The following is a 57,671-nucleotide window of genomic DNA, read 5'->3' on the forward strand; positions in this document are numbered from 1 at the left end:
TTAAGACGACGTACTTCTTCAGTTTTAAGTTCGATATATGCATTAAGCATTTCTTTCGTGAACACGCCACCTTTTAACAAGTAGTCATGATCCGCTTCAAGTGCTTCAAGCGCCATTTCTAGGTTATGAGCAACTGTTGGGATTTTCGCTTCTTCTTCAGGAGGAAGATCATACAAGTTTTTATCAGCAGCTTCACCTGGGTGAATCTTGTTTTGAATACCGTCAAGACCAGCCATCAACAATGCCGCAAAACCTAAGTACGGGTTCATCATTGGATCTGGGAAACGTGCTTCAATACGCTTGCCTTTAGGGCTAGAAACGTAAGGAATACGAATCGAAGCTGAACGGTTACGTGCTGAGTAAGCAAGCATAATCGGCGCTTCATAATGCGGAACCAAACGCTTGTACGAGTTTGTAGAAGGGTTTGTGATTGCATTCAATGAACGAGCATGTTTGATCACACCGCCAATGAAGTACAACGCCATTTCTGACAAGCCTGCATATTCATCACCAGCAAACAAGTTCTTGCCATCTTTAGAGATAGACATGTGAACATGCATACCAGAACCGTTATCGCCAACCATTGGTTTAGGCATGAAGGTTGCAGTTTTAGCGTATTGATGCGCAACATTCCAAACAGCATATTTAAACTGTTGAACTTCGTCGGCTTTACGAACCATGGTGTTGAAGCTCACCCCAATTTCTAACTGGCAAGATGCAACTTCGTGGTGATGTACTTCTACACGACCAGGGCCCATGATGTCTTCGATTTTTGCACACATTTCTGCACGCATATCATGTGAAGAATCTACAGGAGGAACTGGGAAGTAACCACCTTTAACACGTGGACGGTGACCAGAGTTACCACCTTCGTAGTCTTTGTTGGTTGACCATGCAGCTTCTTCAGCGATTAATGTATGGCGCGCGCCAGACATATCGATTTCCCATTTTACTTCGTCAAAAACGAAGAATTCTGGTTCTGGGCCAAAGAATGCAGTATCACCAATACCAGTAGATTTTAAATATTCTTCTGCACGGCGAGCAATTGAACGTGGGTCACGGTCGTAACCTTGACCAGTTGAAGGCTCGATCACGTCACAAGTTACGACAACCGTTGCTTCAGCAAAGAACGGGTCAAGGAAGCATGTTGCAGGATCTGGACGTAAAATCATGTCAGATGCTTCGATGCCTTTCCAACCGGCAATTGAAGAACCATCAAACATTTTACCGTCTTCAAATGTATCTTCGTCAATCGTATCTGCTGGGTAAGTTACGTGTTGCTCTTTACCCTTAGTATCAGTAAAGCGAAAATCGACCCATTTTGCGCCACTTTCTTGGATGAGTTGAAGGACCTTGTTCGCCATGCTCATTGTGCTCCGATGATTTTTTGTTGCACCTGTTAAGTGCGTGTTAGTAGTTGGCAGTTATAAAGCAAATCCCGTACCAACTTTAAAAAACAAAGATAAAATATTGAATTCTTTATCAGAATAGAAGATTTAGATACTTTAGTTTGACGCTATTATACTGTGTGCAAATGTAAATGCACCATATTCAAACACTCTTAATTACTTTTGCTTAAAAAGCCGCTTTCAGTGTATCAAAATGGTGCGAATTTGTTTTTAAAAGTTGTAAATGAGCCTTGTTTCCATCTATTTGGTTCAATTTTCTTTGCATCAGATTAAAATAAATACTTAAAAATCAATTTTCATCCATGTCGATGATTTAATTACTTAATATTTCAACTATTTAATTTTAATTCCTTCTATAAATTTAAATTTAGAAGATGATTATCTTATTATTTTTTCACGATTTTATATTCAAGAAAGTTTGACTAGCAGATTTTTTCAGCACTTGAATAAAGAAAGGCTGTGCGCCATTTTGGTGATTAAGCTTAGATCTCATTTCCTTCTATTTATGCTTCTTTATTAAGTTCAGCTTCAACTGATCAAATTTAATACAAATAAAACTTACTTATAGTTAGCCTATTACTTAAATTCAATTTTATCGCCTCATTGATTGCTTTTAAATCTAAATAAAGCCTCCATTTTATTTAAAATGGTTTCAAGGGTTGAAATAAAAAGCAATGAATTTCATTCAATATAAAATGTAAATAAATCAGCTTATTTTGATCCTGTGATTCCTCTAAAATCATTATCATAGAAATAGTTCAGCAGAAAATGCTTATTTTTTGCTATGATTATTCGCACTCCATTTTTGACTTGTTTTTATTCGCCTCATTTATATCAGGCTGGCCATTAAAAACAGCAATCCTGCGAGTATTCCTGGACTATTCGAGCACATATAAGTGCGTAAATTTCAATAGGTTAGCTCATGCTTTTAATGATCGAAAATAACCACTGCAATTAAATACAATAAAATGCTATTAAAACAAAATCAGCAAGCCTTTATTTTTAAACTATTCGCCTTAAATGCTATTAAATAGAATTAAATTGAATTAATCACTTTTGTGAGTAATATAGTGAGTAACGCCTCGGTTTTTCCAAGTTACTCACACAATGCTTAACGATACTAAAATTAAAAAACTTAAACCCATGGATAAACCGTATCGAATTGCTGATCAGGGTGGTCTTTGTATTGAGGTTCGTTCAACTGGTGCAAAGCTCTGGCGAGTACGTTATCGTTTTGCGGGTAAAGCATCTATGATTAGCTTGGGTGAATATCCGATTATTGGTTTAGCGGATGCCAGACAAAAACAAGAAGAGATAAAAACATTGCTCGCAAACAATATTGATCCAGCTGCACATCGTCAGCAGCAAAAATTAGACTTGAATAATATTGATAAAAATAGCTTTGCAATTATCGCAAATGAATATGCGGCTGAGCGATTAAGAGAAAAGTCTCAAACCTATATCGATGCTTTTCACAGGTCCATGGAAAAAGATGTATTCGGTGTGATTGGTCATAAAAATATTAAAGATATCACATCTGCCGACGTGCTTAAGATTATGCAGAATACGGTCAAGCGTATACAGGATCAGAACAACCGGGGTACTGGTGAAGTCACAGCAATTGAGAATAGGAAGAAGATTGGCTCTGTGATGAGATATGCCATTGCGACATTAAGAGCTGAGAACGACCCGACTTATGCGGTACGTGAGGTGATTGAGCGCCCAGAGGTTGAGCATGCACGACCTTTAACACTGACTGAAAGAAAGTATTTTAGATCAAGAATCAACAGCTATGGTGGTGCTGAGTCTACAGTGAATTCAATCCTATGCTTGTTTTACACAATGCTTAGAACGATTGAGATTAGGCGTATGCAGTGGTCTTTTGTCGATTTTGAAAATAGAACTATTACTTTTGAAAAACAGACACGTGAACAAATCAAGAAAGGCATGCGACTTACCAAGAAAAATAAGACGCATATTGTTCCAATGTCTGAACAGGTTTATCAATTATTGCTGCGTCAGAAAAAACTTACAGGTCGTAAAAAGCATGTATTTGAGGCTGTTTATAATGGCGGCATGATGCCAGCAACTACAATCAATCGAGCATTGCAGTACATCATGCAAAATGTCACAGCACATGATTTTAGAGCTACCGCATCAACTTTATTAAATGAGCTTGGTTATGATGAGAAATGGATTGAAAAGCAATTAGCCCACCAAGAAGCCAATAAAACCAAAGCAACTTACGACCATTCAAAGCATCTAACTGAACGCAGAAAAATGCTTCAGGATTGGGCAAATATTATTGATAGTTGGAAAGAATAGCCCTCACATGAGGGCTTTATCTTTTAATACCGCTTACTATTAAATACCGACTTCGCAAAGTCAATAAAAGTAATGATGACTTTCGCCCAGCGTTCCCAATTTTGACCAAGATCGGTGATAAATGATTTTACGAACGCCAGTACCCATGCTTTTTTATCAGCACCAGATTCACGCTCTTTCTCGGCTGCATCCATGGCATTTGTGGCGGTTTGATAAATTTCACGCCCGACGTCCACAGCATCAACAAAATTAGAGAGTGCACCAGTAATAGTTAGTGTGGTCATTATTTATATCCCCATGGTAATTGAAAGTGTGGTCCATCTTTAAAGGTTTTCCAGTCACCGCCCCATTCGATCGGAATATCGAGTTCTTTGGCTGCTTGCTTCATGGCTTTTTCGATCTGGTAGTAGTATTTCCAATCCCATGACACCGTGCCATTTACCCATGCACCAAGATCAACTGCATGGCCTGTAAGGTGGCGTGAATTTTTGGTCTGACTTGCACCTTGCTTTACAAGTTCGGCTTGTCTTGCTGCGGTACGCACACCTTCAATTACAGTGAAATCGCATTCAGAGATTTGAATAGCTCGTTTAACCACTTTCACTAAATCAGGATGCACGCCTTTTAAATTATTGATTGAGCGCACACCGAGCATGAATATTTTTTGTGTAGTGGGTAGCACACTTGCAAAGGCTTGGATTTGTGCTGAACTTGTGGATTGATGCAATTCAGGCTGTGCAATCTTTTTACCAATCCATGCCAGTGCTGGAATGATAATCCCGATAATTAAGGCGTGATGTTGTTGTGGAATAACTTGGAAATCTAAGGCCCATTGCAATGCAGGAATTAATACGAGCATTAAAAAAGCCCCCAAGATTGGGAGCTTTACGGAAAGATATTTCCAGGCACCTTCGTTTATAAACTTCATTAATCTTCTCTCAGTCTCTTTAGTGTTAATTCGTGGATTTCTTGAGCGCGTTTATTTTCCTGTCGTCGGTAGTACCAATTCACTATCAAACCTGCCATGGCTACAAAAAGCCCTGCCCATGGCAATATGTCTATTGATAAGAGCCAAGCGAAAAAGCCGCCTAGACCTCCGATGTATGTTGTCTTACTTGCAACATCGCTAATGACTGCTGCTGTTTCTGCTGTTAAATGCGCCCTATCAGCCATTGCGCCCCCTAAAAATTTGGCAATAAAAAACCCGGTCAAATTAAAGCCGGGTTGGTTGTAGATTGCTTTATTAATCGCTAGATTGACGCGCTTACTGTGACATAAGGCGTTGTGTTTAATCCGTTAGCAACTTTCATTTTTACAGCAACCTTAATATCCGTTGCTGAAATTGCCGATACATACACATACTGAATTTCAGCAGTAGATGACAAGCCTGTAGGGGTATCAACAATCGAAACTTGAATATCTTTAATTGCAGGCGAGTAAATCAAGTTGTGCGGGATTGTTAGTTCTTGTGCTGTTGTTATGGTTGGGTCGAATGAAGCTACGCCAGTAAACTCTACAGATTTAACTTTAATGGCTGTATCAACAATATCAATATCCCATTTTTGACCAGGGTTGGATTTTTCAACACCTTCAAAGACGGTTGTAACACCAGAGCCGTGCATCTCAATTTTTTCTATTCGAGGGTTTGTGCCAATAGTTCTTAGCCCGACAGGGCAGTTTGTTACAGCCCCACCAACAAAGAAGTTTTGACGCGCAGCATTATTACTGTTTCGAACAACTACAGCAGACGCAGCACCATCAAATCCACTATTGCCCACAATGTTATTTACAATGTATTGCCCGATTGAATTGCTACTTGCTACAGCATCACAATAGATAGCGTGTCCAGCTTTACCGAAGCCATCAACGCGATATGTGCCGATACAACAATTAAAGCCTTTTAGGTGCAAGTGGTTTTGCCCTGTCATTCCTGAGCCGCTATGATCCGAACGAATCGTGTTAATTATAAGCCCTGCAGTTGATTTTATATCAATGTTGGGGAATGTGCCTACTGAAGCGTGTGGAGGATCAGCGTATGCAACACCACCCTTCACATTGTGAACCTGTAATTTATCAATGATTCCATATACAGGTGCGTAAACATCAATACCACCTAATACAGACTCAGAGATCATCAGGTCTGCATTGATACGCCCATCAACCAGGCGAATACCATAACCGACATAATTACCGAATGAGTGGATGACACCAATTTCAGCACCTTTCTCAAACACAATACCATCAAGCCTGCCCAGTGTTGGGTAGTTTGGACTTGACCATAATGTGTAGTTTCGCGCATCGGCGCTTGTAATTTTACCCGCACCCTTCTGGATTACTTTAGATAAAATAATATCTGGCGCACCTTTAAAGATTAAACCTTCATGTGCTGTGTCGAAAATAACAAGGTTAATGTCTGCATCACGAATAATACCGTTTTCAAAATCTTCACTTCCGCCATACTCAAGCCACACACCAACACCATCAGAATTGACCGACTTTACGTGTAGTTTGTACTTGGTGCCGTAAATAAATAAATTCCCTTTGCCGAAATTATTTATATATGCGTCATTCTGAATATAGTTACCATCCAACTGGATATTGACGATACCGAAATCGGTAATTGGCAATCCATTTAGCGAGGCATCAGTTCCTTTGATCGAGTCGAAGTTTTCAGAAACAATCAGACGACCATTAAAACCTACAGCTTTTTGGAATTTAGTGTCGTGATAGCTCACACCTTCAAAATATGCGTATGTTTTCCACACAATCTCTTTGTTGTGAATGGACTTGCCCGCAGGTGTTTTAATTTTGGTTGTTTTGCCCTGCGCCTTACAGTAATCAATTGCTTTTTGCACAACCACGGTATCAATCGAGTCTGTTAATGCAGTTGCGCTTGGGTACACGGCTTGCGCTGCTGCGAGTGTTGCGTATTTCTCGGATAATGGATGTAGCGTCCCATCTGCAATGTAACCAAAATCATAAAGTGACAAGTTGTCTTTATTTTTCTGCTCTTGCGTCCGACCTGACCATGTGAGCAATAAGCCGTCATTAAATACAGGCTGTTCATAACCTGTTTTTTCTACATCATAGACTGTAAATCCAAACCGATCTTTAACAACTATTTGATATAAACCATCAAGAAAAATATCCGCTTCACCTGCCGCATCAAGCAAAATAGGATTTGTATTTTCAACTGTTTTGTCGATATCAATCCACGTGGTTTTTGGGATGTTTGAATTTGGTTCGTAGGTGTAAACCTTGCAGCCAGACAACGGAATGCCTAGCTTACTTGTAAATCTAGCCCGAATTTGCGGCATTGGTGTGGCGATATTTGACATACGATTACCCATAAAAAAACCGCCAATTAAGGCGGTTGATGTGGTTTAATTTAATAAAAATAGGGATTTAAGGATTAATAATGAAAAAAGCTGCTTGTGTTTTGATTGGGGTTTGCTTGTTAAGTGGGTGTGCAACACCATACAAGCCTAATGGATTTGCTTTTAATGGTGGTTTTGACAGCCTTGAGCTTGAGCCAAATTACTTTCGAGTGGTGTTTAAAGGAAATGAGAAAACATCAAGAGAAAGAGCTAATGATTTTGCTCTCTTGAGAGTTTCCGATTTAATGCTTGAGCGGAATTGCAGTTCTTTTGCTGTGGTTAAATCATCAAACGATATAAAGAAAAGCGCACTTGTATTGCCTGCTACCCAAACGGCCAATTCAACCATTACAAGTTATGGAAATACCACTTTTGCTCAAACTAATACCACACCATCAAATATAGGGTTTATTGGGTCTTTAGAGTTTCCTCGATCAACAATTGAGGCTCGATGTTCTAATGAAACCCCAGATATTGATCGTGGCATATATGACTCAAAATTTATAAATAACTCACTAAGATCAAAATATAAGATTAATTAATCTTGCAAATTAGCCCCACTAATTAGTCCAGCCTTGGAAAGTTTATTGATAATTTCAAGTTGAGCGTTAGAAATAAGAGGATTGGTTGTTGTTGGGATTGCTTCACTGGCAACCGATCCTTTTAATGATCTGCTTACTTTTACCGAATCAGCCACATCTTTAAGTGGTGATAAGAGAACACGTACACCCGGTTTATTGATGAGACCACCAAAGAAATTCATGAGTGCTGCAGAGGTGTTTGAATTGTTCACATAGGAGTGATTTGGTTGCGTAACAAGGTAATGCCCTGCTTTCGCAATATCTTTTATGTGACTCACTTCCTTGGCGCTAAACATTGATGCGAGTCTACGATCCCCTAAACTATCTAAAGCTTTCTTCATTCCAGCTGGACTAAAACCACCGTTCTGATTTACTGACTTATTACTAATCCATAGCAGAGTTTGCTGCTTAATATCAGCTACCGCCTGTGGATTTGTATTTTTAAGCACATTAATAGTTTCATCTAACTGAGCTGCATTACCACCCAGAATATGCTTATTAAATAACTTGTCAGGCTCTACGCCTTTTAAGGCATCCTGAAGCAGTGGCATTCTACTAGTAAGCTCAGCATTGGCTTTGTGGGCCTGTCTAGCGAATTGATAAGCTTGTGCTGACTCATTAGTTTGGAGCAAATCACTGGTCACTACATCGTGCCTGATGAGTTATTGAATTACATCAAAGCTCAAACTGAGGTGATTGAACATGATTCAGTTTAGAGCTTCAAGCATTGGTAAGCTTATGTCTTACCCGGATAGAAGATGCCATTACCAGTGACCATGACATTAATGCAATTGTTGAGGTTGATTGCCTTGAAGTTATTGAAATAAGTAACAAGCCTTGTTTTGCATTATTAGCTTCTGGAAAACGTCATGGCACAGAAGTGAAGTTTTTTGATACCGAAGAAGAAGCGATCGAAGCACAGGAGCCAGCCAATGACTGAAATCCAAAAAACAAACATCCAGTTTGCTCAGTTGCAGATCGACAACATGACGGCACGCGATAAGCCTTACATCGATTCATGGAATGCCGGTGATGTCGGCTCATTCAATGCAATTTTAAATGCCGTTGATTTCGATAATGAGTTCACTTTCGATATGCGCGGATGGTCAAGGCAACGTGTTCAGTCTGGCACAGGTGCATTGATTGAAATTAATGAGATGAATGCGGACAAGTTGTATCACTTGTTTAGCACTTATTTAAGCGGATTGCCGAGAAGTGTGGTTTTGAGTTTGGGAGAGGTTTCATGACTTTCAATACATCTCCTATTGAAACCACTAAATATCACTGGTTATTAATCGCCTACTCATTCAAGCGTAGAGAAATAAGTGGAACTGGCTCTTTTACTCACGGAATTCTGGATACAGGTCAATCAACAAATATCACACAAGGCGATTTGGATTTCATGAAAAAGGCAGCAAGAGAAAAGTGCGGCCTAACGAATGATGATCTGCTGGACTGTTTTGTTTTATCAGTATCGCTTCTTGGAACAATGACCAGAGACGAGTTTAACGATGTTGAAGCATGCAAGGAGGTGTCTTGATGCGTACCGAAGCTGAAAGCGACTTGCTCCAAGCGATATTTAATGAGATGCAGGAGCTGAAATATGCTCTTGCTCATCAAGATGAGCGTCGAGTAAGTATTAAAGAGTTTGCATCACGAATGAATATGTCTGAGCCAACTTTTTACGACAGGATCAAAAAAGGAGAAATAGTTGCTCCACATAAGGATGGCCCGCGAAGTTACTATCTAAATAGTTATGTAAACGAAGTTGTCACAAGGCATTCAAAAACTGATAAAGTAGCCGCTTAATAAGCGGCTTTTTAATGCCTGAATTATTAATAACTTTATGCAAAGTGAGTAACATTGTGAGTAACAATAAAATCCAATGTTAATTACTGCAATACATTTCAAGAGGTTACGCTCAAAATGCTTCTCATGATCGACAACTATGACTCTTTTACCTATAACATCGTCCAATATTTTGGCGAGTTAAATCAAGAGGTAAAAGTTGTCCGTAATGATGCCGTGACATTGGAAGATATCGAGCGATGGCAACCCAAGTATTTGGTGATTGGCCCTGGCCCTTGTTCACCAAGCGAAGCAGGAATTTCGATTCCCGCAATTCAGCACTTTGCCGGAAAAATTCCGTTGCTAGGTGTGTGTTTAGGACATCAGGCTATTGGACAAGCTTTTGGTGGCGATATTATTCGTGCAAAGAACGTCATGCATGGTCGTTTGTCCGATATGTACCACAGCAACAAAGGTATTTTCAGCAACCTGCCTTCTCCATTTTCGGCAACGCGCTATCATTCACTGGTGATTGATCAGGCGACTGTTCCAGATTGTTTAGAAGTGACCTGTTGGACCAATGAAGCCGATGGCAGCATGGAAGAAATCATGGGTGTAAAACATAAGACATTAGCCGTCGAAGGCGTGCAGTTCCATCCTGAATCGATTTTGAGCCAGCATGGTCATCAAATCTTTCAAAACTTCTTAGAAATTTATGCATAGTGAACACAATGAATATTCAACAAGCTTTAAATAATATTACCAAACAAATTCATCTGACTCAGCCGCAAATGGAAGATGTGATGCGCAGCATCATGTCTGGTGAAGCCACTGATGCTCAAATCGGGGCGCTGATGATGGGCCTACGCTTAAAAGGCGAAAGCATTGACGAAATTACTGCGGCCGCACGTGTCATGCGTGAATTTGCGATTAAAATTGATGTCAGCGATATTCCACATTTGGTTGATATTGTCGGCACAGGTGGTGACGGTCAAAACCTGTTTAATGTCTCTACCGCATCCAGTTTTGTGATTGCTGCTGCCGGTGCAACGATTGCCAAGCACGGTAACCGTGGTGTGTCTTCTAAATCAGGCTCATCTGACTTGCTTGAAAAAGCAGGCATTAACCTAAACCTGAATATGCAACAAACCGAACGCTGTATCCGTGAAATGGGTGTGGGTTTCCTGTTTGCACCTAATCATCACAAAGCCATGAAATATGCGATCGGTCCACGTCAAGAACTGGGTATTCGTAGTATTTTCAACTTGCTTGGTCCGCTGACCAATCCGGCTGGAGTAAAGCGTTTTGTGCTCGGTGTATTCTCCAATGAACTTTGCCGCCCGATTGCCGAAGTAATGAAACAACTCGGTGCTGAACATGTCATGGTAGTTCATTCCAAAGATGGTTTGGATGAAATCAGTCTGGCATCATCCACCTATGTCGCTGAACTGAAAGATGGTGAAATCACGGAATGGATGATTAACCCTGAAGATGTCGATATTGAATCACAGACTTTAACCGGTTTGATTGTTGAAAATTCCGCTGAAAGTCTGGCTTTAATTAAAGATGCTTTAGGCAAGAAAAAATCGGCCAAAGGTGAAAAAGCAGCCAACATGATTGCACTCAATGCAGGTGCAGGCATTTATGTATCCGGCTTAACCACAAGCTATAAACAAGGCGTGGCACTGGCACATGATATTATTTACGGTGGACAAGCTTTAGAAAAAATGAGCGTTTTGTCTGAATTCACCAAAACCCTCAAAGAATACGAAGCTTAAGGCTATACAGGAAATATTGTCATGCTAGATATTGCAAATACGATTTTAGGTAAAATTGTTGACCGTAAGCAGGTAGAATTTGCTGCACGTTTAAAGCAACATAGCTTAAAGGATGTTGAAGAACTGGCGCAGGCAGCAACACCTGTACGTGGTTTTGCACAAAGCCTGTTAAGCAAACGCCCGGGAGTGATTGCTGAAATTAAAAAAGCATCCCCTTCAAAAGGCGTGATTCGTGAAAATTTCAATCCTGCTGAAATTGCACAGCAATATGAGCAAGCGGGCGCAGCCTGTTTATCGGTACTGACAGATGTAGACTTTTTTCAAGGTGCAGATGAAAATATCGCTATTGCACGTTCCCACTGTGCCCTTCCTGCTCTACGCAAGGATTTCCTGATTGATCCTTATGGCGTGATTGAAGCACGTGCCTTACATGCAGACTGTATTCTTTTAATTGTGGCGTGTCTGTCTGACCAGCAACTGGAAGAAATGTCTAAAACCGCATTTGAACACAATTTAGATGTACTGGTTGAAGTTCATGATGAAGATGAGCTTGAACGTGCACTTCGACTTTCAGAGCGTTGCCTGTTGGGCGTGAATAACCGTAATTTAAAAAGCTTTGATGTCGATTTAAATACATCCATTCGTTTGAAAAAATTACTTGAGCCTTCACGTTTACTGGTGACTGAAAGTGGGATTGCCACACCGAATGATGTCCACATGATGCAAGAGCATGACATTCATGCCTTCCTTGTGGGTGAAAGTTTTATGAAACAGCCTCGCCCAGATCATGCATTCACTGCATTATTTGGTCAGCCTGAAACTGTTTAATGAATAATTGAGATTATGAGTAAACATGATTCTTCACTTTCTAAAGGTCAGTTCGACTTACTGAAAGCCTTTAAAAAGCAAATCACCAATCCGCATTCGACTGCCATTGCCAAACAGCCTGAGCCTAAAGCTCAGGTTGAGCAAGAACCGGAAGATGATTTCGATCTGTTCCAAAAATCAATGCAAGGTGTCAAAAAAATGGACACCAGCAATATTGCAAAGATTGAAAAGGACAAGAAGAAAAAAATTGATGCGCAAACTTTAGCAAAACGTGCAGCAGCAACCGGTCCAATGCAAACAGATAATGCAGAGCTTTCCGATACTCAAGCCATGCTGAATCCAGTTGCCAGTCAAGCTACATTAAGCTATCGCATTGGCACTTTACAGCATAAAGTGTTTGAAGATTTAAAAGCCGGCAACCTGCGCTGGTTTGAAGCGGTTGACCTGCATGGTTGTACGGTTGAGGATGCGCGAACTGCGGTGTTACAGATCATTCAAATGGCAAAAGATGAAAATCAGAATGTCATTAAAATTGTACACGGCAAAGGGCCGGAAGCCATTTTAAAAACCTATGTGAATGGCTGGCTTCGTCAGCACCGTGATGTTTTAGCGTTTGTCAGTGCGCCTGAAAAACAGGGTGGCACCGGTGCGGTTTTAGTCTTGCTAAAACGTGCGGAAAAGAACCCTAAATTTAAACAGTAATCGGAATTTTTCCCCAAAACAGGGCATTGTAGCGGTTTTCTGCTACAATGCCGTCCTTGTTCGATATCAGTGTAAGTGAACACGTCTTATGTCTATGCAGCAATCCTACGCCAACATTCTGACTGCCGTTGGTGAAGATCTTAATCGTCCTGGTCTAAAAGATACGCCAATGCGTGCTGCTAAAGCTTTTTCGTATTTAACGTCTGGATATAGCAAAACTTTAGAAGAAGTGACCAATAGTGCGGTCTTCCCTTCTGACAACCGTGAAATGGTTTTAGTGAAGAATATTGAATTTTATTCTTTATGCGAACATCATTTATTGCCTTTCTACGGTCGTGTGCATATTGCTTATTTACCGGAAGGTAATGTTTTAGGTTTATCTAAATTTGCCCGCATTACCGAAATGTTTGCGCGTCGTTTGCAAATTCAGGAAAACCTGACTCAGCAAATTGCTGAAGCTGTGGCTGAAGTGACTAAAGCACGTGGTGTTGCCGTTATGATTGATTCTGCACATATGTGCATGATGATGCGCGGTGTAGGCAAACAGGAATCAACCACCCGTACGGTTTCTTTTGTTGGTGATTTCAAAACCAATAAAGATGAACGTCGTGAATTCTTGACTGCTTTACCTGAAAGTCTTTAAGATTTTTCAGCTTTAAAAAAGCCCCGAACAATCGGGGCTTTTTTATGTATGCTTTAACTTCTTGCATTTATGCAACTTTTAACTTTAAGGATCAGTCATGTCATCTATTTGGTTAGCAGGTCACGGTTTAACGCAGAGTGAAGCAACGATTGATTATCCGCGTCCCGATCGTCTGGTTGCAGGCAACCCTAAACGCATAACCCAAAGTTTATATGAACATCCCAATATGAACTGTGGAATCTGGACCTGTGAAGTAGGTGCATGGAATATTCAATTTGCTGCCAACAAACAGGAATTCTTTCAGGTGATTGAAGGTCTGGTCCGCTTGCATGATGCCAACACGCAGAATTTTGTCGAAATTAAAGCGGGTGAAGCTGGCATTATCCCGCCCGGCTTTACTGGAAAATTTGAAGTCATTGAAGCCGTTAAAAAATATTTTGTCGTGGTTGAAGCCTAAACCTGTGTATACAGGTTTTCTTTTTTCTTTCGTGCTTTTAATAAAAAATTTAAAGTAGTAGCAAGCTCACAGGCTGAGTATATTTCATTACTCGAACCATCCTCTCTTCGCTCACCATCTATCTTAGATTATTAGCAAAAAAATTTATCAGATTTCTTAGGCTATTTACAACAGAACGATTTTGTTGGTGCAGATATAGCACGCAAGTTTTCAGATGGGTTATATCCCTGCACGTCGCTATACCAATCATAATGGTGATGGAAATATGAAGGCTCTGTGTCTAGTGATAAAAAAAACTTAAATAGTACACATGGTCGTAAAGAATTACTGTATCAAACAATAGATTTTGTCAAAGTGGCAGCAAAAAAAAATTAAACAAAAATGGGATGAAGTCAAAGCCCATCCCGAATATGTAGCGCAAAAAAAATCCCAGACTACACTACTCAGTTCAATATTGAATTTTTTGTTAGAGTTGTACAGACTCTGCTGTGTTAGCAACAGCAACCTGCAACTCATTTTGAGCCAAATAGACACGATTTCGACCGCTATTTTTGGCTGCATACAGTGCTGTATCTGCTGTATCCAGGAATTTTTGATAATCTGGATGACCATTATAAAGCACACAGCCGATACTCACGGTAAATCTAAACTGTTGTCCCTGACTGCTCGTAATCATGCCATTTTCTACATATTTACGAATACTTTCTGCAATATTCAAGGCACGTTTCACATCAGTGTCGACCAATAACAATAGGAATTCTTCACCGCCTACACGGAAAGCATAATCACTGCCTTGGCTGTATTTTTGCAAGGCTTCAGCAATAAACTTCAGTGCCAAATCCCCTGCTGCATGTCCAAACTTATCATTAATGGATTTAAAGAAATCCGCATCAATCGCGAGCAAAGACAGCGGCGTTCGATTTTGACGTGAGAATGTAATTTCACGTGAAATAATGGTATTTAAATAGCGACGATTTAACAGTTGAGTCAATGAATCATTGCCCGATTCAATATACTCAGACACTTGAAACAATTGATCGACCAACAATTGAATTTCACGGTTTAAATCACGAACCTGCTGAATCAGTCCCAAGATTTCATCTTTTTGCGTGCATTGAATCACGGCAGTATTGAGCTGATCGACCTGATAAATACGATCAATGATCAATTGCACCTGATCAGAACCGGTAAATGCGTACGATGCTTTATGAATAAACCACAAGCCAAATTCAGATTTAGACAATATTGGGTGATGAAAACCGGCATTGCCTGAAAACACTTTAAACATCAGTTCATTTTCCCAATCAAGTAATGAGCTGCGTTGTTTGTCTTTTTGTACCGCTACATCCTGCATCGCGGAGAACAGTCGATAACTGTGTTTAATCTCTTGATTGACTGCGGTTTTGGCTTCGTATGAACGGCACATGATTTCAGTTGAAAAGCCCATGATTTGGACAATGTAACTGCAAGTGGTGATCATATCCTGTTGTGGCTTTTGAGCCATCAGTTCAAATACTTTGCGTTCAATCTCACATACACCGCGCATGATTAACCACGATGGAATGCCCACACGTGCATGCACATGTCCAACCATATGCTGTTTTTGCACAGCTTCGATATAGCGTTTATTAATGCCGACACTAAAACTCTCAAGTAGCCATGCATTCAGTGTGTCGAGCAAGCGTTGTTGAATCAAATCATCTGAGAAAAATTCCGCAGATTCTTTCTCAACCAGCATTTTTTTATAAAATTCTTCAACCAAAATCAGCGAGTGATCTTGTATAAATTGAAAGGCATGCAGTAAATCATCGGATGAATAATTTTGACATATATGTTCCCATTGCTCAGCCAGCATGGCCATACATTCATTATTCATACAATTGATTCCAAGAACTTTAAAGAGAGGGAGATAATTAGTTTATTAATATAACAAATAATGATAAAAATTACTTTGTGAACTCATCGTTGTTTTATATAAATAGTGAGAAAAAACGTGCATTTATTAGATATTTTGCTCTAAAAGAATCGTACATATCCCACACTGGTTTTCATCCAGTCTTTGCTGTCTTGTTGTTGATATTGCCAATTGAAACGAATTGCATTCTGATGATTCAATACATATTGCAGTTGAGTATTGAGCCGCAATTGCCATTGCTGTGAGTCTTGCCAATACGGTAATTCTACTTGAATTAAGCTATTGATTTTATCTGACCAAATATTCTGACAGCCTATGGTAGGTCCCATTCCGACACGCCAACCATCCTCCAATGCCTTGCCGGCTTGAATATGATTTTGAAGTTGCGCATAACATAAATGTTCACGCACCTGATCGGCATAGCTGTAACCCATTTGCACTTTTAAATTGGCTAAGCCATGTTGTTCGTGTTCACTAAATTGCCCAGCCTGCTCTAATGCTTCTTGCTGCCAACCCAAATTAAAACCCCAACTTAGTGGTGTTTTAAACGGCGTAATCGGGTTATAGGAATTCACCGAAAGAAAGTCGAAATGATTCAGCTTTAACTCATCTTCACGATATTGAATTGAACCGTCCCAAAACAATAACTGCGTACCCGTTCGGAAGCCCCCTTGCGGATCAATCAGATCATGGTAAGCCTGACGGTGTCCCAGCTCGACAATTTTTTCACCCTGCACTTCGCCTATATTGACCGAAAAATGACGTGCATCATGCGCTTGCGTTGGGTCTACTTTCGGACGTACAGGTTCTTGGCGCTGTTTTTCCAAATCAATTTGACTACGCAAACTCAATAACTGGCGTAAGCGTGGCTGTGCAAAACTCGGTTCAACTTTATGTCCAATAAACTGAAGATATAAGTCATCATAGGCCATCTCTAAAATTTTGGCGTGATCTCGTCCCTGATACTGTTCTAAAATCGTCGGCATGGCTTTTATTTCAGCAAAAGTGACCTGATGTGCCACCTTGGCTAAAGTTTTACCATGCTGCCTCACTTGAGATAGTAACTGGGTTTCTAAAGCTGGACGATAGATGGTTTCTTTGACTAAGCCTTGCCGCTCAATGACTTTAATGGTTTCAACAGGAATTGACGCAACTTTAAATTGTTGTTTTAAATTCAGCGTTGGACGAACCAGATCAATCAAACCGAGTAAACGATAAGCACAGTTATCGCTAACGAAATAATAAGGAAAATTCACGTGTTTCATTTCCCAAATATGTTCGACTAAAAATCGGGTTTCATCGGGACTTAAGCTGAGTTCATATTCCCACAAATCACGGCTTTCCAAGTCACCATATTCTTTCACCTTACGGTAATAAGGCATTAAGGAATATTCACCGGGGTACTGCCCGGTTAATCCGTTCCAAGCAAAAGCCCAACCTTCGCCACTGGTGACCGTGGCAGCATAATTTACCGCATACGAAACTAAATTGAGTTGCTTTTGATCTTTTGGATCTAGGCGCAACAAGGTATGCCCAAACATCGAACTTGGATTCCCCATAAAGTCGGTCGCGTAAATGAGCGTGGCTTTATAGGGTTTAATTTGTCCAATCCAATCCTCCAGTTCTGGACACGTTACTGTAGGCAATTGCTGTTCTTGGATATTCAGTTGCTGCATTAACCAATGACTACGTGCAGGAAAGCGGCAACGTACCGACTGATTCGGTTCTGCGAATTGGAATAGCGCCTGAATATTGGCGTGTAACTCTTGCTTTAAATCAGCCTTTCCTTCAGATGCCAGGAAATAGCCTGAATAATGAACTTCACTTTGACCTTTTTCATTGGCATACATAAGCCTTTGCCAAGTGATATCTTGGTCTAGTTTTTGCTGTTCTGCACGTTCTATATAGGGTTGAGCAGTTTGGGAGCTTGTTGCTGAATAGGCAACAGGTGAGGACATTAAAGCAAAAACTAACGCAATTGGTTTCATTCAAATCTTTTATTTATCATTTATTCAACAAGAAAAAACCCTGTCAAAGACAGGGTTTTGTGCTTAACAATTATACGTATGCTTTAAGCACGTCATCTTTCGCCATTACAGCCTGTAAAGATGCCAGAACTTGTAAAGAGTCCTGATTTTCTGCTGAATAAATTTCAGAGAAGTTTTGTTTAGATACCGCAAAGAAACGTGCTTTATCTTGAGATTGAATGTTTAGAAGTTCAGCAAGGACATTTAAGCTTTCACCCTGACCTACCGCCATGTCACGTGCTAAAGATTCAGCATTTTCATTGGTAAAAGTCACCGCCTGTGCAGTCACCGTACCTGTGCCGCTACAACCTAAAGTACCAAAAGTGATACCAAATAATTGGTTAGCAAAAAGACCATTTGTAGTTGCAGCAAGAATTTTAGGGACCTTGCCAGACTGACCTGCCCATACTTGAGAACCGATACCACAACCTGCATCTCTATCCGCAAATGCTGCTGTAGAACCGAGTGCTACAACTGCAGCTAAAGCTAATTTTTTCAACATGCTTATTCTCCAGAATTTATTATCCGAGTGTTTGTAATTATTCCCAATTGTGTAAGTTTTATTACACCTCTGTAAGATAACGGCATCTTTCTGATAACGCAAAACAATTTACACTAAAAATATCGATTACCAATTAAGCAGCTGAAATTATTTATTTTTTAGCTGCCAAACCCCTTGCTCACTACGATTTCCCAGTATTTTTAACACTAAAACCAGGCTCAAAAGTAGCAATAAATACCAAGAACCCAACTTGCCCCACCCCACCATATGCCAGGCATTAACCTGACTTGGGTATAACCAGATTTTGTAAAATGTACTGATATTTTCCGCAATCCAAATGATGAACGCTAAAATCATCAGCACGGGTAACATGGGGAGTTGGATCTGATGCTGTTGCAGCTGAAAGCGAATTCTGGTTTTCCAAAAAATAATCACGCTCCATGCAAATAGCAAATAGCGAATATCCGGAACAAAAAATTTGCTCATAAAATTAATATAAGAAAGTACGGCTAAAGCGATCATATTGGGAAAATTGGGCAGCTTCTCAAACGTCACCTGATACAGTCTTAATGAGCGAGCAAAAAAACTGCCTACTGCTGAATACATAAATCCTGCAAACAAAGGTACAGTAAATATTCTAAATACTGCAGGCTGTGGATACTGCCATGAAGCGATTTGCGGGTGAGTCAGGAAAATTTCCATGACCATCGCCATAATATGGAACAAGGCAATGACTTTAGCTTCTGGCCATGATTCTAGCTTTAAATACAGCAAGCAAACTTGAATGATTAAGGCATAAAACAACAAGTAGTCATAACGAAAAAAACCGTAAAACTCCTGACTGCCCATAGATGCTGTAAGTACAAAAGCAATCAGGAGTAAAATCCCAAATAAGGCAGCCGAAGCTGCCTTAAATGAGAACTCAAAACATGATTTAAAAAGACTGATCAAGGTTGAATCCTAAAAATGAGTTTACTCACACATACTTAAAGATATTTGGCGCTATATTCATGCACGGTATCAATAAATACTTTAGGATTCGCAGGATCGACCCATTGGGTAATACCATGACCTAAGTTGGCGATATAACCGGTTTTTTCACCACCCATATAAGCATCATCAAGCATGGCTTTCGTGGCTTTTTCAATGGATGCTGGTGTGCCATATAAAGTGGCTGGATCCAAGTTACCTTGCAAAGCAGCACGCCCATTGACAGTTTGACGTGCAACATTTAATGGCGTGGTCCAATCCAGACCTAAGGCGTCTGCACCCGTTGCCAGCATAGGCTCGATCCACTGACCGCCACCTTTGGTAAATAAAATCACCGGTACTTGACGACCTTCATTTTCACGTTTTAAACCTGCAACAATTTTCTGCATGTAGTTCAATGAAAATTCAATATATTCACGGTGTGCAAGTGCTCCACCCCAACTGTCAAAAATCTGAATGGCTTGTGCACCGGCATCAATTTGCGCATTTAAATAATCAATCACGGCAAGAGCCAATCGATCAAGCAAGGCGTGTAACACTTCAGGTTGGGCATACATCATATTTTTGGTGTAACGGAAATCCTTACTTGATCCCCCTTCAACCATATATGTTGCAAGCGTCCAAGGACTGCCCGAAAAACCAATCAAGGGAACTTGTCCACCTAATGCTGAACGAATAGTGGTTACAGCATTCATCACATAATCTAGATCAGATTTGGCATTGAAGTTGGGTAAATTCGCCACATCTTGTTCGGTACGAATGGTTTTATGGAACTTCGGACCTTCACCCGCTTCAAAATACAGACCTAGCCCCAAAGCATCCGGCACAGTTAAAATATCTGAAAATAGAATGGCTGCATCCAAATCATAACGACGCAAAGGTTGCAAAGTGACTTCACATGCAAAATCATTATTTTTGCACAAGGAAAGGAAATCACCCGCTTTGGCACGTGTTTCGCGATATTCAGGCAAATAACGTCCTGCTTGACGCATCATCCAAACTGGTGTGGTATCTACTGGCTCACGCAATAAGGCACGTAGAAAACGATCGTTTTTTAGAGTCGTCATTTACTTTCCCATCTCATTTTTAATCTTCGAACCATCATAACAAAAAGCCCGAAAATTTAGTAACTTCTCTCGCATCTAAAAAGCAATCACGGGAAATGTAAAATAATTTATACACAAAACAAATACTGCATCTCCTCATTTTTTCTGCAATACTTGTGTAGTTTTATCAAATTGTTAATGAATAATTCTTAAGGTTGACTTACATGTTCGTTCGCACATTACTCGCTATGAGTTTAAGTTGCATTTTTGCGGGTACAGCGTTTGCCGCATCTACTGCTGAACAACCCTTAAATCCCAAAAAGATTGCTGATACTGCGGTTCAGGATCCGATTGATCCACTTGCAACCGAGCCAGCATCAAGCGCTCAAAGCACTGAAACTCATATTACACAACAAGAACAGCGAGACTTGAATAAGGCTTCGAAAACCTTAGAAGATCTTAAACAAACTGAAGATGATACTGCTGCAATCGGTGTTGCACCAACCACAACAACACCAACTACGACGACCACTACCAGTGCTGCTGCAGTCAAAGCATCATGGACATTGGATGGTCTGAACCAAGCTGAATGGTATGAAAATATTGGTAAAGGCCAGTTCCCGGTTTATGCTCGTGCCCATGTCATGTTAAATAATGCCCATGCTTCACCGGGTGCGATTGACGGTTCAAGTGGTAAAAATACCCTGAAAGCGATTGCATCCTTCCAGCAAATTAACGGCATTAAACCGACTGGTATTTTAACCCAAGAAACCTGGGATGCTTTAGTCGCTAAACAAGGTTCTAAGCCTGCATTTGTTGAATACACCATTACCGATGCTGACTTAAAAGGTCCTTATGCCGCATCTATTCCACACGATTATGCCTTGCAAGCGAAAATGAAAGGCTTGTATTACACCCGTGTGACCGAAATGCTAGGTGAAAAGTTCCATATGGATGAAGACTTTTTGAAAAAGTTAAATCCTAAGATAACCTTCAAAAAAGCTGGTGAAAAAATCATTGTGGCAAATATCCGCAATGAAGTTCCTGAAGATATTCATCTGATCGTTGCGCATAAAGGTGCAAAACAACTGTACTTGTTTAACAGTCGCAACCAGATGATTGGATCGTTCCCTGCCACCATTGGTAGCTCGGACACTCCATCTCCAACAGGAACTTATAAAGTGACTGGCGTAGCCCGAAACCCTTGGTATAGCTATTCACCAAGTAACTTTGTTCAAGGTAATAATACGAAACCGCTTTCTTTACCACCCGGTCCAAATGCTCCGGTCGGAAACATCTGGATTGGTTTAAGTAAAAAATCATTTGGTATTCACGGTACGCCAAACCCATCTGCCATTTCTAAAACTGCATCGCATGGTTGTATCCGTTTGACCAACTGGGATGCGAACGACTTGGGTAAAAAAGTGAAATCTGGCGTAACCGTTAAATTCCTAGAATAATCAAAATATTGATGATTAAAGAGCCTGCATTTATGTGGGCTTTTTTTTTACAAAAAATAAAATGCCATTTATTTTCAAATTACCCATAATGTGACCTATTCTTCATTTAAGAATATTAACAATAAGAAAGTCACTGTTGCATAAATAGAATGATATGTTGCTTTTATCCTATTTTTATCACTTTTATAGCACGGTATTATAATTCTAATTTTAAATAATAAGGAGCATCAAAGATGAATGCTTTTTTACATCATGCTGAAAATCGAGGTCATGTTAAAGCCGGCTGGTTAGACACCAAACATAGTTTTTCTTTTGGTAGCTGGTATAACCCCAAATATATGGGAGTCAGTGTGCTTCGGGTCATTAATGATGACACCATCGCTGCGCATAATGGTTTTGGTACACATCCACATGAAAATATGGAAATCTTAACCTGTGTACTTGATGGCACGATTTCACATAAAGATAGCATGGGTAATGAACGTCATATTAGTGCAGGCGAATGGCAACTCATGAGCGCAGGTACAGGGGTTCAACATAGTGAAATGAACAATGGCGATATCCCTGTTCATATGTTGCAAATCTGGATTCACCCTGATGTGCAAAATGCAGAACCCAATTATCAACAAATTCAGTGTAATCCTCATGACCAGCCGAATCAGTGGCACTTAATTGCTGGACCAAATGACAATGCGCCTATGCATATTCGCCAACAAGCCGAAGTAAAAACTGCAGTCCTGGAAAAAGATCATCTGCTTCCTGTTGAAGCGACTCAGCACGTCAATTATGTGCATGTCATTTCAGGGGCAATCCAGATTGAAGATCAAATTGTAAAAGCTGGCGATGCATTACTTTTTACAGAAAATAATGAAATTAAAGCCTTAGAAGACAGTCAATTTATCTGGTTTGATTTACCGCAGGCAAAGAATTAACGCTGTATATTGATAAATCTCGACTTGAGATGATTATTGCAAAATAGTCATCTCAACATAGATTCAGAAAGTGAATATCAAAAAATAAAATGAATAGTTTATTCATACTGAAATCAGCGTTATATCTCCTTGCATTCATGTATACAAAAAATACAAATTAAACCAATAAGCATCACATCTTTACTCAAAAAAACCGCTTTTTAGAGGAATATCCTCTTATCTATTTTTATTAAATCATCAGATACAAAGTCGCTCTAATCGGTAATGGCGAGTCTGGTTATTCCATTACAATGGGTTAAATAACATCTATAAACCTTAATTTTTTAATAATCAGAAGAGAAAATCCCTATGAACCAGATTTTAGATGTTCAGACTACTCAACAGCAGGCTTTGCTTTTTTTATTAGATTTTTTAAAACAACAAGACTATCAGTTTACGGTCATAACCCCACTTTCCCATCAACGGATTCTGGACCGAAACAAGAACACAAAAAGTAAAGATATTACACTCCGGGATATATTCGGTTGGAATTTAGCATTCGCAGAAACTGATCTGGAAGCCATCCTTTTTGCAATTTTAAAAGAAAATCAACTTATCCGTTTCCAAGATGGTCAGTGGTTCAGTCATGTACGAGTAGCCTCCCTAGATGATGAATTATTTATTCATTCCAGTTTTCCCACCGTTCAACATGATGCGGTTTTTTTCGGACCGGATACCTATCGCTTTGTTTATCATTTAAACCAATATTTGGCAGCTAAACCTCAGTCATTCAAACGAGGTCTGGAATTATGCTGCGGCACTTCTGCTGCCGCGATTAGTATGGCAAAACATTATCCAGACTTTAATGAAATGATGGTGGCGGATCTTAATCCGAAAGCGTTGTTGTATAGTCAAATCAATGCGAGTTTTGCAGGTTTAAATAATATCTTTCCGGTCTACAGCAATTTATTTACGAATCTTGAAGGACAGTTTGACCTTATTTTTGCCAATCCACCTTATTTAATAGATGCAGATCAACGTCAATATCGTCATGGAGGCAATAAACTGGATGGAAACGAATTATCATTCAATATTGTAAAAGAAGGTATGCAACGTCTTAATCCCGGAGGGTGTTTATTTTTATATACTGGTGTTGCAATAAGACCAAGTAACAATCCATTTTTAGAACACTTAAAAAAGTTGCTTACACCTTATTCAAATATAAACTGGTCTTATGAAGAAATTGACCCCGATGTTTTTGGCGAAGAATTAGAGCAACCGGCTTATCAACATATAGAAAGAATTGCTTTAGTTTTGGTGAAATTGGAAATGATACGTTAAAATGGCTAAGGTATTAAAAGACTTTGAAAAGCATTTAGCTAAAGTCGAAACCATTAAAATGAAGAGCTTGAAGAAAAATTTAAAGTAGCATCAAATATTCAACTACCTTATCTTTAAGATAGAAAAAAAGTGGGAAATAAAATATTCTCCCTTTTGCTTACTATTAAATTACGTTGCATAAGCCAGAAACAACAAAGCCCTGATCAATGATCAGGGCTTTGTCTTAAATTTGGCGGAAGCGGTGAGATTCGAACTCACGGAGGACTCACACCCTCGTCGGTTTTCAAGACCGGTGCATTAAACCGCTCTGCCACGCTTCCATGTGCGCCATAATACGGATCTTTTTAAAAACTGACAAGTAAAAATTACAACTAAACTATTCAAATGAATATTGTTTCACCAAATCAACTCAAAAAATCATAATCTGGCTGCTAATTCAGCACCTTCACGAATCGCGCGCTTCGCATCAAGCTCTGCTGCCAGTTTTGCACCACCAATAATATGGTAATTTGCCAAGGTAAATTCATCTTCGGTTGGCATAATGTCTTTTACTGATTCTTGTCCTGCACAAACGACAACGGTATCTACACGTAAAAGTTGGTCATAACCATTGGTTTCAATCCATAAGCCTTCATTGGTAATGGATTTATATTGCACACCACGTAGCATCTTCACAGCATGCTTTTTCAATTGGGCACGATGTACCCAACCAGTGGTCTTGCCCAAGCCAACACCCAACGGTGTGGTTTTACGTTGCAACAAATAGATCTCACGCACAGGTTGATCCACCTCAGCAGCTTGCAAACCACCTTCAGAGATATAATTCGGATTTGGGTCAATGCCCCACTCGCGTTGCCAGTCTGCCAACGGTTGCGGTTGTGGCTGATGTTCAGGTCTCAATAAAAATTCAGAGACATCAAAACCAATACCACCTGCACCAATAACAGCAACTTTATGACCTACAGATGCCCCACGTAATACTTCTGCATAAGACAAAACTTGGGGTGCGTTACTACCTTCAATTTTTAAACTGCGAGGCACAACCCCTGTCGCAACGATAACTTCATCAAAACCTTCACGCTCAAGCTGTTCACGGTTCACTTTGGTATTTAATCGAAGCTCTAGCCCGGTTTTTTCAATCTGAACTTTAAAATAACGGATGGTTTCGTGAAATTCTTCTTTCCCCGGAACGACTTTGGCTAAATTGAATTGCCCACCGACCTCAGTTGCAGCTTCAAATAAAGTGACCTTATGACCACGACTGGCAGCCACTGTTGCAGCCGACATGCCTGCCACGCCACCACCGATAACAGCGATTTTTTTAGGTGCTTTGGTTTTTAAGTAAACTAGTTCAGTTTCATATGCAGCACGTGGATTGACCAGACAGGTTGCCCGTTGATTTTTAAAAGTATGATCCAAACAGGCTTGGTTGCAGGCAATACAGGTATTAATTTCATCAACCCGATTGGTTGCTGTTTTATTGACCCAGAAAGCATCTGCCAACAGTGGTCGTGCCATTTGCACCATATCTGCCTTTCCAGCCGCTAAAATGGCCTCAGCTGTTTCAGGCATGTTAATACGGTTGGATGCAATCACAGGAATAGCGACATGCTTTTTCACTTCTGCGGTGTAGTCTGCAAATGCAGCACGCGGTACAGAAGTCACAATGGTCGGAATACGTGCTTCATGCCAGCCTATACCGGTATTCAGCAATGTTACCCCAGCTTGTTCCAATGCTTTTGCAACGCTAATCACTTCAGCCATGGTATTACCATCATGAACAAGATCGAGCATCGACAAGCGGAAACAGATAATAAATTTTTCACCGACTTTTTCACGAATCGCTTTAACAATTTCCACAGCAAAACGCATGCGATTTTCAATATCGCCACCCCAACGGTCATCGCGCTGATTGACATGACGGCTTAAAAACTGATTCAGCAAATAGCCTTCTGAACCCATCACTTCCACACCGTCATAGCCGGCTTTTTTAGCAATACTGGCGGTATGGGCAAAATCCTCAATGGTATCCAGAATCTGCTTTTCACTCATTTGACGCGGTTTAAAAGGTGAAATAGGCGATTTAATTGGACTTGCAGAAACCACAAAAGGTTGGTAACCATAACGACCCGAATGCAAAATTTGCATCAAAATTTTTGCGCCATGTTTATGCACAGCATGGGTCACTAAGCGATGCGGTGCCACATCACCCAGGTTGTTCATGGTACCGCCAGCTGGCAGTAACCAGCCTTGACGGTTCGGCGAAATCCCCCCGGTGATAATCAGCCCCACACCACCTTTTGCACGTTCCCCAAAATATGCCGCAAGTTTTGGATAGTTATAAAAACGGTCTTCCAGACCTGTATGCATAGAACCCATCACGACACGGTTTTTAATAGTCGTAAATCCTAAATGTAGTGGTTTTAAAATATTTGCATAGCTTGTTGTCATGATGAATCCTTAATTTATTGGCTTTGCAACTTGTTGCATCCTACTTTACCTATTTTTAGCATTTTGTTTATGACATCTTTTCAACATTGTCTGACGAAACAGTCAATTCAGCAAAAAAAGGTGCAGTTTAAAACTACACCTTTTTAAAAAATATTTTGATCTTAAGCATCAATTCCAATGTTTTAATTTAGAGGTATGACCAATGCCGACATTAAAACTGTTGGTCGGATCGAGTTTTTGATAATGAAGTTTTAAAGCAGGTTTGGCCACATATAAATGTCCGACATTATGTTCTGCTGGGTATTCTGCCCCGCGTTGATCTAATAAATGCCACATTTGATGTTCCATTGCGATTGGGTCCACCCCTTTTTTCACAATATAATCCTGATGGAACACATGACATAAAAAATGACCGTAATAAAGTTTATGAATAATCAGCTCATTTATTTCCTTGGGCAAAGTTTCGACCCATTCACGGTCATTACGACGTAAGGCAATATCCAGCGCCACAATATCTTCCACTTCACTGCGATGCGTATCACGATAACGGATCGCGGCACCAGCCACCGCAAAACGGTGTAAAAAGGCTTTACGTCCTTCATCTTCATCACAGAGGAAATAATTTCCAGTGCTGAGAGATGAAAAATATTGTTTTAAAAATTGCTGAACTTGTTCCACATCCTGATTTTCGATACGCAGCACCAGATGATGTTCATACAAATCACGAAATTCATTCATACGTTTCGGCAAATGCGAAGGTAAAAATTTGCTCACCAGTTGCAGAACTTTATCTGACAGCCCTTTCATGCCTACTTTTTCCAAGTAGCCATCCACTTTATCTTTCATGGCAAAAGCAGCCGGCACTCTGGCAGTCCCGAACTTTTCAATGAACATGAAAGTATCTTTGCCGTATTCAGCCCCAATGTCATAAGCGACACGGTCAATATACTCGCCGGCGATCGGCAAGCGCGCTAAATCAGTAAGTAGAAAACGGCGAATCGCGGTCAAATCATCTTGGCTATTAGTGCCGACATAAAACACCTGACTGGGTATTTTTTCAAAAGTATCCAGACGTACCGCAAAGACACAGATTTTACCTGCCGAACCGGACGCTTCAAACAAACGCGATGGATCGGCATTAAATCGTGCTGGGGTGTTTTCATCGACCTGAGTCACATCATGGGCATAATGCTGATCTGAAGCACAACAACTAGAATCATGCTGAATATCATCAATTTGGTATTGCTGATGTTCCAGCTTTGATAAAATTTCTTCGGGTGTTGAGCCTAAATTTACGCCTAAATGATTGACCAGTTCGAGTTGCCCCGCTTCATTTACCCACGCATACAGTGCCAGTTCGGTATAAGCAGGTCCACGACGAACCAAAGCTCCACCCGAATTATTGCAAACCCCGCCTAAAACTGAGGCTCCAATACAGGAAGAACCAATGACTGAATGCGGTTCACGATTAAAAGGAGCAAGTTCCTTTTCAAGTTTGTCCAAGCTTGCACCAGGTAAACAAATGACTTGTTTACCTTTATTAATAACTTGAATACCCGCTAAACGACGCGTACTCATTAGAATGACTGGTCGATCATAATTATCGCCAAAAGGGGTCGATCCACCAGTGAGTCCGGTATTGGCAGCCTGCATAATCACAATACAATCTGCCTGAACCGCAATTTGTAATACCTGCCATTGTTCAACTAAAGAACCCGGGACAACAACGGCAAGCACTTGACCTGAACCATAGCGACGACCCTGACGGTATAAACGGGTATCATTGTCATCGGTCAGTACGTGCTGCTTGCTTACAATGGCAATGAGATTTTGAATGGTTTTTTCTGAATTAAATTGAGTTTGCATATAAAACTCTATCCTTTAGTTTAAGTTTTAGAGCAACTTAATTATTAATTGGAATAAAAAATATCGTGTCGAAATAAAATAATCAAAGCAGATATTTACTATCATGGTAGCGGCATGGATGCCGCCCGTTGGACTGTGGTATATGGACATACCATCAGTCCAATAAAGGATTTTTGTTACTTTTGATCCTTCAAAAGTAAGACATTCCCTACTCGACAATATTCAACTTGGAGAAATATCTTAGGTAATGCAGATTACCAATTCACTGACTTTACTCAAGCCAATTCTCTATCCAGCTTCACCAAACAATCTGAAGTAATATCTGTAATTGTTTTTGCACCTGTTAGCGTCATGGCAACACGCATTTCTTTATCAATCAGATCAAGCAGATTCGAAACACCCGCACCGCCTGCTGCACCTAGAGCATAAACAAAGGCACGACCCAACATGCAGGTATCCGCACCCATCGCCAGCATACGAACCACATCTAAACCGTTACGGATGCCTGAATCAGCCAGAATTTTAATGTCGCCTTTAACTGCGTCCGCAATTGGCGGAAGCGCACGTGCAGAAGATAAAACACCATCCAACTGACGCCCCCCATGATTCGACACCACAATACCATCGGCACCAAAACGTACTGCATCTTTGGCATCTTCAGGATCTAGAATACCCTTGATGACCATCGGACCATCCCAGAATTCACGAATCCACTCCAAATCTTTCCATGAAATAGACGGATCGAAATTATCGCCCAACCAGCCAATATAATCTTCAAGCCCAGTCGGTTTGCCCAAGTATTTTGAAATATTACCCAAGTCATGTGGACGACCATGCAAACCGACATCCCAAGCCCATTGCGGATGTAAGCACGATTGCATATAACGGCGCATTGCAGCATTTGGACCACTCATGCCTGAATGGGCATCACGGTAACGCGCACCGGGTACTGGCATATCTACGGTAAATACAAGGGTTGAACAACCTGCAGCTTTGGCACGTTCCAAGGCATTTTTCATAAAGCCACGGTCACGTAACACATAAAGCTGAAACCACATTGGACGCTGGATGGCAGGTGCTACTTCTTCAATCGGACAGACCGAAACAGTCGACAAGGTAAAAGGAATGCCTTTTTGATCTGCTGCTACTGCGGCTTGAACTTCGCCACGACGTGCATACATCCCGGTCAATCCTACTGGCGATAAAGCCACAGGCATCGACAAGGTTTCATTGAATAATTTGGTTTCTAGGCTTAGTTCTGACATGTCGTTTAAAACACGCTGACGTAAAGCAATTTTTGATAAATCTTCTATATTACGTTTTAAGGTATATTCCGCATATGCCCCACCATCGATGTAGTGAAATAAGAATGGCGGTAAACGACGTTTCGCAGCTTCGCGATAGTCATTTGCAGAAGAAATAATCATAACTTAGATCCTATTTAATCGACTCGCACGCTGACGACGAGCTTCTTCTTCATCAATCAAACGTACTTGTTGAACTACAAATTCAATATGCCCACAGACTGCCTTTCGTGCAGCTTCCGGGTCTTGACGTACAATTGCATTCATCACTTGTAAGTGCTGATCATGCAACTGTTCAAAATGGCGTGGTGCGGTATAGACTTTGCGTCGACCGAGCATCACGTTGTATTGCAATAAATCGAACAGACCACGCATCATTTGAATCAACACCAAATTGTGTGAAGCTTCTGCGATTGCCAGATGAAATTTAGCATCCGCAATAGCCGCTTGAGCATCATCACCGAGCGACTGAAAATGATTAATCTGTTCATAGCATTGACGAATATTTTCTAAATCTGCTGGCGTGGCACGCTGTGCCGCATACCAGGCCGTTCCACCCTCAAGAACCATGCGCGCTTCTTGCACATCAAAACGATACTCAGGGTCTTGGGTCATCAAACTCGATAAGGGTTCTACAATTTGGTGCTGTGACCACGTGGCGGGAAGCTGCTGTAAATAGGTTCCCGCACCGGCTTTACTCAACAAAATGCCGATACTGCTCAATTGCTGAATTGCTTCACGCAGTGAACTGCGTGACACACCCAATTGCTCACAGAGTTTACGTTCTGCAGGCAAACGTTCTCCGACTTGCATATTGCTTTGTTCGATCAATAAGCGTAAGCGTTGCACAACTTGGTCGGAGACTTTCATTTATTTTCCTTGTCCGTAGTTACGGAATCATCCACGGGAATACATAAGCTTGTAATGTCACGATAATACCAATCATGACTGTAAAGCTAATACTATGTTTTACCGTAAAACGGAATAAATCTGATTCTTTGCCCACAAGACCCACAGCCGCACATGCAATGGCGATGGATTGTGGAGAAATCATTTTACCTGTGACCCCACCACTGGTATTGGCTGCCACCAGTAAAACTTCCGGCACCCCAATTTGCTGAGCCGTGGTTGCTTGCAAAGCTGAGAACAATGCATTTGCAGAAGTATCTGAACCTGTGAGGAATACCCCGACCCAACCCAAAAATGGTGAGAAGAAAGTAAAGGCCTGACCGGTATGTGCCAGTGCCAATGCCAAAGTCGCAGATAAACCTGAATAGTTGGCAATAAATGCAAAAGCCAACACCATACCAATCGAATAAATCGGGGTTTTCAACTCATTGACAGTTTCAGCGAAAGTCACCACTGCTTCTTTCGGCTTCATTTTTAAATAAATGATGGTAATGACTGCAGCAATCATGATTGCCGTCCCTGTCGCAGAGAGCCAATCAAATTTATAGATCGCATCGTAATCTTTCGCTTCAGGCACCACAGGCGGTAATTTTTGAATCAATTGGTGCAAATAAGGCACTTTAATCGAAATCACCAAATCACTGAGCGCACCGTCTTTAGCAAATAAATCTTTAAACGGTTTAATACTCCAGACCGTGACCATCGCAGTTAAGACTGCAAATGGAGACCATGCTTTGGCAATTTGACCCAAGGAATATTTCGGTTGATTGCTGAGGTCTATATTTAAATTAGTGTTTAAATTAGCCTGATCTTCATTTTCAAAACGGAAAATGTGTTTTGGCTGCCAAAATTTCAGCAATACAGTCAAACTCACTAATGATGCAATCGCAGCAGTAATATCAGGTAATTCAGGACCGACAAAATTCGATGTTAAATATTGAGCCAGCGCAAAAGAACCACCACCGACTAAAATCGCAGGCCAGGTTTCTTTGACACCGCGCCAGCCATCCATAATCGCCATGATCCAGATCAACACGATTGGTACCATAATGGGCAATTGCCGACCGACCATTTGGCTAATTTCTAAGGTATCTACACCTGAAACCTGACCTGCAACAATGATTGGAATCCCCATTGCACCAAATGCCACAGGTGCAGTATTTACAATCAAACATAACCCCGCTGCATATAAAGGTTTAAAGCCAAGCCCCACCAATAATGCCGCGGTAATTGCGACGGGTGCACCAAAACCTGCTGCACCTTCCAAAAAGGTACCGAATGCAAAACCGACCAACAGCATTTGTAAGCGCTGGTCTTCAGTAATCGATAAAATTGAAGAACGGATGATGTCAAACTGACCCGTTTTTACTGAAACTTTGTAGAGGAAAACTGCGCCAATAATGATCCAAGCAATCGGCCAAAGCCCATAAAAGAAACCGTAAACCATCGATGAAAGCGCCATCGACAATGGCATATCATATAAAAATAATGAAACTAAGAATGCGAGAGCGACGGTAATGGTTCCCGCCACACTGCCCTTCATCCGAAACACCGCCAGTGCGAGGAAGAAAAATACAATGGGAATCAGTGCAATCGCGCTTGAGATCCAGATATTGCCCATAGGATCATAAATTTGTTGCCATTGTTGAAGCATTTTCATCTCCTTGAAATGCTTAAGCGACTTAATAATGAATTTTGATCATGCCTATAAACTATTTTGGTATGACCAATTTAGTTAAATCCAAACCAATAAAGATCTCTCATAACCAATTATGCTAATTAATGTCGAAATAAAGATCAATAGTTAATTTAATAAACAATATTGGTATGACCAATTTAGTGAATTTTTGATTAATTTATTCTCATTTTTAAGGTATTTTGATTTTTTTCAATTTACAAATTTAATTTAAATTCATAGGTTTAATAAAATTGATTTATTTACCTATAACTTTGGTCTTATGCTCGCGATAAATTCAGCGATATTCAGCGATATTCAGCTTTTCAAGCTGATTTATCTTTATTTATTTTTTAAATGAATTGAATAAAATTTTAGCGATTTTTTGAATTTTGCTTTTTTTTTGCAAAAACTTGCGCTTTGAAAGGTGTTACAATATCTTCATTCAAAATTCTCCTTGGCCACCAATATACGTGGTGCCTATTTCAAAATAGTTAGGACTAGCAATGACTGATAATGCAACAATCTTGCAGAATGTACCCGTAGGCAAAAAAGTAGGTATTGCCTTCTCTGGTGGTCTAGATACTTCAGCTGCCCTTTTGTGGATGAAACAAAAAGGCGCAGAACCTTATGCTTATACAGCAAATTTAGGTCAACCTGATGAAGACGACTACGATGCAATTCCTAAGAAAGCTGAAGCGTATGGCGCAGTAAAAGCGCGTTTGGTTGACTGCCGCTTACAGCTTGCACTTGAAGGTATTGCTGCAATTCAATGTGGCGCATTCCATATCAGCACTGGTGGTGTTCCTTATTTCAATACGACTCCATTGGGTCGTGCAGTAACAGGTACCATGCTTGTTACCGCAATGAAAGAAGACGACGTAAACATCTGGGGTGACGGTTCAACTTATAAAGGTAACGACATTGAACGTTTCTACCGTTATGGTTTGCTGACCAATCCGAACCTTAAAATCTATAAACCTTGGTTAGACCAAACGTTTATTGATGAATTAGGTGGTCGTGCCGAAATGTCGCAATTCTTAATCGACAACGGTTTTGACTATAAAATGTCAAAAGAGAAAGCATACTCAACTGACTCAAACATGTTGGGTGCGACTCACGAAGCGAAAGATCTTGAGTATCTTGATGCGGGTATCAAAATCGTAGACCCAATCATGGGCGTTGCATTCTGGAAAGAAGAAGTTGAGGTTAAACCTGAACTTGTATCTGTGACTTTCGAAGAAGGTACGCCAGTTGCATTGAACGGCCAACGTTTTGACAATCCGGTTGAATTGATTCTTGAAGCAAACCGTATCGGTGGTCGTCATGGTCTAGGTATGTCGGATCAAATCGAAAACCGTATCATCGAAGCGAAATCTCGTGGTATCTATGAAGCACCGGGTATGGCTCTTCTTCATATCACTTACGAACGCCTTGTAACCGGTATTCATAACGAAGACACCATTGAACAATACCGTATCAACGGTTTGCGTTTAGGTCGTTTATTGTACCAAGGTCGCTGGTTCGATTCTCAAGCGTTAATGCTTCGTGAAACTGCTCAACGTTGGGTTGCTAAAGCAATTACTGGTACAGTAACTTTAGAACTTCGTCGTGGTAATGACTTCACCATCATGAACACTGAATCTGAAAACCTCACTTATGAAGCTGAGCGTTTGACGATGGAGAAAGGTGATTCTATGTTTACGCCTATGGACCGTATTGGTCAGTTAACCATGCGTAACCTAGATATTACAGATACACGTGCGAAACTTGGCATCTATACCAACGCAGGTCTACTTGCTGTAGGTACAGGTTCTGCAGTGCCGCAATTAAAAGACAAAAACAAATAAGTTTGTTTGATGTCAAAAAACCGCCTAAATGGCGGTTTTTTTATGGCTGAATTTTGAGTCTTTAAGCAATATTTGACGCACGAATAGATTGATAATAAATCTGGTTTCGCCCAAGTTGTTTAGCGCGATATAAAGCTTGATCGGCAATCTTGAGCAACTCTTCTTTGCTGAGTTCATTTTCTCCACGATAGACCGTAATCCCCAAACTAATCGTGACATAGCTCGACACAGACGATTTAGCATGTGGAATTTCCAGACGCTCTATCGCCTTAAAAATATTTGATGCAACCGCATATGCACCATGTGCATCTGTTTCAGGCAATAACACCACAAATTCTTCGCCACCATAACGCGCAACAAAATCCATATGCCGAATGGCGCCTTTAATAGATTTAGCAATGGAAAAAATGACATCATCACCTTTTTGATGACCATAAAAATCGTTATAGTTTTTAAAGAAATCTACATCTATAAACAAAATGGATAAAGAGGTGTGGTCTAGACGAGTTTGCTGATAAAAAACGTCCATCATTTCATCGAAAGTACGGCGATTTGAAATTTTAGTCAGTTCATCGTGCTGACTCAAATGCAGTAATTCTGAATTGTGAATACGGTGAATTTTTTCACTAATTCTGGCCCGCATCGAATACAAATAAATCATCCGCTCACGTGCAAAAATCATATGACTAATGACATAACCCAGTACACAGCTTCCAGTGAGAATACGACCCAGTACCATCGCATCAAAATCAACATGCAGCCCTAAAAATAGCACAATTGTGAACATTGCTGCCAAGACGCCTGTCACCAACATGTGAAATGGTTTTACCCCAGTAAGAATATAGCTAAGAATATAAATAATACATAATATAGCCATGGCTTGATGCTGTAGCTCAACCGTTTCAACCGTCATGGTCAACCATGACATGGAAACAATGGCCCAAAACTTGAGTACCATCGCAGCATGGGCAAAATATGGACGCAGTTTAGGGAAATAAGCAAAGAAGAATAAAGCCAGCAAACATAAACCGCCATTCACCAGTGCGAACATGGTTTGCATGAAATCATGGACGAAATATTGCTGGTCGATAATCCAGTAGTCACTTGGAATCATGACCACCATAAAAACAAAATAGCTTAAAACACCACCCCAGAGGTATTTTTCAATATGTTTACGCGCGCGTTCTAAATTTTTAGACCAAAATTCCTGTTCTAATTTTTTTGGAAAAACTTGTCCTACACGGCGACTTTGCTGCGTAATCAGTTCTTCTACTTTTTCTTTATCGTACTGTAATTTAGCCAGATTATACTTGTATTCCATTCGCAAGCATTATGTAGTTATTTTTTAGTTACTTAAAAGTAACACAATTTTATTATTAATATTTAAATATATATCACCATTTGTCTTTAATTCTCGTTACCATTTTCACACTTTATAGATTATCATTTGTTTTATTTCTTCGATTGAAATGGCCTTGAATACAATCACTCTCCTCCAGCCAGATGATTGGCATGCTCACCTTCGTGATGGTCTTGCTTTAAAACGTACGGTTCCCGATTTAGCTAACCAGTTTGCACGCGCAATCTGTATGCCAAACACAGTTCCTCCTGTGAAAACAGTTGAAGAAGCGATTGCTTATCGTGAGCGTATTTTGGCGCATGTCCCTGAAGGCGTCTCATTTGATCCACGTATGGTGCTTTACTTTACCGACTTCACCCAACCGAGTGAAGTGAAAAAAATCAAAGAATCTGAACATGTAAATGCCATCAAGCTATACCCTGCTGGTGCAACGACAAATTCAGATAATGGTGTCAGCGATATTCGTAAAGTTTATGCCGTGATCGAACAACTTGAAGAGCATCAAGTGCCTTTACTGCTTCATGGTGAAGTCACCCATAACCATGTCGATATTTTTGATCGTGAAAAACGCTTCCTGGATGAAGTGCTTTCTCCGTTATTAAAACAGTTCCCTAAGCTTAAACTGGTGCTAGAACATATCACCACCAGTGAAGCTGCACATTTTGTACTCGAACAAGACCGCAATGTTGCTGCTACCATTACCCCGCAGCATTTATTGTTTAATCGTAATGATATGCTAGTCGGTGGCGTGAAGCCGCATTTTTATTGTTTGCCGATTTTGAAACGTCAAACCCATCAGCAAACTTTACTTGAAGTGGCGACCAGCTCTAATCCTAAGTTTTTCTTGGGTACAGACAGCGCACCGCATTCAAAAAATGCCAAAGAAAATGCATGTGGCTGTGCGGGTTGTTATAGTGCGCCTACCGCAATTGAATTATATGCTCAAGCTTTTGACCAAGTCGGTAAAATTGACCGCCTGGAAGGTTTTGCCAGCCACTTTGGTGCTGACTTCTATGGTTTGCCGCGTAATACCAGCACCATTACTTTGGTTAAAGAAGAGCAAGTTATTCCGACAAGTTTAGACTACTTGGATGGTGAAAAAATTATCCCCCTATATGCGGGTAATACCATCCAATGGAGAAAAGTGTGACAGATGAAACCCAACCAATAATTGGTCAGCGTTTCCGTGGATTTTTACCTGTTGTTGTCGATGTCGAGACAGCAGGTTTTAACTCACAGACCGATGCCTTATTGGAAATTGCAGCAATCCCCATCATTTATAACGAAGAAGGTCAATTTGTGCCAGGCGAAGCCCATCACGCACATATTAACCCTTTTGAAGGGGCTAATTTAGACCGCCGCTCACTCGATTTTATTGGAGTTGATCCCTTTAATCCGATGCGTATGGCTATGGCTGAAGATGAAAAAAGTGCCTTAAAACGTATTTTTAAATCTGTAAATGAAGTTCGTCGCCAGCAGAATTGTACCCATGCAGTTTTAGTCGGTCATAATGCGCATTTCGATCTCGGTTTTGTACAAGCAGCCATTGCGCGTACTGGAACTAAAAATCAAAATCCATTCCACAGCTTTTCGGTGTTCGATACCGTGACTTTAAGTGCAGTCATGTTTGGTCAAACCGTACTGGCAAAATCGTGTATTCACGCTGGAATTGAGTTCGATGGTAAAGAAGCACACTCTGCTTTATACGATACTCAAAAGACTGCGGAACTGTTTTGCTATATTTTGAACAAACTCGCACCTCACCTACTTGACACTCTGGTGGCGGATCAATAAGATACCGCCATCTTCTAAACGTCCCTATCGTCTAGAGGCCTAGGACATCGCCCTTTCACGGCGGTAACCGGGGTTCGAATCCCCGTAGGGACGCCATCTATTATTTCTCCTCTTTTTAATTTCTTAAAAGCATTCTATTCTTTAGATTTCGCTATATTAATCAACCCACTATTCTATTGATTATTTTTATTAAAATAGCTTTCACTTTATTTTAACTTCCGAATACATATCTCAATTTTTAAAGACTTGGCTCGCATATTTAAGCGGATAGTCAATAATGTGACAAATCGACAGATTAGCGATGTAAATAATGATGGAACCACGAATACTGAAATTGGTCGTTCATCTATTGCCGGTATCACACCTTTAAATTCTAATTTTAGAAGTTTAACTCCTGAGCATCTTGGTGCTCTTTTTTTATGTCAGTTTGCATGTTAACGTTAAGCCTCCCCATCAATACTGCCTCCATGATGTTGAAAAAAGTTTTTATTGTTTTAATGATTCTTCTGCCTTCAGCTGCATATATTTATCTTGCCAGCAAAGATGCAGAGCCTGCCAAAGAGTCTCCCTCTACCACACCTAAACAAGTACCGGGACAAGAACAATCACAAAAATACCAGACACCAGACCATTAGAGGATGCTTTAAGTTATTCTTTTCATTCATCTAGTTTTCTTATTAAATTTAGTAATGAGTCAGAAAAAAACGATTTATGTGAATAATCACTAAATCAGCAATTAAAATAATTCTTTCAACTCTTTTTCTAAATTATGCAATCTCCTATACAACCTTCGCAGCATTCAGCTGCTGAGGGGCAAACCAGCTCGTTAAAAAGAGCCATGACCAAGCGTCATCTCATTATGCTCTCCCTGGGTGGTGCAATCGGTACCGGTTTATTTCTAGGTTCGGGTGAAGTCATTTCACAAGCAGGTCCACTAGGTGCAGTCATTGCCTATATGATTGGCGGTTTAATTGCCTACATGGTTATGCTTTGCTTAGGTGAGCTTGCCGTTCATTTACCTGTATCCGGCTCATTCGGTGCATTTGCATCCAATTATATTGGCCCCGGTACAGGCTATATGGTGTCCTGGATGTACTGGCTCGGCTGGTCAGCCACGTTAGGGACTGAATTCACTGCCGCTGCCTTACTGATGCAGGAATGGTTTCCCACTACCTCAATCTGGATCTGGACGCTGATTTTCGCCAGCGGGGTTCTTCTGTCCAATTTGAGTTCCACCCGAACGTTTGCCGAATCTGAATTTTGGCTTTCAATGATTAAAGTGGCCACCGTTCTGGTTTTCATTGTTTTAGGTTTTGGCGCTATTTTTGGTTTTATTCCTTTTCAAGGTTATGAATCTGCCCCACTCTTTGCAAATTTAACTGAACATGGCTGGTTCCCCAACGGCATATTCCCTATTTTTGCCACCATGCTGATTGTCAATTTTGCATTTAATGGTACAGAAATGATTGGGATCGCGGCTGGCGAAACCCAAAATCCTGAGAAAAATGTCCCTAAAGCCATTCATGCAGCTGTTTGGCGCTTGATCATTTTCTTTGTGGGAACGATTATTGTCATTAGCTCACTGCTTCCTTATCAAGATGCAGGTTTAAATGCGGGTCATGGCTTAAGTAGCAGTCCATTTGTATCCGTGTTTAACTTGATGGGCATTCCTTACGCGGTTGATATTATCCGTTTTGTCATTATTACCGCATTACTCTCCACTGCAAACTCTGGACTGTATGCCGCTTCCCGCATGATGTGGGCTTTGGCTGCACAAAATCAGCTTCCCCGCGTATTTGCCAAAGTAAGTAAATCCGGTATTCCTGTACTGGCAGTGTTGGTGACCATGATTGGTGGTTTACCGGGCCTGCTTTCAGAACAATTTGGTGCAGATGTCATCTTTAAAAACTTACTCGGTGTTGCTGCATTCACCATGGTCATTGTCTGGATGAGTATCTGCTGGAGTCAGTTTAATTTCCGTCGTCAATGGCTCAAACAGGGTCATAGCGTTGCAGAACTTAAATTCCGTACTCCGTGGTTCCCGCTTGTACCGATTCTCGGTTGTGTGTGCTGTACGGCAACCGGTTTAAGTATGGCTGCGGATCCTGAAATGATCTCTGGTTTTATTGGCTGCCTCCTGTTTATGGCAGGCTGCTATGCCAGCTATTACTGGTTGTATCACCATAAAAATTAGTCCTTGATTGCAATATGAATGAAGCGCAGTTTAAAACTGCGCTTTTTTTATGTAGATTTGTCATTTTTTATGCAATCAATTCAATATTTTAAAAATAATGCAATTACAGGTTTGACAGCCCCATTAAAAATCCATAATATACGCATCACCTCCTAACGACCCTATCGTCTAGAGGCCTAGGACATCGCCCTTTCACGGCGGTAACCGGGGTTCGAATCCCCGTAGGGTCGCCATATATATCGTGTCATACGATCATTCAAGCTTCAATAGTTCTCATTATTACATTGCAGATTTGTAGTTTTTCACTACAATAGCTCGCTTCATTTCTCTTTTTGTTTTTCTCTTATGCAGTCATCTCATACTCCGAATGATGCTTCGCATCAGGGCAATTCTGCGCCTTTAAAACGCGCTATGAGTACTCGACACTTGGTCATGATTTCGCTTGGTGGCGCAATCGGAACGGGTTTATTTTTAGGTTCGGGTGAAGTCATTGCACAAACGGGGCCTGTAGGTGCCATCATCTCCTATGTACTAGGTGGTTTAATTGCCTATGCTGTAATGCTTTGTCTAGGCGAGCTTGCGGTGCATATGCCCGAATCGGGTTCTTTTGGTACGTATGCACGCAGATACATTGGTCCGGGTACCGGCTATATGATTACCTGGTTGTATTGGCTCACCTGGACTGCCACCCTTGGAACCGAATTTACTGCTGCAGCCTTGTTGATGCAGGAATGGTTTCCTCAAATTTCAGTCTGGATCTGGACTATTGTTTTTGCAGCGATTGTTTTTGGACTCAATATGAGTTCAACCAAATTATTTGCAGAGTCTGAATTTTGGCTATCACTCATCAAAGTGATTACAGTAATCAGCTTTATCATTTTAGGTCTATTGGCAATCTTTGGGATTCTTTCTTTCCAAGGTCACTCTTCTGCGCCTTTATTCAGCAACCTGACCGCTCAAGGTTGGTTCCCTCAAGGCTTGTTCCCTATTTTTGCAACCATGCTGATTGTGAACTTCGCCTTCTCGGGTACAGAACTGATTGGTGTTGCTGCTGGTGAAACCAAAGATCCAGCCAAGAATGTTCCTAAAGCGATCAATGCAGCGATCTGGCGATTGTTAATCTTCTTTGTCGGAACAATTGTGGTGATTAGTGCACTGTTGCCACATCAGATGGCAGGTTTAGGTGCTGAAGGTGTCAGTAGCAGTCCATTCGTTACTGTATTTACCTATATTGGTATTCCACATGCGGAAGATATTATTCGCTTTGTGATTATCACCGCGCTGTTATCTGCAGCCAACTCAGGTTTATATGCCGCTTCACGTATGATGTGGTCTTTATCTGATAAAAAACAATTACCTGCTGTATTCTCTAAAGTAAACCATCGTGGTATTCCATTTATTGCGATTATGGTCACCATGCTGGGTGCCTTACCCGGTTTACTGTCAGAACAATTTGCACCTGAAACCATCTTCAAAAACTTGCTAGGTGTAGCTGCATTTACCATGGTTGTGGTTTGGATGAGCATTTGCTTGAGCCAGTTCAATTTCCGTCGTCAATGGTATAAAGCAGGTCATACTGCAAAAGAATTGGGCTTTGCCGCACCTTTGTTTCCAATCGTGCCGATCTTAGGCTTTGTATTCTGTTTTATTACCTGTATTAGTATGGCAACTGACCCTGAAATGCTACCGGGCTTTATTGGCTGTTTAATCTTTATTGCCGCATGTTATCTCAGTTACTATGTTTTCTATCGAAAGCAAAACTAACACAGAAAAGGAGTGGTCAAGTACCACTCTTTTTTTTAAGCTAAATCAAGTCAATGACATCTATAAAAATCTGATCCGGCATGAAAATCATTTTTATTCACGGTATGAATCAACAAAACTATGATGCAAATTCATTAAAACAACATTGGTTAACTGCATTTCAGTCAGGTTTAAATAATTCACATCTCGATATTGAGCTAAAATCTCTGGAGATCCGATTTCCCTTTTATGGTGATTTACTGAGCAAACATCACTTATATAACAGCTTGGATTTACAAACATTTTTACCAAAATCAATCGCACATCTGCATCTTCCCTTTCACTTGGGACATAGCAGCTGTATTGTCCAAGAACATCAACCATGCATCCACGCATTGCCTACATTTAATCCAGAACATTCTGAATCGTTTACTCAGCGCTTATCTGTTATTTCGGCACTGACCAAAGACCATGCATTCAGGGAATTGTCCCTGTTCCTAAATCATTATCCCAAATTGCATGAAACCCTGATTCATAAATTCCTCATCGAAACTTACTTATACCTCTCCAATCCAGATTTCATGCATGAAGTTCACCACAGAATCATGTCTTACCTTCGTCCGGAATTAGATCATATTATCGTGGCGCATTCATTAGGGTCTGTGATTACCTACAACCTGCTGCATCAATTCACAAATTTTAGAATCCAGCGCTTTATTACATTAGGTTCCCCTCTGGCTTTTAAAGTCATCCAGGAAAAACTCATCACCCCTATTTCCAGACCACCCCAGCTCCAAGGAGATTGGTTCAACTTCTATTCACCTGAAGACTTTTTAACAGCTTTCCCCTTATCAGAACCCCCTTTTGATTTCGATCCCCCCATTATTAACCAAATGATTACGACGCTCATTCATAATCCCCACAGCATTACCGGCTATTTACAACACCCCGCTGTCATCAAAAGCATCGTGGATGCCTTAGAGTATAAAAAATAGGGCATTTCAAAGTATATTTCACATATTTGTTTTATTTTTATTCACTTGATTGGGTTTTTAAAGATTATCGCTGAAAAAGGTTTGACAGCTTTTAATATCCACCCTATTATACGCCCACCTCTGAAACGTCCCCATCGTCTAGAGGCCTAGGACATCGCCCTTTCACGGCGGTAACCGGGGTTCGAATCCCCGTGGGGACGCCAATTCATATAGATGACCCTATCGTCTAGAGGCCTAGGACATCGCCCTTTCACGGCGGTAACCGGGGTTCGAATCCCCGTAGGGTCGCCACATTCGAGATTAAAAAATCTCAACAAAAAAGCCTGATCATGATGAATCAGGCTTTTTTGTTTTTAAGATTCTTAAATTTAAAATCGCTTTCTGTTTTATACTTTCACAACAGTAAAATAATAAACTTATCTTTATGCATATCCACCTGTTCCACAAAATCAATTCACGTTCTCAACGTATCCTCTGGTTATTAGAAGAATTAAATCTCGATTATGAATTGGTCTTTGGTGATACCGATATCTCGACTCAAGAATTCGAACCATACCAAAACAATCATCCACCGACTAAATTTCCGACCGTACACATTTTTAATGATCATTCCACAGATGTGATGACACTTGCTGAAACAGCTGCAATTGCCGATTACCTCAGCCATCAGTCCAACGATTTAGGCATATCCCAACTCTCTTCCTCAGAAATTCTCCACTATTATTTTTGGAAAAATTTTGCTGAAGCGACTCTTATGCCTGATTTAGCACTCAAACAGATTTTTGCTCAAATTGTAGAACGAACACCTTTTCCGGTACGCTTTATCAGCAAGTTTCTAAAATTTGGATTTGATCGTGGTTATTTAAATCAGGCGCTCAATCAACATCTATTCATGATTGATGAGCATCTTAAAACCCGCCAATATTTAGCAGGCAATCAATTTAGCATTGCCGATCTTTTATTGTGGTTTCCATTACTGGCTTGTATGCAATCCAATACAGAGTTTGAATCTCTACCGAAGATTCAGCGTTATCTACAACACCTACAAAACAGACCCGCCTTTCAACGTGCATTAGAAAAAGGACAATGGTCTGCTGTGCAGTTTCGGTCTTATTGGTCTAAAGCGTGGTAATTTTCAATTAAGCACTACGACGTGAATTAATCTGCCCTTTAATAATTGCAGTTATATTGCCTTTGGCATATTTAAAGAAAACTTTCAGTGGTGACAGTTTTGGATTGGGACGTTTGCCTTGCGCGATATCTTTAAACTGCGCGGCATACCAGATAATTTCCATAATCGCCATTTTATCGACCATCGGAATACCAGTTTTAATTTTACTAACCGCATAACGCACGTCCTGCCCTGCAATCAGTCGATCAGTTAAATCCGTTTCAACCGCCAATGGACGGGCAATCCCGATAAATTCACATGCGCCACTGTCGAGTGCCGCATTCATGCCCTCTACCGTACGGAAGCCACCTGTCACCATTAAATGACATTTGACTTGTTTACGAATCTTCTCCGCAAAATCAAGGAAATACGCTTCACGGGCAATGGTGCTGACTTTACGTTTATCTGCTTTAGCGCCTGCCATTGCAGGAGCTTCGTAAGTTCCACCTGAAATCTCGATTAAATCAATTCCAGCTTCATCTATCGCTTTAAATACTGCAACCACTTCATCTTCGGTAATTCCACCACGCTGGAAATCAGCTGAATTCAGTTTCACTGAAATGATAAATTGAGCCGAAGTGACCGCACGTACAGCTTTATAAATTTCTAACAGGAAGCGCATGCGATTTTCAATCGAGCCACCCCATTGATCCTGACGTTTATTGGTCAAGGGCGATAAAAACTGACTGATGAGATAACCATGCGCACCATGCAGCTGTACGCCTTCAAAACCGGCTTTTTCACAGATTTGGGCAGAAGTGGCAAAACGCTGAATAATGTCGAATATCTCATCTTCACGTAATTCACGTGGCGTACCAAACGTTGTCGCAAGCATCGGACTAAAAGGGACAGCAGAAGGTGCAACGGTTTCTTTATTTAAACCTTTAGGACACTGACGACCCGGATGTGACAATTGAATCAATTGCACCATGCCATGTTGTTTACCCAGCTCTGCCCATTGCTTCAGTTGAGCCAAATCACGTTCCGATTCAATAACCACCACACCCGGTTCATTTTTGGCGCGGAAGTCCACCATTACATTCCCGCTAATGGCACAACCCAAACCACCTTTAGCCCAGGCTTCATAGAGATTAAAATGTAACTGGCTTGGCTGCCCCGCATCATTTGCCAAGGCTTCACTCATCGCGGCTTTGATAATTCTATTTTTAAAGGGGGTATTTCGAATGATGGTTGCTTCAGCAAGATGGCTCATATTTCAATCCTGATTTATTTGTATTTATTTAGCTTTAATACCCTAAACTTATTCTGCAATCCGTCAATGACTATTCTGACAATATGACGTGTCAGTAAATTTAAACATACTGACTTGCCTCGATCAATTGTCGGGTATATTCAGTTTGTGGATTTAAAAATAATTGTTCAGTGCTTTGAAATTCCATTACCTGTGCATGACGTAGCACCAAAACTTTCTGACACAGTGCTTTTACCACTTGTAGATCATGGCTGATAAATAAATAGCTGATCTGATGTTCCTGCTGCAATCGTCTTAACAACTTCACAATCGCGCGCTGAGTAGTACGGTCTAATGCCGAGGTCGGTTCATCTAGAATAAGCAACTTAGGTCGTAATACCAGTGCGCGAGCCAAAGCTACACGCTGACGCTGCCCACCGGACAGTTCATGCGGATAACGGGTTCGAAAAGAAACCGGTAATTCGACTTTTTCCAAGGCTTCATCAATCCGCTGTGATATTTCCGCAGCAGACAATTTTTTTAAGCCTAATCCTTCGCCAATGGTTTGCTCAACATTTAATCGTGGATTTAAACTGCTAAACGGGTCTTGAAACACAATCTGAAATTCGGCACGCAATGGTCGTAACTGTTTTTCATTACACTGGTTTAAATCTGTGCAAAGCAGCACAATTTCACCGTCACTTTTAATTAAGCGGGTAATCGCCAAAGCCAGTGAACTTTTACCTGAACCACTTTCACCGACAATGCCAATCGATTCCCCTTGTGCCAGTTGTAAATCTAGAGGTTCAACCGCAACAAAGTAGTCTTTGACTCGATTTAACAATCCTTGCTTGATTGGAAACTTCACCGCGACATGGTGTAAAGCCAATATATTGGGACTCTCTGCAATATGAATGGCTTCACCAAAATCATGATTCAGTAAATCTCGGGTATAGGCTTGTTTCGGGTGTTTAAAAATCTCCGCAACACTACCCTGTTCTTCCACCACGCCTTTATTCATCACAATCACCTGATCGGCATAACGACGTACCAGATTTAAGTCATGACTGATCAGAATCATCGCCATATTTCGGCTTTGTTGTAATGATTTAAGCAGATGCAAGATTTGCGCCTGTAAAGTCACATCCAAGGCTGTAGTTGGCTCATCAGCAATCAAAATATCCGGATCCAAGGCCAATGCCATAGCGATCATCACGCGTTGACGCTGTCCGCCGGAAAGCTCATGCGGGTAACGGCGTAATTTATCTTCAGGCTCGCTAATCCCGACATCATTCAGCAATTCGATAATGCGTGCCTGAGTCTTTTTCTTTGACCAACCTTGCAACAACAAAGTTTCGCCAATAATTTTCTCCACTCGATGCAAGGGATTTAAAGCCGTCATCGGTTCCTGAAAAATCATGGCAATTTTATGACCACGAATTTTTTGCAGCTGTTCAGTTTTAAGTGACAATAGATCTTGCTGCCCGAGCCAAGCCTGACCTTTTATTTTTAAGGTGCTCGGTAATAAGCCCAGTAAAGCCAGACTACTAATCGATTTACCTGAACCACTTTCACCGACAATGGCAATGGTTTCAGCTGCATGCAGCTTAAAGTTCAGGTCATCCACCAAAACTTGTTGTTGATGCTGAATATTAAGATGTTCTACAGTTAATACCGTTTCTGGATTATTGGCGTCTTGGATCGAATGCATCGCGTGTCGCCTCCCCAATATAAATCAATAAAGATAAGACGATGGCTAGAGTAAAGAAGCCAGAGAGTGCCAACCATGGTGAATTCAGGTTGGATTTTCCTTGTAATAATAATTCACCCAAAGACGCAGCATCTGGCGGCAAACCATAACCCAAGAAATCCAATGCAGTCAGTGCGGTAATATTTGCCGTTAACATAAAAGGTAACTGCGACAAACTGGAACTCATGGCATTCGGCAAAATATGACGGTACATAATGGTTCGATCTTCCACACCCAGACTACGTGCAGCACGAACATAATCCAGATTACGTGCCTTTAAAAATTCGGCGCGAACCAATCCCACCAAGGTGGTCCAGCCAAATAACAGCATGATGAGAAACAGCCAGTAGACATTCGGGGTAAACATGCTGACCAGAATCATCACCATGAATAACATAGGCAGACCACCCCACACTTCCAGGATGCGCTGCCCCAGTAAATCAATCCATCCACCATAATAGCCCTGAATCGCCCCTACTGCGATTCCAAGCAGTGCTGAAGCAATGGTCAAAGCAAAACCAAACAGTAGCGATACGCGCAAACCATAGAGTATACGAGCCAGTACATCACGCCCTTGGTCATCGGTGCCTAACCAGTTTTGGGAAGTCGGTGCAGAGGGTACCGGAACTGCCAGTTCCAGATTAGGTGTTTGGTAGGAATATTTAATCAGCGGCCAGATCGCCCAGCCTTTATCATTGATGAGTTGCTGTACCACCGGATCTTTATAGTCGGCTTCGGTTTCAAATACCCCACCAAAAGCCGTTTCTGGATAAGACTTTAAAACCGGTACATAAAGTGAATGATCGTAGCTCACCAAAAGCGGTTTATCGTTGGCGATCAATTCAGCAGCCAGTGATAAAACAAAGATCACGGCAAAGACGATTAAGCAGCCAAAACCGAGCTTATTTTCCTTAAAACGTTTCAAGCGTGCATACATTAATGGTGACATTATTCAGCACCTCGCGAATCAAAATTAATACGCGGGTCAATCACCTGATACAACACATCACTGATTAAACGCAGAATCAAACCCAGCAAGGTAAACAGAAACAATGTCCCGAAAATCACAGGATAATCACGCTGTTGAATCGCTTCAAAACCAAGTAATCCCAGACCATCCAGATTGAAGATGATTTCAATAAACAGGTTGCCGACAAAGAAAATTCCGATCAGGGCTTCAGGTAAACCCGCAATTACAATCAGCATCGCATTACGGAACACATGACCGTATAACACCCGTGATTCGGTTAAACCTTTAGAGCGCGCCGCCAGCACATACTGCTTGTTTAATTCTTCCATAAAGGAATATTTGGTTAAATAGGTGAGGCTAGCAAAACCACCAATCACCATCGCCAGCAAAGGCAAAGTCATATGCCAAAAATAATCTTTAATTTTCCCCAATACGCTCAGTTCACTGAAATTTTCTGAAACCAGTCCCTGTAGCGGGAACCATTGAAAATACGAACCGCCAGCAAAAAAGACAATCAGCAACACAGCAAAGACAAAAGAGGGTACGGCATAGCCAATCGCCAGTAACATCGAGGTGGATTTATCAAACAGCATGCCATGTTGACGCGCTTTTTTAATGCCTAAAGGAATAGAAACCAGATAAATCAGCAAAGTGCTCCATAATCCTAATGACAAGGACACCGGCATTTTTTCCCAGAGCAGTTGCGTGACAGGTTTATCTTTAAAAAAACTGGTGCCAAAATCAAAAGTCACATAACTTTTCAGCATCATCCAGAAGCGTTCAGGTGCGGGTTGGTCAAAACCATATTGCGCTTTGATCTTCTCGACCATTTCTTCGCTCAAGCCTTTTGCACCCTGATAATTGTTTTTGGCCGTCGCGGTTTCACCGCCGGTCGCCCCCATGCCTTGAAAAGCTTCCGCCTGTTGAATGGCTTGCTCGACTGGACCTCCGGGTGCAATTTGAATCACCACAAAGTTAATCAATAAAATGAAAAACAGTGTCGGAATAATCAGCAGCAGTCTTTTTAGTATATATATGCCCATCGAAACGACGTTCCTTGTGCCTTGCTATTGCTTATTGTTGACCTAAATAATGGGTGACTTTTTTGGCTTGCTCCGCATCACTCCACCAATAGTCAATCCCCGAAGAAAGTTTCGGTTTAACCTTGGGCTGATGATACATGTTCCAATAGGCAAACCAGTTTTCACCTTTACCATAGGTCGGAATTTGATAATATCCGGCACGCAATAAACGATCGAGCACCTTGGTTCTGATTACCAATTGTTTACGATCAGGTGCACGGATGAGCTGCTGAATCACATTATCAATGACAGGATTTTTGATGCCGGCATAATTATAATTCCCCGGCTGATCTGCCGATGCACTGCCCCAGAACTGCGCCTGTTCATTGCCAGGATTTAAAGACTGCGGCATCACATTGGTGGTCATGTCAAAGTCCTTGCTACGCATACGTTCAATGTACTGCGGCACATCGACATGACGAATGGCAACATCCACCCCCAGACGTTTCATATTGCGTATGAACGGCATCAGCGTACGTTGTAAACCATCTTGATGAATCAGGAATTCAATCCGAATCGGCTTGCCTTTGGTATCGAGCAAACGGCCATTCTTAAAGGTATAACCTGCTTTGATGAGTAACTGACGTGCTGTCATCAGATTACTACGGTTAAAACCACTGGCATCGGAGACCGGATATTTCCAGTCCTTTAAAACACCCTGACGTTGAATCGGATTGAGTTTAGATAAATACGGTTTTAAAATCGCAAGTTCTGCACTGCTTGGAACACCTTTCGCTTCCAGTTCACTATTGGCAAAATAACTCTGTAAGCGTCGATATTGTCCATAAAATAGCGCCTTGTTTTGCCATTCAAAATCGTAGGCATAAGTGATGGCTTGGCGAAATTTGATGTCTTGAAAAGGTGTACGGCGGGTATTAAACACAAAACTTTGTGTCGGAATGGGATTCTGATGCTTGAATCTGTATTTCACCACCACCCCTGTTTTTACTGCAGGAAAATGATATTCCGTGACCCATTTACGCGCAGTAAACTCTTCATGCAGGGTATATTGACCCGACTTAAATCCCTCAAAAGCAATGTCCAAACTGCGGTAATAAACATACTTCAAACGATCAAAGTTATAACGTCCTTTATTGACCGGTAAATCTTTGCCCCAATAATTCGGGTTACGTTTATAGCTAATACTGCGACCGGCATCAATTCGATCAATCAGATACGGCCCTGAACCCAAAATCGGCTGCATGGTGACACGGGTGAAATCTCTGTTCTGCCAATCGTGTTTTGAATAAATCGGCATTTGCGACAAGATCAGCGGCATTTCAGCGTTATTGTCAGACTTGAAACTCATTTTTACTGCAGATCTGGACAACACTTCGGTTTTATCCAGATCCGCCAGATACATTTGCAAACCCGGATTAGACTTGGTCTGATAAGCATCAAAACTGAATTTCACATCTTCGGCAGTCACTGCACTGCCATCACTAAAGCGTGCTTTGGGATTTAAATGAAAAATGACATATTTGGTTTTATCCGGATCAAAGCTCACTTTTTCCGCCAGCAAGGGATACATCACTCCCGGCTCATCCAGTGAACTCGACATCAGCGAGTCAAACAAATGTTCAACTCCATCTGTTGAACTGCCTTTGCCATTCATACTGTTCAGGTTGTCGAATGTGCCATTACTGGCGGTACTTAAATAACCGCCTTTCGGGGCATTGACATTTGCATACGGCATGACCGGCAAGCCCGCATATTTAGGCTGGCTATGTACCGCAATATAAGGCATGGTCTGCACAGCAGCCCACAGCCCTTGCGTCAGAAGACTAAGCCCGCAGGCAAAACTCAAGCGTTTTGCTAGAGCAAATGACATCTAAAATGACTCCCTGTCTTTGGGTATGATTATAAGTTTGGCACTTTAATGACATCACCAATACGCAATTGAGTATTGGGTTGAATCGCATTCATTTCAGCGAGTTTTTCACGATCCAAACCATAGCGATTGGCCAAGCCAATCAAGGTATCACCGCGTTTGATCTTGTACTCGATGACTGTTTTAGGCACCATGATCTGCTGACCAACACGCAAGCCTGCACGTGCATTTAGATCATTCAATGAGGCCAATTCAGCAACCGATACCCCTACCCGATTGGCAATCGCATTTAAAGACTCACCCGGTTTCACTGTATAGCTATCAGTGCTTTTAGATGAAGATTTAGTTTTTAGCGGACTTGCAACGACAGGTCGAATACTGTTGGCCCTTGCTTCAATTTCAGTCGGTAAGCCAATTTTTAGCTGCTGTCCGATACGTACAGTGCTGTTAGTACTGATTTGATTGAGATCGGCCAGATACTGAAGCTGTAAGTAATGCTGACGTGCAATCGAAGTTAAAGTTTCACCCGATTTCACCACATGCACACTTGGCTTCACACCTTTGACTGCTTTTTCAGTTTTATCCATTCCTGTTTCACGTACAGCCTGAACCGCAGGTGCAGCTTCACCGCTGAGTTTTAAACGCTGTCCTGCACGCAAGCCTGTATTACGGTTAATGCCGTTGATATTGGCAATATAATCCATACTTAAATCATATTTAGCCGAAATAGCTGACAAGCTATCACCTGATTGCACCGTATAACTTTCAGGAACAGTTGAACCTGCAGGAATTTTAATAGTTTGGCCAATCTGTAAACTACTGGCGTTGGATAATCTATTGAGCTGGGCCAATTCAGTTAAAGAAATTTTCGACTGCGCAGCAATACTGGATAAGGTGTCACCACGTTGAATACGATAACTTTCAGTTTTATACGCGAATTCTGCAACAGCTGTTTCTGCTTTAACAGAAGTAGCTTTTTCTTCCTGCTTAGTCTCTAACTTGCTTTCAACTTCATGTAATGGAACATTAATTTTTTGCCCCACCATTAAGCTACTTCCCGAAGTTAAACCTGCGGTTAAATCAGCCAACTCTTGATTAGACAAGGCATAACGGTCTGCAATCAGTTTTAAATATTCACCACGTTTGACCACATAGGGCTTGGTTTTCACTTTAACAGCGGATGTTGCGTTATTCGTCTTGATATCAGCAGTATGGGAATTGCTTTGAGCGGTTTCCTTTAACGATAATTTTTGCCCCACACGCAAACCGCTGCTGACTGATAAATTATTGTAATCTGCAAGTTGTTTAACTGATAAACCAAACTGGCTAGCCACCCCAGTCAAACTGTCATTGGCTTGAACCACATAAGTTTCAGGTTGTGTTTTTGCCTTAGCAGTTGCAGATATTTCTGTGCTTTGCGGTTTCGCATCGTATAGATAAATACTGGTTCCCACGTACAGCGGTGAGCTTGGATCGATCTGATTCCACTTCGCCACATCACGCCAGTTCAAGCCATTTTTCATCGCAATAACGGCTAAGGTATCTCCAGGAAGTACGGTATAGGTACTGCGTTTTCCTTTCGGTGGTGTAACCACAACTTCTGAATCCGTCTTAACGTAGTTTTTGCCTTGGTTACGTTTTGCTTCGTCAGAATCAGCTTTGGTATTTTCTGCTACCCCTTTTGGATAAGAGAAACCTTTGGTCAACTCCTTGCCTTGTTGTTCTGCCACAGACTGACTGGTTTGAATCGCAGTGAGTTTAATTTTACCGTCAAATGGATCGGTAATTTCTGTGCCTTGCGGTGCAAGGGCTTTAAGTTCTGCAACCACTATCTCTTGTTCAGCTTTGCTGGCTACAGGTTGTAGCACTTGCTCAACTGTTTTATTTGCGCCTTCAGCTTTTACTGCAGCCAAAATTTGTTCACGTTCAGCCGAAGATAATGGTGGCTCAACAGTCACAGGTTTAACATTGGCAACTGGAGTAACCGCAACTGGAATACGTGGTGCACTTGGGATATCGCTATTCGATGCAAATGATGCCAACGCTGCCGAACCTTGAGGCGTAGATATACGCCGCGTATTTGAGGCTTGTGTTGTGGTCACAGGATTGGCAGGTTTAACTGTTGCCGTTGCAGCAAGCTGAGTCGTTTTAGTCGTTGTTGTGGTTAATACGGGTGGTGCTTTTTTTACCGGATTAATCACTTGAGTATTTAATTCAGGCGGATTAGATCTTTCTGGTGTGAAGGGTTGTGCAGTGCTGGCCCATAAACCACCTGAACTCGGTGATAGCTTTTTAAGTCGGGCATCAATAGAAGGACTTAAATCCGCAGGAATAATAATCTTCATTGGGCTTTGACTATCCACCCAATCCCCGCGATGTCCTGGATTTAACTGATATAGTTCGGCACGGCTTAAGCCTGCAATAGAGGCAACTTCATTTAAATTCACTGTGCCTACAGACACTTCTCTAAAGTGTGGGCGATTGGCAATTGGAGGTAAAGACACCCCGTATGCCCCCGGATTTTTAATAATTTGTGCAACCGCTAAGAAACGTGGAACATAGTTCATGGTTTCTTGTGGCAGTTTTAGTGACCAGTAATCCGTCGGCAAACCTGCTGCTTTATTGCGGTTAATCGCTTGCTGGATACGTCCCGGGCCTGCATTGTATGCTGCCAAAGCCAGTTCCCATGAACCAAACTGATTGTACAATCCACCTAAAAACTCATACGCTGCACGTGTCGATTCAACCACATCACGGCGACCATCGTATAAACTGGTTTGTTTCAAACCATAAATACGTCCGGTACTTGGAATGAATTGCCACATGCCTGCTGCTGCCGCACTACTGGTCGCTGCAGGGTCATAGGAACTTTCAATAATGGGCAATAAAGCCAGTTCAGTCGGCAAGCCACGACGCTCTGCTTCTTTTACCGTGTGATAAAGATAACGTGAAGCTCGTGCACTCAAACGGTCTAAATACGGTTGACGTGAAATAAACCAGCCACGCTGTGCTTCAATACGAGAGTCCCAATGGGTTTGATCCATTTTAAAACCAACGGTCATGCGTTTCCAAACGTCGCCGTGTTTTAAAATGAGCAGACGATCACCTTCTACCGCACGCATATCTGTTGCAGAGAGTAGATCTTCTAAAGAGTCCAGGCTGTTGGCATCCAGATATGCAGAACCCACCAGTTTCGATTTTGATCCATGCGTTGCACTTTGGCTTGAGGAACAACCCGTCAGACCTAGCGCAGCTAAAGCTGAACCCAATACTGTTATTTTAAAAAAATTGGGTAATAAAGGCTGCCACAAAATCGCGGTTGGTTTATACATAAAGGAATCCAAACAACTCGTATAAAATTTATTTTTTAGATATGCCATTGTAGTGAAGCATGTCGTCGACACAAGATATTAATTTAGCGCGATTTCACTGTAAATGTTACAAGAAATTAAAAAATAAGCATGTTATACACTGCAAAAGTGCAATTGCGTTATACAATACACCATTCACATGCTTCAATTTAACTCTCACTCGTTCGGATTTGGTTTATATGGCTCAAACAATCACACTCTATGTCGATGGCGCTTGTCGCGGCAATCCAGGTTTAGGCGGTTGGGGTGCATATGTCATTACTGAGTCCGAAGAGCATAAGCTGTATGGTGGTGTCCCTGAAACCACCAATAACCGCATGGAACTCACCGCGGCAATTGAAGGCATTAAATTCTGCCCCACCGATGCCAAACTGATTATCTGGACAGATTCCAATTACGTGAAACAAGGTATTACCGAGTGGATTCATGGCTGGAAAAAGAAAAACTGGAAAGATGTTAAAAACCCAGACCTGTGGAAACTTCTGGATGCAACCTGCCAAGGCCGCGAAATTGAATGGAACTGGATTAGAGGTCATTCTGGACATCCTGGCAATGAAATGGCCGATCAACTCGCCAACCTGGGTGCAGATCAAACCTTAACCAACATGAAAAATTCATCATCAAAAGCAGAAAAACCATTAGCAGAAGTTGTGGTTTTAGATAAAAAAAAAGTGGAAAAGGACTGGTTGCTAGATGATCCTTTTGGTTTCGACTTAATGGAATCTGATGTGCAGGATGACACCGAAGCTTTAGAAAACTTAGCACAAGAAATGATTCAGTCTGAAGATATGAATGACGAAGCTGAAGTTCAAGATGAAATTGTAGAGGATGTTGCTCCCGCTCTATTAAATGTAGAGCATCCACATATTGTAATTACACCGCGAACCAAGCAAGTTCATGGTCCGCGCCAACTGATTCTGGATACCGAAACCACCGGGTTCTATTTCCAGGACACTGACCGGATTATTGAGGTCGGTGCGCTTGAAATGGTGAACCGTAAACTGACCGGTAGCTCCATTCACATTTATATCAATCCGAAAAAACCGGTCGGTGATTCTGAAAATATTCATGGTATTTCAGATGCCTTCTTGCAAGACAAACCGGTTTATGCAGAAATTGCCGATGTGCTGTTTGAATATTTAAAAGGCGCAGAAATTATTGCGCATAATGCCACTTTCGACATGAACTTCTTAAACATGGAGTTCAAACGTGCGGGCTTTGTGGCTTTATCCGAGGTGTGTGAGGTTACCGATACCTTGGCCATGGCGAAAAGCAAACATCCAGGGCAGAAAAACTCCCTTGATGCTTTGGTGCGCCGTTATGAAATTCCGCAACGAGACCGTACTTTCCATGGTGCCTTACTCGATGCTGAAATTCTGGCAGATGTCTATTTAGCCATGACCGGTGGTCAAGTTTCCTTCGACATGGATACCTTGAGCGAGAGTGAGCAACAAGAGGCGCAGACTGCGCGTTTAAGTGTACAAATCGAGCTGCCTGTCATTTTACCTTCAGAACAGGAACTTCAAGCACATGAGACCTGGGTCAAACAATTTGAAGAAAAACATGGAACAGCTTGTCTTTTTGCGAAATAAAATCTACATTTCTAGTGGTTTTTTGTATTTAAACATTTAACAGTTAAGTTATAGTTGAATGTAAAGAAGTTTCGCCTTTAACGGGCTGCTCATAAACAGATAAACACTAGGATAGGTGCAGATACATGTCTTACCAAACCTCTATTCATTTTGACCCAACTGCATTGCTGATAATAAAAAATGAGGTTGATAACTCAATTAAACTAGTCGAATCAGCGGTTAGCAGCTTAGCAGAAGATCAAACGTTACCTTTTGGTATTGATGATGCACTGAATCAATTTGAGCAATGTGCCCAAGTACTGGCACTTATTGATATGCAAAGCTTGGCTAAAATCGCTCAGTATTCTGCTGAGTTAATGCGCAAAATCATGGGGAATCCTGCGCAAATCAACACCCAAGAAGTGATTGCCTTAAGTGAAGGCACCACCATGATGAAGCGTTATATCGAATTTATTTGCTTGCGTGAAGTGAAGATTCCGCAATTCTTGCTCGATACGCTGAATCGTCTTGAGATTGTATTAGGCAAGCCGATTACTCATGAAGGTCAGCATATTGAGTCGTTAATTGACAGTATTACCCCTGATTTTAAGCTTCCTAAAGCACCGAGTTTAGAGAAATCTAAATATGTGCATCGCCTGTATAAACTGTCTTTAAACAAGCTGATTAAGCAGGAAGAAACCGAATTTGATCTTCAAGCGATTAAATTGGTCGGTGCATATTTAGCCGGTCTTGCTGAAAATACGCCAAGCAAGCAATATTGGAATCTGGTGCATGTTGCATTTGACCAGATTGACCACTTGCTTCTGAATGATCCGCGTTTACGCACATTAGTCAGCATTGAACGCAATATGGCGCAATATTTCAACACCCCGGATCGTTTCAAACCAAGCTTGGCCGATTTAGCCAATATTTTAAGTTTGTGTATTAGCCAGGAAGATGAGACTGCACAACATATCCGCAACCAGCTAAATCTGGGTGAAGACCATCTGACCGATACGCAATTACAAGTATTCAGCCGTCATCTTTATGGCCCCGATTTTGATACCATGCATACGATTAGTGAACTTGTGACCACTGAAATGACACAAATTCGTAACGACATCGAATACAATTATCAAAATATGACCCCGGAAAAAACACGAGAGTTACAAGACAAATTAAGCAGTCTTGCTAATATTTTCAAAGTGTTAAATCTGAATGAAGCCTTTAATGACTTGTCGCGTCAGGCAAGTTTGCTCAGCAGTGCTGAAGTGCTGAAAGATGAAGGTTTTGCACAGCAATTGATGAATTGTATTCTATCTGCAATGAATTCAATTGGCGTACTGGAACGTCATCACACCTCAAGCCGTTTACAGCTTCGTGTGCATAACATGAATATCTCTTTAGACCGTCTTGACGAAGCCCATGCTGCTTTGCTCAATGAAACTAAAGCGGTAATTGACCTTTCTAACCAAACTTTAATGCAATATTTGCAAGACAGCAATCTGGCAACTGTAGAGAATTTGCCGACCCAATTACGTGAAATTGGTGGTGCACTGTTGTTCTTAAATGCTGAAGCAGGTCAAACCGCGTTAAAAACCGCAGCAGACTTTATTCAGCAGCAAGTTGAAAGTTCAACAGTGATTAATGCTGAACAAATCAACCACACCCTCGATACTTTAGCCAGTGCCGATATGATGATCGACAATTTAAAATACAAACAACCTGTATTGCAGTCGATGTTTAATGTAGCATTGCAAAGTAGCGAAAAACTGAAAACTGTTGCCTAATGTCTGAATTATCACTTGCTTATATCTTTCATCAACATCAACTGTTAGTGGATGAAAATTTTCAACTGCCTCAAGTAGAACGTTTGGCAAGTGATCTTCACTTCAACACGGGTGATCAAGTGGTTGCCCGTGATCTTCTCGAAGACGAACCTATTCCTCAAGGCTTACAATTGGTTCCTATCCGTCAGTTATTGACGCTTTGGGATACAAGGCAATTCGAGCATGCCAGTCGCGCAATTCAACTTTTGGAATGGCGTAAAAACCATAAATTCTGTAGTCACTGTGGGCATCAGACGGAAGCACATCCAACTGAATATGCCATGATTTGCCCTGCTTGTCGTTATCACCAATATCCGCGAGTACAACCTTGCGTGATCACCGTAATCACACGCGGTGATGATGAAATCCTGCTGGCTAAAAATGCGAAAAACAAAACCAATATGTATGGACTGATTGCCGGTTTTGTCGAAGTTGGAGAAACCTTAGAAGAAGCAGTACGCCGCGAGACGTTCGAGGAAGTCGGATTAAAAGTCAAAAATGTGCAATATCTTGCCAGTCAGCCCTGGCCTTTTCCGAGTAATTTAATGCTCGCTTTCCGTGCTGAATATGCTTCTGGAGAAATCAAACTTCAAGAAGAAGAAATTAGCGATGCACAATTTTTTAAATTGGATCAACTGCCCGAAATTCCTTTTAAAGGCAGCATTGCATACGCCATGATTAAA

At 41.2% G+C, this 57,671-nt stretch carries 49 protein-coding genes and 5 tRNA genes (2 of these 54 cut by a window edge); 30 read left to right on the plus strand and 24 right to left on the minus strand.

Annotated elements, in window-relative coordinates; genetic code table 11:
• Positions 1-1,370: the 5' portion of a type I glutamate--ammonia ligase gene (gene glnA, locus HLH14_RS10615; RefSeq protein WP_171255171.1), read on the minus strand. It extends 46 nt beyond the left edge of the window; only the first 1,370 of its 1,416 coding nucleotides appear in the window; its start codon is at positions 1,368-1,370; the stop codon falls past the left edge of the window.
• A 1,146-nt stretch (positions 1,371-2,516) separates the two neighbouring features.
• Here glnA and HLH14_RS10620 point away from each other — a divergent pair.
• Positions 2,517-3,734 (plus strand): tyrosine-type recombinase/integrase, encoded by a 1,218-nt coding sequence (locus HLH14_RS10620; protein WP_171533053.1) that lies wholly within the window; start codon positions 2,517-2,519, stop codon positions 3,732-3,734.
• A 23-nt stretch (positions 3,735-3,757) separates the two neighbouring features.
• On the opposite strand, the gene HLH14_RS10625 is transcribed toward HLH14_RS10620, so the two are convergent.
• The 4 genes from HLH14_RS10625 to HLH14_RS10640 all read right to left on the minus strand — a co-directional run bounded on the left by HLH14_RS10625 (position 3,758) and on the right by HLH14_RS10640 (position 7,072).
• Positions 3,758-4,018 carry a hypothetical protein gene (locus tag HLH14_RS10625; RefSeq protein ID WP_171533054.1) on the minus strand — a complete coding sequence of 87 codons (261 nt, stop codon included), beginning with the start codon at positions 4,016-4,018 and terminating at the stop codon, positions 3,758-3,760.
• Positions 4,018-4,593, minus strand: a complete 576-nt coding sequence (locus tag HLH14_RS15980) for a M15 family metallopeptidase (protein ID WP_235940494.1) — start codon at positions 4,591-4,593, stop codon at positions 4,018-4,020. Before HLH14_RS15980 ends, HLH14_RS10625 begins: the two co-directional genes overlap by 1 nt.
• Before the next feature lie 68 nt (positions 4,594-4,661).
• The gene (locus HLH14_RS10635; RefSeq protein ID WP_171533055.1) at positions 4,662-4,907 is read right to left on the minus strand and encodes a holin; all 246 of its coding nucleotides are present in this window, start codon (positions 4,905-4,907) and stop codon (positions 4,662-4,664) included.
• A 77-nt stretch (positions 4,908-4,984) separates the two neighbouring features.
• Positions 4,985-7,072 carry a hypothetical protein gene (locus tag HLH14_RS10640; protein ID WP_171533035.1) on the minus strand — a complete coding sequence of 696 codons (2,088 nt, stop codon included), beginning with the start codon at positions 7,070-7,072 and terminating at the stop codon, positions 4,985-4,987.
• An 80-nt stretch (positions 7,073-7,152) separates the two neighbouring features.
• On the opposite strand from HLH14_RS10640, the gene HLH14_RS10645 reads away from it, so the two are divergent.
• On the plus strand, positions 7,153-7,653 hold the full coding sequence (locus HLH14_RS10645) for a CC0125/CC1285 family lipoprotein (RefSeq protein ID WP_171533056.1): 501 nt from the start codon (positions 7,153-7,155) through the stop codon (positions 7,651-7,653).
• Here the strand turns inward: HLH14_RS10645 and HLH14_RS10650 are convergent.
• Positions 7,650-8,336: a hypothetical protein gene (locus HLH14_RS10650; protein WP_171533057.1), complete on the minus strand. Its 687-nt coding sequence runs from the start codon at positions 8,334-8,336 to the stop codon at positions 7,650-7,652. The genes HLH14_RS10645 and HLH14_RS10650 overlap by 4 nt on opposite strands.
• A gap of 83 nt (positions 8,337-8,419) precedes the next feature.
• On the opposite strand from HLH14_RS10650, the gene HLH14_RS10655 reads away from it, so the two are divergent.
• From HLH14_RS10655 to HLH14_RS10700, 10 genes are all read left to right on the plus strand, one after another.
• Entirely contained in the window at positions 8,420-8,632 is a 213-nt protein-coding gene (locus HLH14_RS10655) for a hypothetical protein (RefSeq protein ID WP_171533058.1), read from the plus strand.
• A complete protein-coding gene (locus HLH14_RS10660) occupies positions 8,625-8,939 on the plus strand; it encodes a hypothetical protein (RefSeq protein ID WP_171533059.1) in 315 nt (104 codons plus the stop codon). Before HLH14_RS10655 ends, HLH14_RS10660 begins: the two co-directional genes overlap by 8 nt.
• Positions 8,936-9,232: a hypothetical protein gene (locus HLH14_RS10665; RefSeq protein WP_171533060.1), complete on the plus strand. Its 297-nt coding sequence runs from the start codon at positions 8,936-8,938 to the stop codon at positions 9,230-9,232. Before HLH14_RS10660 ends, HLH14_RS10665 begins: the two co-directional genes overlap by 4 nt.
• Positions 9,232-9,501, plus strand: a complete 270-nt coding sequence (locus HLH14_RS10670; RefSeq protein WP_171533061.1) for a helix-turn-helix transcriptional regulator — start codon at positions 9,232-9,234, stop codon at positions 9,499-9,501. The genes HLH14_RS10665 and HLH14_RS10670 overlap by 1 nt, the downstream gene beginning before the upstream one ends.
• Positions 9,502-9,618: 117 nt before the next feature.
• The gene (locus HLH14_RS10675; RefSeq protein WP_067724116.1) at positions 9,619-10,203 is read left to right on the plus strand and encodes an anthranilate synthase component II; all 585 of its coding nucleotides are present in this window, start codon (positions 9,619-9,621) and stop codon (positions 10,201-10,203) included.
• A gap of 8 nt (positions 10,204-10,211) precedes the next feature.
• A complete protein-coding gene (trpD, locus tag HLH14_RS10680; RefSeq protein WP_067724115.1) occupies positions 10,212-11,258 on the plus strand; it encodes an anthranilate phosphoribosyltransferase in 1,047 nt (348 codons plus the stop codon).
• 21 nt (positions 11,259-11,279) lie between these two features.
• A complete protein-coding gene (trpC, locus tag HLH14_RS10685) occupies positions 11,280-12,086 on the plus strand; it encodes an indole-3-glycerol phosphate synthase TrpC (protein WP_067724114.1) in 807 nt (268 codons plus the stop codon).
• Between the two features lie 15 nt (positions 12,087-12,101).
• Complete coding sequence (locus HLH14_RS10690; RefSeq protein ID WP_067724113.1) at positions 12,102-12,788, plus strand: Smr/MutS family protein; 687 nt, start codon at positions 12,102-12,104, stop codon at positions 12,786-12,788.
• Positions 12,789-12,882: 94 nt separating this feature from the next.
• Positions 12,883-13,431, plus strand: coding sequence for a GTP cyclohydrolase I FolE (gene folE, locus HLH14_RS10695; RefSeq protein ID WP_171255180.1), 549 nt, complete (start codon positions 12,883-12,885; stop codon positions 13,429-13,431).
• A 97-nt stretch (positions 13,432-13,528) separates the two neighbouring features.
• On the plus strand, positions 13,529-13,888 hold the full coding sequence (locus HLH14_RS10700) for a cupin domain-containing protein (RefSeq protein ID WP_067724111.1): 360 nt from the start codon (positions 13,529-13,531) through the stop codon (positions 13,886-13,888).
• A 466-nt stretch (positions 13,889-14,354) separates the two neighbouring features.
• Here HLH14_RS10700 and HLH14_RS10705 read toward each other — a convergent pair whose 3' ends face one another.
• The 5 genes from HLH14_RS10705 to hemE all read right to left on the minus strand — a co-directional run bounded on the left by HLH14_RS10705 (position 14,355) and on the right by hemE (position 20,389).
• On the minus strand, positions 14,355-15,764 hold the full coding sequence (locus tag HLH14_RS10705) for a diguanylate cyclase (protein ID WP_067724110.1): 1,410 nt from the start codon (positions 15,762-15,764) through the stop codon (positions 14,355-14,357).
• Between the two features lie 140 nt (positions 15,765-15,904).
• Positions 15,905-17,791, minus strand: a complete 1,887-nt coding sequence (locus HLH14_RS10710; protein WP_171533062.1) for an Lnb N-terminal periplasmic domain-containing protein — start codon at positions 17,789-17,791, stop codon at positions 15,905-15,907.
• Positions 17,792-17,861: 70 nt separating this feature from the next.
• The gene (locus HLH14_RS10715; RefSeq protein ID WP_171533063.1) at positions 17,862-18,332 is read right to left on the minus strand and encodes a DUF3015 family protein; all 471 of its coding nucleotides are present in this window, start codon (positions 18,330-18,332) and stop codon (positions 17,862-17,864) included.
• A gap of 147 nt (positions 18,333-18,479) precedes the next feature.
• Entirely contained in the window at positions 18,480-19,280 is an 801-nt protein-coding gene (locus HLH14_RS10720; protein ID WP_328703815.1) for a DUF817 domain-containing protein, read from the minus strand.
• Between the two features lie 38 nt (positions 19,281-19,318).
• The gene (gene hemE, locus HLH14_RS10725; RefSeq protein ID WP_171533065.1) at positions 19,319-20,389 is read right to left on the minus strand and encodes a uroporphyrinogen decarboxylase; all 1,071 of its coding nucleotides are present in this window, start codon (positions 20,387-20,389) and stop codon (positions 19,319-19,321) included.
• 203 nt (positions 20,390-20,592) lie between these two features.
• Between hemE and HLH14_RS10730 the strand changes: the two genes are divergently transcribed.
• From HLH14_RS10730 to HLH14_RS10740, 3 genes are all read left to right on the plus strand, one after another.
• On the plus strand, positions 20,593-21,828 hold the full coding sequence (locus tag HLH14_RS10730; RefSeq protein ID WP_171533066.1) for a L,D-transpeptidase family protein: 1,236 nt from the start codon (positions 20,593-20,595) through the stop codon (positions 21,826-21,828).
• A 233-nt stretch (positions 21,829-22,061) separates the two neighbouring features.
• Positions 22,062-22,760 (plus strand): pirin family protein, encoded by a 699-nt coding sequence (locus tag HLH14_RS10735; RefSeq protein ID WP_171533067.1) that lies wholly within the window; start codon positions 22,062-22,064, stop codon positions 22,758-22,760.
• Between the two features lie 348 nt (positions 22,761-23,108).
• A complete protein-coding gene (locus HLH14_RS10740) occupies positions 23,109-24,080 on the plus strand; it encodes a methyltransferase (RefSeq protein WP_171533068.1) in 972 nt (323 codons plus the stop codon).
• A 230-nt stretch (positions 24,081-24,310) separates the two neighbouring features.
• Here the strand turns inward: HLH14_RS10740 and HLH14_RS10745 are convergent.
• The 6 genes from HLH14_RS10745 to lldP form a co-directional block, all read right to left on the minus strand.
• A tRNA-Ser gene (locus tag HLH14_RS10745) sits at positions 24,311-24,400 on the minus strand.
• A 97-nt stretch (positions 24,401-24,497) separates the two neighbouring features.
• Positions 24,498-26,531, minus strand: a complete 2,034-nt coding sequence (locus tag HLH14_RS10750) for an NADPH-dependent 2,4-dienoyl-CoA reductase (protein ID WP_171533069.1) — start codon at positions 26,529-26,531, stop codon at positions 24,498-24,500.
• A 168-nt stretch (positions 26,532-26,699) separates the two neighbouring features.
• Positions 26,700-28,397: a D-lactate dehydrogenase gene (dld, locus tag HLH14_RS10755; RefSeq protein WP_171533070.1), complete on the minus strand. Its 1,698-nt coding sequence runs from the start codon at positions 28,395-28,397 to the stop codon at positions 26,700-26,702.
• A 275-nt stretch (positions 28,398-28,672) separates the two neighbouring features.
• Positions 28,673-29,824 carry an FMN-dependent L-lactate dehydrogenase LldD gene (lldD, locus tag HLH14_RS10760; protein WP_171533071.1) on the minus strand — a complete coding sequence of 384 codons (1,152 nt, stop codon included), beginning with the start codon at positions 29,822-29,824 and terminating at the stop codon, positions 28,673-28,675.
• Positions 29,825-29,827: 3 nt separating this feature from the next.
• A complete protein-coding gene (gene lldR / locus HLH14_RS10765) occupies positions 29,828-30,571 on the minus strand; it encodes a transcriptional regulator LldR (protein WP_171533072.1) in 744 nt (247 codons plus the stop codon).
• A gap of 19 nt (positions 30,572-30,590) precedes the next feature.
• Complete coding sequence (gene lldP / locus HLH14_RS10770; RefSeq protein ID WP_171533073.1) at positions 30,591-32,270, minus strand: L-lactate permease; 1,680 nt, start codon at positions 32,268-32,270, stop codon at positions 30,591-30,593.
• A gap of 521 nt (positions 32,271-32,791) precedes the next feature.
• Between lldP and argG the strand changes: the two genes are divergently transcribed.
• Positions 32,792-34,135: an argininosuccinate synthase gene (gene argG, locus HLH14_RS10775; RefSeq protein WP_171533074.1), complete on the plus strand. Its 1,344-nt coding sequence runs from the start codon at positions 32,792-32,794 to the stop codon at positions 34,133-34,135.
• A gap of 61 nt (positions 34,136-34,196) precedes the next feature.
• On the opposite strand, the gene HLH14_RS10780 is transcribed toward argG, so the two are convergent.
• Positions 34,197-35,456, minus strand: coding sequence for a GGDEF domain-containing protein (locus tag HLH14_RS10780; protein WP_171533075.1), 1,260 nt, complete (start codon positions 35,454-35,456; stop codon positions 34,197-34,199).
• Between the two features lie 154 nt (positions 35,457-35,610).
• Here HLH14_RS10780 and pyrC point away from each other — a divergent pair, with 154 nt between their 5' ends.
• From pyrC to HLH14_RS10835, 11 genes are all read left to right on the plus strand, one after another.
• A complete protein-coding gene (gene pyrC, locus HLH14_RS10785; RefSeq protein WP_171533076.1) occupies positions 35,611-36,645 on the plus strand; it encodes a dihydroorotase in 1,035 nt (344 codons plus the stop codon).
• Complete coding sequence (gene rnt / locus HLH14_RS10790; RefSeq protein ID WP_067724098.1) at positions 36,630-37,289, plus strand: ribonuclease T; 660 nt, start codon at positions 36,630-36,632, stop codon at positions 37,287-37,289. The genes pyrC and rnt overlap by 16 nt, the downstream gene beginning before the upstream one ends.
• A 20-nt stretch (positions 37,290-37,309) precedes the next feature.
• A tRNA-Glu gene (locus HLH14_RS10795) sits at positions 37,310-37,385 on the plus strand.
• Between the two features lie 335 nt (positions 37,386-37,720).
• Positions 37,721-37,924, plus strand: coding sequence for a hypothetical protein (locus tag HLH14_RS10800; RefSeq protein ID WP_171533036.1), 204 nt, complete (start codon positions 37,721-37,723; stop codon positions 37,922-37,924).
• Positions 37,925-38,058: 134 nt separating this feature from the next.
• Positions 38,059-39,483: an amino acid permease gene (locus tag HLH14_RS10805; protein WP_171533077.1), complete on the plus strand. Its 1,425-nt coding sequence runs from the start codon at positions 38,059-38,061 to the stop codon at positions 39,481-39,483.
• Positions 39,484-39,640: 157 nt separating this feature from the next.
• Positions 39,641-39,716, plus strand: a tRNA-Glu gene (locus HLH14_RS10810).
• A gap of 112 nt (positions 39,717-39,828) precedes the next feature.
• Positions 39,829-41,247, plus strand: coding sequence for an amino acid permease (locus HLH14_RS10815; RefSeq protein ID WP_067724096.1), 1,419 nt, complete (start codon positions 39,829-39,831; stop codon positions 41,245-41,247).
• A gap of 80 nt (positions 41,248-41,327) precedes the next feature.
• On the plus strand, positions 41,328-42,221 hold the full coding sequence (locus tag HLH14_RS10820) for a hypothetical protein (protein WP_067724095.1): 894 nt from the start codon (positions 41,328-41,330) through the stop codon (positions 42,219-42,221).
• 127 nt (positions 42,222-42,348) lie between these two features.
• Positions 42,349-42,424, plus strand: a tRNA-Glu gene (locus tag HLH14_RS10825).
• Between the two features lie 12 nt (positions 42,425-42,436).
• Positions 42,437-42,512: transfer RNA gene (locus HLH14_RS10830), tRNA-Glu, on the plus strand.
• A 133-nt stretch (positions 42,513-42,645) separates the two neighbouring features.
• Positions 42,646-43,353 carry a glutathione binding-like protein gene (locus HLH14_RS10835; protein ID WP_067724094.1) on the plus strand — a complete coding sequence of 236 codons (708 nt, stop codon included), beginning with the start codon at positions 42,646-42,648 and terminating at the stop codon, positions 43,351-43,353.
• Positions 43,354-43,360: 7 nt separating this feature from the next.
• Here the strand turns inward: HLH14_RS10835 and HLH14_RS10840 are convergent, their stop codons facing one another.
• The 6 genes from HLH14_RS10840 to HLH14_RS10865 form a co-directional block, all read right to left on the minus strand.
• The gene (locus tag HLH14_RS10840) at positions 43,361-44,605 is read right to left on the minus strand and encodes an NADH:flavin oxidoreductase/NADH oxidase family protein (RefSeq protein WP_067724093.1); all 1,245 of its coding nucleotides are present in this window, start codon (positions 44,603-44,605) and stop codon (positions 43,361-43,363) included.
• Between the two features lie 100 nt (positions 44,606-44,705).
• The gene (locus HLH14_RS10845) at positions 44,706-46,295 is read right to left on the minus strand and encodes an ABC transporter ATP-binding protein (RefSeq protein WP_067724092.1); all 1,590 of its coding nucleotides are present in this window, start codon (positions 46,293-46,295) and stop codon (positions 44,706-44,708) included.
• Positions 46,270-47,283, minus strand: a complete 1,014-nt coding sequence (locus HLH14_RS10850) for an ABC transporter permease (RefSeq protein ID WP_067724091.1) — start codon at positions 47,281-47,283, stop codon at positions 46,270-46,272. Before HLH14_RS10850 ends, HLH14_RS10845 begins: the two co-directional genes overlap by 26 nt.
• Complete coding sequence (locus HLH14_RS10855; RefSeq protein WP_067724090.1) at positions 47,283-48,347, minus strand: microcin C ABC transporter permease YejB; 1,065 nt, start codon at positions 48,345-48,347, stop codon at positions 47,283-47,285. Before HLH14_RS10855 ends, HLH14_RS10850 begins: the two co-directional genes overlap by 1 nt.
• A gap of 31 nt (positions 48,348-48,378) precedes the next feature.
• On the minus strand, positions 48,379-50,217 hold the full coding sequence (locus tag HLH14_RS10860) for an extracellular solute-binding protein (protein WP_067724089.1): 1,839 nt from the start codon (positions 50,215-50,217) through the stop codon (positions 48,379-48,381).
• Positions 50,218-50,246: 29 nt separating this feature from the next.
• Positions 50,247-53,549, minus strand: a complete 3,303-nt coding sequence (locus HLH14_RS10865) for a LysM peptidoglycan-binding domain-containing protein (RefSeq protein WP_067724088.1) — start codon at positions 53,547-53,549, stop codon at positions 50,247-50,249.
• 218 nt (positions 53,550-53,767) lie between these two features.
• Here HLH14_RS10865 and dnaQ point away from each other — a divergent pair, with 218 nt between their 5' ends.
• The 3 genes from dnaQ to nudC form a co-directional block, all read left to right on the plus strand.
• Positions 53,768-55,180: a DNA polymerase III subunit epsilon gene (gene dnaQ / locus HLH14_RS10870; RefSeq protein ID WP_067724087.1), complete on the plus strand. Its 1,413-nt coding sequence runs from the start codon at positions 53,768-53,770 to the stop codon at positions 55,178-55,180.
• Positions 55,181-55,305: 125 nt separating this feature from the next.
• Positions 55,306-56,949, plus strand: coding sequence for a chemotaxis protein (locus tag HLH14_RS10875; protein ID WP_131270222.1), 1,644 nt, complete (start codon positions 55,306-55,308; stop codon positions 56,947-56,949).
• Positions 56,949-57,671 carry the 5' portion of an NAD(+) diphosphatase gene (nudC, locus tag HLH14_RS10880; RefSeq protein WP_067724085.1) on the plus strand. The gene runs 51 nt beyond the window's last position, so 723 of the gene's 774 nt are visible here — the first part of the coding sequence; it begins with the start codon at positions 56,949-56,951; its stop codon lies off the right edge, out of view. Before HLH14_RS10875 ends, nudC begins: the two co-directional genes overlap by 1 nt.

The sequence above is a fragment of the Acinetobacter terrae genome (assembly GCF_013004375.1).
In the GTDB taxonomy this organism is placed as follows: domain Bacteria; phylum Pseudomonadota; class Gammaproteobacteria; order Pseudomonadales; family Moraxellaceae; genus Acinetobacter; species Acinetobacter terrae.

Coding starts and splice junctions, on each gene's coding strand:
- HLH14_RS10690 (WP_067724113.1), top strand. CDS start 12,102: ATGAGTAAACATGATTCTTCACTTTCTAAAGGTCAGTTCGACTTACTG.
- HLH14_RS10710 (WP_171533062.1), bottom strand. CDS start 17,791: ATGAAACCAATTGCGTTAGTTTTTGCTTTAATGTCCTCACCTGTTGCC.
- hemE (WP_171533065.1), bottom strand. CDS start 20,389: ATGACGACTCTAAAAAACGATCGTTTTCTACGTGCCTTATTGCGTGAG.
- HLH14_RS10850 (WP_067724091.1), bottom strand. CDS start 47,283: ATGTCACCATTAATGTATGCACGCTTGAAACGTTTTAAGGAAAATAAG.
- HLH14_RS10875 (WP_131270222.1), top strand. CDS start 55,306: ATGTCTTACCAAACCTCTATTCATTTTGACCCAACTGCATTGCTGATA.
- HLH14_RS10840 (WP_067724093.1), bottom strand. CDS start 44,605: ATGAGCCATCTTGCTGAAGCAACCATCATTCGAAATACCCCCTTTAAA.
- lldP (WP_171533073.1), bottom strand. CDS start 32,270: ATGAAAATGCTTCAACAATGGCAACAAATTTATGATCCTATGGGCAAT.
- dld (WP_171533070.1), bottom strand. CDS start 28,397: ATGCAAACTCAATTTAATTCAGAAAAAACCATTCAAAATCTCATTGCC.
- HLH14_RS10620 (WP_171533053.1), top strand. CDS start 2,517: ATGCTTAACGATACTAAAATTAAAAAACTTAAACCCATGGATAAACCG.
- argG (WP_171533074.1), top strand. CDS start 32,792: ATGACTGATAATGCAACAATCTTGCAGAATGTACCCGTAGGCAAAAAA.
- HLH14_RS10835 (WP_067724094.1), top strand. CDS start 42,646: ATGCATATCCACCTGTTCCACAAAATCAATTCACGTTCTCAACGTATC.
- HLH14_RS10780 (WP_171533075.1), bottom strand. CDS start 35,456: ATGGAATACAAGTATAATCTGGCTAAATTACAGTACGATAAAGAAAAA.
- rnt (WP_067724098.1), top strand. CDS start 36,630: ATGGAGAAAAGTGTGACAGATGAAACCCAACCAATAATTGGTCAGCGT.
- HLH14_RS10715 (WP_171533063.1), bottom strand. CDS start 18,332: ATGTTGAAAAAATTAGCTTTAGCTGCAGTTGTAGCACTCGGTTCTACA.
- HLH14_RS10805 (WP_171533077.1), top strand. CDS start 38,059: ATGCAATCTCCTATACAACCTTCGCAGCATTCAGCTGCTGAGGGGCAA.
- trpD (WP_067724115.1), top strand. CDS start 10,212: ATGAATATTCAACAAGCTTTAAATAATATTACCAAACAAATTCATCTG.
- HLH14_RS10635 (WP_171533055.1), bottom strand. CDS start 4,907: ATGGCTGATAGGGCGCATTTAACAGCAGAAACAGCAGCAGTCATTAGC.
- HLH14_RS10700 (WP_067724111.1), top strand. CDS start 13,529: ATGTCATCTATTTGGTTAGCAGGTCACGGTTTAACGCAGAGTGAAGCA.
- HLH14_RS10820 (WP_067724095.1), top strand. CDS start 41,328: ATGAAAATCATTTTTATTCACGGTATGAATCAACAAAACTATGATGCA.
- HLH14_RS10660 (WP_171533059.1), top strand. CDS start 8,625: ATGACTGAAATCCAAAAAACAAACATCCAGTTTGCTCAGTTGCAGATC.
- dnaQ (WP_067724087.1), top strand. CDS start 53,768: ATGGCTCAAACAATCACACTCTATGTCGATGGCGCTTGTCGCGGCAAT.
- lldD (WP_171533071.1), bottom strand. CDS start 29,824: ATGATTATTTCTTCTGCAAATGACTATCGCGAAGCTGCGAAACGTCGT.
- HLH14_RS10645 (WP_171533056.1), top strand. CDS start 7,153: ATGAAAAAAGCTGCTTGTGTTTTGATTGGGGTTTGCTTGTTAAGTGGG.
- HLH14_RS10740 (WP_171533068.1), top strand. CDS start 23,109: ATGAACCAGATTTTAGATGTTCAGACTACTCAACAGCAGGCTTTGCTT.
- folE (WP_171255180.1), top strand. CDS start 12,883: ATGCAGCAATCCTACGCCAACATTCTGACTGCCGTTGGTGAAGATCTT.
- HLH14_RS10860 (WP_067724089.1), bottom strand. CDS start 50,217: ATGTCATTTGCTCTAGCAAAACGCTTGAGTTTTGCCTGCGGGCTTAGT.
- HLH14_RS10675 (WP_067724116.1), top strand. CDS start 9,619: ATGCTTCTCATGATCGACAACTATGACTCTTTTACCTATAACATCGTC.
- HLH14_RS10735 (WP_171533067.1), top strand. CDS start 22,062: ATGAATGCTTTTTTACATCATGCTGAAAATCGAGGTCATGTTAAAGCC.
- trpC (WP_067724114.1), top strand. CDS start 11,280: ATGCTAGATATTGCAAATACGATTTTAGGTAAAATTGTTGACCGTAAG.
- HLH14_RS10750 (WP_171533069.1), bottom strand. CDS start 26,531: ATGACAACAAGCTATGCAAATATTTTAAAACCACTACATTTAGGATTT.
- HLH14_RS10855 (WP_067724090.1), bottom strand. CDS start 48,347: ATGGGCATATATATACTAAAAAGACTGCTGCTGATTATTCCGACACTG.
- HLH14_RS10800 (WP_171533036.1), top strand. CDS start 37,721: ATGTTAACGTTAAGCCTCCCCATCAATACTGCCTCCATGATGTTGAAA.
- lldR (WP_171533072.1), bottom strand. CDS start 30,571: ATGAAAGTCTCCGACCAAGTTGTGCAACGCTTACGCTTATTGATCGAA.
- HLH14_RS10815 (WP_067724096.1), top strand. CDS start 39,829: ATGCAGTCATCTCATACTCCGAATGATGCTTCGCATCAGGGCAATTCT.
- HLH14_RS10845 (WP_067724092.1), bottom strand. CDS start 46,295: ATGCATTCGATCCAAGACGCCAATAATCCAGAAACGGTATTAACTGTA.
- HLH14_RS10640 (WP_171533035.1), bottom strand. CDS start 7,072: ATGTCAAATATCGCCACACCAATGCCGCAAATTCGGGCTAGATTTACA.
- HLH14_RS10665 (WP_171533060.1), top strand. CDS start 8,936: ATGACTTTCAATACATCTCCTATTGAAACCACTAAATATCACTGGTTA.
- HLH14_RS10670 (WP_171533061.1), top strand. CDS start 9,232: ATGCGTACCGAAGCTGAAAGCGACTTGCTCCAAGCGATATTTAATGAG.
- HLH14_RS10625 (WP_171533054.1), bottom strand. CDS start 4,018: ATGACCACACTAACTATTACTGGTGCACTCTCTAATTTTGTTGATGCT.
- HLH14_RS10730 (WP_171533066.1), top strand. CDS start 20,593: ATGTTCGTTCGCACATTACTCGCTATGAGTTTAAGTTGCATTTTTGCG.
- HLH14_RS10705 (WP_067724110.1), bottom strand. CDS start 15,764: ATGAATAATGAATGTATGGCCATGCTGGCTGAGCAATGGGAACATATA.
- HLH14_RS10865 (WP_067724088.1), bottom strand. CDS start 53,549: ATGTATAAACCAACCGCGATTTTGTGGCAGCCTTTATTACCCAATTTT.
- HLH14_RS15980 (WP_235940494.1), bottom strand. CDS start 4,593: ATGCTCGTATTAATTCCTGCATTGCAATGGGCCTTAGATTTCCAAGTT.